The sequence below is a fragment of the Gorillibacterium massiliense genome, assembly GCF_000455485.1.
In the GTDB taxonomy this organism is placed as follows: Bacteria; Bacillota; Bacilli; order Paenibacillales; family NBRC-103111; genus Gorillibacterium; species Gorillibacterium massiliense.
The window spans coordinates 1-47,151 of sequence record NZ_CBQR020000173.1 but is presented as its reverse complement, the minus strand read 5'-3'; the positions used below and the strand labels follow the sequence as shown (position 1 = coordinate 47,151).

Below are 47,151 nucleotides of genomic sequence, written 5' to 3'. Positions count from 1 at the left end.
GCAAGCTGTAATTTTTTCCAGCTTTTCAACTTTCCGCTGCAATCCTTATTTCATGTAGTGGAGCGTTTTAGGGCCGAGAACTAATGTATCACGTTTTCTCTATTGAAGCAACTGGTTTTTTTTAACATTCTACTCTCATGAATTAATATCGATATGAGACAAGAGCCATTCACATTAACAGACGAAGTGATGAAGAAGCCAATTATCAGAAAAAAAACAAACCTACAAACCCTTTTCCGCTATAATGAAAGAAGCCGTTTTCATGATATTTCGTTGACGATAAAGCATAGGAGAGGGGAATAGGCAATGAACAGCAGAACCTTCATTTTTGCCCACAGAGGAGCTTCCGGGGATGCCCCCGAGAATACGATGGCCGCCTTCCGTCTGGCGATGGAGCAAGGAGCGGACGGCATCGAGCTGGATATTCAAATGACCCGGGACAGAGAGCTTGTCGTGATCCACGACGAAACGCTGGACCGCACCACAAACGGCCATGGGCTGGTTGCCCATCACACCTCAGCAGAAATTATTCGTCTCGATGCAAGCCATAGTTTCACCACCTACAAAGGTGAACCCGTTCCTCTGCTGACGGAAGTGTTGGAACTGCTAGCCCCGACAAACCTCCAATTGAACATCGAGCTGAAGAATGGAATTATCCTTTATGAAGGTATGGAAGAAAAAGCAATCGCCCTTGTGAAAAAATACGGTATGGAAGATCGAGTGATCTTCTCTTCCTTCAATCACTACAGCCTGGTGAAGCTGGCCGGACTCGCCCCCGAAATCGAACGGGCGATTCTTTACCACGAAGGACTCTACGAGCCATGGAACTATGCCGCCACCGTTCAGGCTAACGGGCTTCATCCCATCTATCTGAGCGTCTATCCGGAAATCGTCGAAGGCACCCATCATGCCGGAATGAAAATCAGGCCCTATACCGTAAATGCGGAAAAGGACCTGCGCCGCATGATCGCCTTAGGCGTCGATGCCGTCATTACCAACTATCCCGCGCTGATGAAATCCATTTTGGAGGAGCGCGCATGAAGTCTTTTTCGTACCCGCGCATTTTCATTATCGGGTTAGGGTTCTTCTCCATCTCCATCGTTTGGCAGTTGTACAACTCCTTCATGCCGCTGATGCTCGGAGATTTCATTGAATCCAAGGCACTGCGCGGCTCCATCATGGGGCTGGACAACCTGGCGAATATTTTCCTCATCCCCATCATCGGAGCGTACAGCGACCGGCTGGACACCCGCTTCGGCAAACGGCTTCCGTTTCTGCTCATCGGGATGCCGCTAGCTGCATTATTTTTGTTTATCATGCCCCACTATCTTAACCTCGGCACGCTCATCGCTATTGATGTCGGCTTTCTGCTGTGTATGACGCTTTTCCGGGCGCCCACCATCTCCCTCATGCCCGACTTCACTCCCCCAGACCGGCGCAGCCAAGCCAATGGCATTATCAACCTGATGGGAGGCATCGGTTCGCTCATCACGCTTTTCGTTCTAAGCAAGCTGTACGACCATAACAAACCACTTCCATTTTACATAGGTGGAATCGTTCTCCTCGCGGTGGTTCTCGTACTTGTCTTTTACCTGAAAAAGAAAACCCGCGACGCCGTTTACGAGGATACTTCAGCAGCTCCCGAGGACAATCAAAACACGACGGGCATTATAAAAGGGCTGGCAAAGGTTTTGACGGATAAGGACCGGTCCGCACTGCTAATTTTGCTCGCGATTTTTTTCTGGTTCGTCGGGTACAGCGGTGTCGAAGCCCAATTTACAACCTACGGGGTCGAGTACATGGGCCTGAGCGAAAGCTCCGCCACCCTGACCATCGGCTTCTTCAGCCTTGCCTTTATCCTCTTCGCCGTGCCCAGCGGCTTTTTAGCTAAAAAATTCGGCAGAGTCCGCACCATCATCACCGGTATTAGCGGATTGAGTGCTCTTTTCATCCTGCTCTTCTTCATTGACGATGTCTCCGTAATGAGAGGAATTTTGCTGGCAGGCGGGGTTTTCTGGGCTCTCGTCAACATTCACTCCTATCCTCTTGTAGTCAGTTTCGCCGGACCTGGGCGCATCGGCTTGTACACAGGTCTCTACTACTTGTTCTCTTCCATCGCTTCAACCGTCGGCCCCGCCATTCTCGGCGGCTGCATGGACGCGTTCGGCGCGCCGGCGATGTTCATCGGATCAGCTTGTGCCATGATGATCGCACTCATCTTCCTGATCAGTGCAAGAAGAGCGGCTATCCGCATCGGCTCCGTGCAAGCAGCAGTCTAGATCAACAGACCGCTCAAGGATAAACAGCTGATGCCGTCTAACAGGACGAGCACCGTTTACCGTAGCGGAATCAGGCTTAATTAATAGTGACGGAACTAATGATGAAGAAAAAAACAGCCTCCACGAGACTTTGCCGATGCTTCGGCTGGCCCGCGAGGCTGTTTCTATTATTGAATAAAATCGTAGATCGATTGCACGAGCACCGCTGAGGGGGTCGCCGGCGAAAAAGGCTCCGAGGTGCCCGACAAACCTCTGCCGCGGAATGACACACGTTTCCGCACACCTGGCAGCAAGTCAAAGGCGTTGTCGCTGAAAATGCCCTCCGTCTCCGCCGACAACCATACCTGCCGAGCCAATGTATCGGTCTCCAAGACAAAAGACGTTACGCCGCCCTCTTTCTCTTCTTTTACCGTAATGACCGGCTGAGACAGCTTCAGCTCCTTGTCTCTTACAAAATAGTGCTCCTTCTCCGCTAGTACGATGCCATCATGCTCCAACTGCGCCGTGAGAACGACTCCGCTTGGATCGCAGCCTTCCAGCATCTCGCTTACGCCGGACACGAATACGCGGGTCGAGTAGCTTCCCGCCATGTCGGCAGGCACGCTCCATTCGCGTACGTTTTTCCCTGAAAAATCCAGCAGCTTAAGGACAATCGTTCCTTTAACCGTAGACGGTTGATCGGATACGACGAAGACGGATAATACCCCCTCCGTTTCCTCTATCGAGACGATCGTATCCTCGAAGCTGCGTTTAGCATAATACTGCAACGCTTTCCATCTACCGTAATAGTCCATGCTCGCCCAGGAAGCGACAGGCCAGCAGTCGTTGATTTGCCAGTACAGCGAACCCATGCAGACCGGCATTTTCCGGCGATGGGCCTCTATAGCCATCTTCATCGCTTCCGCCTGCAGCAGCTGGCTCATGTGAAGAAAAGCCGGAAAGTCTTTGGGCTCCTTCATATATTGGCCCATGTACGTTTTGATCAGTTGATTGCCTGCCCCGTTCTTTTGATGAGCTAGCATAACTGGGGATTCTAATTCCATGTCGCTTGGCTCTGCATAGTGTTTCACCGTACGGAGCTCAGGAAAGGACTGGAACCCATATTCGCTGAGGAAGCGGCCGACATAGACCTTGTAATTGTCGAAGGGCTCCTTGTTGTGCCAGACCCCCCAATAGTGAACGTCCCCCGCCGTCGTCGCCGGGTGGGCATGCTGCTCTGCATCGCCGCTCAAAGCCGTTATAGGAGAGGATGGCCAATATTCGGCTCCTTTTGCCCAGCGGTCGACCTCCTCCGGTAAAACCCGGTGGAAAACCGCCTCGTAATCGGCCCAAATCGTCTCCCGCTGTTCCGGCGTGTACGAACGTTTCCAACCCCAGCCGCCGCCTTCTCCCAAATAATGCGCCCAAGCGGAATCGATCTCGTTGTTGCCGCACCAGAGTACGATGCTAGGATGGTTGCGCAGCCGCCGGATATTATCCTCCGCTTCTTGACGGACTGAAGCAAGAAAAGCCTCATCGCCTGGATACATGCTGCAGGCGAACATGAAATCCTGCCAAACCATGATTCCGTATTCGTCGCACAGCTCATAAAACCGATTGTCCTCATAAACACCGCCGCCCCACACCCGCAGCATGTTCATGTTGCTCTCAGCTGCCGTGGCGATCTCATGAAGATAACGTTCCTCGGTAACCTCCGAAAGGAAGCTGTCGTTGGGAATATGATTCGCCCCTTTACAGAAAACGGGAACGCTGTTCAATTCCACATAAAAGGAAGTGCCGGCCTCATCCTTTTCCCTCACCAAACGGACATTACGCAGCCCGGTTTTCACCGTACCGCGAATCGAATCTCGCTCATGGCCGGTCAGCAGCTCAAACGCGAACGTATACCGCTCCTGATCTCCTAAACCGCGGCTCCACCAAAGCTTCGGCGCCTTCATTTCAAAAGCAAGCTCCACTGTGTTTAGCCCTTCGGCCAATTCCACCTCTTGCTCCCAAGCCATGAAAACCCCGTCTTTTTCCGTCGAAATGCGAAGCGTTCCATTCACAGCCTTGCGAGCATTAATTTCTGCAACGGCTGCCAAATTCGCCGTCTCCGCGCTCACTTGCTCTTGCCGGATATGCAAATCGCTAAATCGGGTTCCGGACCATGCTTCCAGACGGGCTTCCCGCTAAATGCCGCTGGTCACAAACCGCGGGCCCCAATCCCAACCATAATGGTAGGGAGCTTTGCGGGCGAAGACGCTGATCTTCTTCTCGCCAAGGCCGCCTAGCTCCGACTGGTCGTTAGGCGCGGGCAAAGCGTATCCCAGACGGTCAAGCTTGGGCAAATCTTCTGATATAGGAGAACGGAATCGGATGCGAATGCAGTTGCGCCCTGCCCGCAAAAGACTGGACACATCGACTCGCCACGTCCGGAACATATTGTCTGCCGACAGCGCATGGCATTCGTTGACATACACATCCGCATACGTATCCAAGCCTTCAAATACAAGCTCGCGGACATCCTCTTTCATTGACGCATTGTCCAGCTCGATATAGGTTTCGTATTCCCAATCCTTCTTATCGATCCATTGCAGGTTGTGTTCGTTAGTCCCATAAAAAGGATCTTGGATTTTGCCATTCCTCAGCAAATCCGTGTGCACGCAACCCGGAACGTTAGCCGGCAGCCACTCGGTCTCACCGCAAGCTTTAAAGGTCCAATTTTTCAAAATATGTTTGCTTGGGTTCATGTTGTCCTCCTGCTTTCAGTGAATGAATTATGCCTATATTTGCCGACGCTATCTTCCCGCCGTCTCTATCGCCATCTTTCGGCACCTGAATAAGAAAAGTTGAGAATAACATCAAACCAAATGTTAGTCAACTAAAATTATTTATTTTTCAAAAACAAACCTAACAAATCATTCCTTAGTTATATGGAAAACCGACCACATCAGACATGAAGGAACCTTTCCGTTACAAAGATTGCTTGTCAGAACAAAGAGGCATAACTATCAAATCTATACGGAACAGTGAAGTTTTTAGAGACACAACAAATAACAAATACCGTCATTTCCATAAATGGAGTTATGAAAAAAACCATCCGCACAGGCATCAATCACCTGAATGCGAATGGTATTGAGCTCCCTGTCGATTCGGAATGTCAAGTCACTGATGGCTCACGCACGGCAGCGGACAAATCTCGGATAATCACATTGGCTTGAATCAAGGTTTTTTCAAAGTTGGTATTGCGGTTGACGATTCTCCACAACAGTTGATCAACAGCCCGCATCCCCAAAAGTTCCTCGTTAATGTCCACCGTAGCCAAAATGGGCAAATTCGGATGGGTATTATCGAAACCGGTTACGACAACATGCCCAGGCACTTCAATTCCTTTAGCCTTTAAGGTATTCATAACGAACATGGCGGTCGTATCGTTGACACAAACGAATACCTCCGGCACTTCCATTGTTTCGATTTGCTTGCTGATCACAGCCTCAATATTATCATTGTCCATTTCAGGGCTAAGCAGTGCCAGATTCTGAGTAAGGGGAATGTCATAATCGGAGAGAGTGGTCCAAAAGCCCAGCCAACGTTCATAAAAGCTGTAAGCATCGTGGATGTTTCCGACAAATTGATATTTTCGGTACCCTTTGCTGATGAGCTTCAGCGTAAGCTCCCGCATGGACGTAATATTGTCCGTAAAAACCGTATCCGCCTGAAAAGCCGGATCCAGATGATCGACCATGACCACAGGGATGCCAAGCTGCTTGATGTCCAGCAAAATCTGGGTCGACACGCTGCCCAAGGTAATCATCCCTTGAATGGCCTCGGGATTCAGCAGACTGAACACACGATCGCTTGACGGTTCCGTCAGCGTTATTATGTCCATTTTACGCTGGTTCAGGCGGGTAGAAACACCGTCAAAAACTGGCCCCCAATACATGGAATCCTTATTCTGATAGCGGATATTCGGGAATAAAACGACGATGGCGCCCGCTACCTCCCCCGGCAACGGATCAATCGGGTGAATCATCGTTTGCGTTTGCGCCGCCGGCGCTTTCTTGAAATAACCGAGCTGACCTGCGGTTTTGATAATCATTTCCCGCGTAGTGTTGCTTACTCCTGGTTTACCGGCCAATGCCCGCGAAACGGCAAATTTGGACACTCCGGCTAAGTCGGCAATTTGCTGGATCGTTACTTTATCCTTCATAAATCCCATCCTGTGCGAATGAATAATTTCATTTTCATAACATCATGCTATGTTCACTATTATCGTATACAACCAAACAAAAGTACATCATTTTTTTGAATATTGTTATCTTATTGCACTTTTTCTAAACAGAAAGATAGATAAATAGCGATCTTTCATGGAGTTATAGCTTCAATTTTGTTATTGCTGTTATCCTCATTTGTCAGCTCCAATCACTTCTTCCGGGCGAATACATAGACTGCAAAGTAGCGATAACGGAACGAAGGAGAAGGATCCTGATGCAAAGAACGTCATATGTGGAATTTGATACTGCCAATGCCCAATTTACCTTTGACTTGGCAAATGATCTGTATTTCCGCAAAGATGCCGACAATTATATCAACCGCTTGTCCATCAAGGATTTGAACACGCTGGGCAACGTCTCCCTGCTGGATATTTATTTGAGCAAGTCCAATGTTGTGGAGCCGCACATCCATCCCAATGCCGCTGAGCTGGTCTACTGCATTGCAGGAGAATCTGTGGTCTCTTTGATCAATCCCTTTTCCAATCAATTATTGAATTTCACCATCAAGCCCGGACAAGTCGCAAACGTTCCCCAAGCCTGGTGGCATTACGAAATCGCGTCGGTAGACGATACCCATCTATTGGCCATTTTCGATGCACCTGTTCCCGAAGCCATCTTCGGATCGGATATCCTCCGTCTGACTCCTCCGAATGTTTGGGCTCACACCTATTGCCTGGATGAAGCGGCTGTAAAATCAACCCTTGCTCCCATTACGGGAACGACAATTATCGGTCCTCCAGTAGAGTGCGGACGTGAAGGAAATGCAAGCCCGCAAGTTTCCGCTGCCAATTATGGATCGTCCTCCTATGAAGCGCCGTTTGCTCCAACCGCAGGACCACGGGTACCCTTTTATCCTTATGCCGAGAACAGTTATCCCCGCTATATGCCGAACGCGGCACCGCCCGTTTGGCCTGCCGTTCCTTATCGATATTCCTATTGAAAATTCGCAGCGCAAAAAAAGAAGCCCGGCGCACCGAATAGGTGTGCCAGGCTTTCTTCTCGTTGAGATTAATACCCCAATTTGTCTTTCGTTTTGTTAAAGATGTCATTGGACATTTTCGTGTAGTTGTCTGCGCCGTTGGCTTGGGTTTGCTTCACGTAGTTATCCCAGCCTTTTTCGATGCTTTCTTGACCGGTAATGAATTTGAGGGTCATCGTGTCAACGAAGTCCATCAGCGGCTTGGAGATCAAGCCCATTTGCTCACTGTCGTCAGCGGTGCCCATGATCGGCGGAGCAAGTTTGCGAGGTTCGCGGGAAGCATAGATCCGGTTGTTGAAGTCTTGCTCTTCCTGAGTCATCTTGGAGAATTTCAGGTCTTTCGAACCGCCGTAAGCGAATACGCCGCCGCCGAAACCATAGTCGACGTTCAATTTCTTCGTTGCCGTCGGGTTCATGCCGTTATACGTGATGTCCGGATTAAGGGTGATTTTGCCACTTGCGTCTTTGGTATAGGTTTCGCCTTCAACGCCCCACAGGGAGAGGGTTTGGCCTTCCGGCGAATACCAGAGCCAGTCGACAAAGCGCAGCATTTCGATGAATTTCTCTTCGCCCAAGTCCTTCAGAGCGTTCTTACTGATCATGACGCCGTTTTCCAGACGGGAAGTTTCCACTTGCAGCTTGCCTTTCGGACCGCCGGGAGCTACAAGCATATACAGTTCGGCGTTAGGGACTTGCATTTTTTCTTTGAAACCAGTCATCGTTTGGAAGTTGGTGTTGATGACATAGGAATCACCTTTGAAGAATTTCGCTTGCGCATGTGCATCGTCTTGAGTGAAGGATTCCGGATCGAGGATGCCTTCTTTGACCAGCTTATTGAAATAGGATACATAATCTTTGTACTCTTGAGTATTATCGGCAAAGTAGAATTCTTTCTTGTCTTGGTCAAACTGCAGACCGTTGGCAAGACCCCAACCGCCGGTAACGCCGTATTCAGCAGCCGCGATGTTCAACGTGGATTTGCCAAAATATTCGTCGGACCAAATGTTCTTTTTGCCGGTGAAGGTTTGCACTTTTTTCAAAGCTTGATAGAAATCTTCATAAGTCCAGTCGTCGGCTTTGGAAAGGTCAACGCCTGCTGCAGTGAAAATGTCTTTGCGGATAACATAGGAATAACCGCCGCCGGCTACTTCCCACATACCAGGCAATACATAGTATTTGCCGTCAGCTTGCATTTTCGCTTGCAAGTCTTTCTCCATGCCCCAATCGGCTACAACTTTTTGATAGTTCGGCATATATTGCACGTAATCGCTGATCGGAACGATTTGGCCGCCTGCAATGAAAGGGGTTTCATCATAGGTTTTAGGAATGATGTACGGAGCGTCGCCGCTATTTACGAGCAGCGCCTTTTGGTTTTCATACTCAGTACGGGCGGTTACTTTCAGATCGAAGCTAACATTGGTTTTTTCCGAAATGGCGCTCCAGATTCTCCAATCCGCTTTATACGGATAGCCTTCGTTGTCGCTGAACATCATGGAATACTTCACAGGTTGATCTGAATGGAAGGTTTGACCTTCCCCGAAAGAATACCCGAGAGACGGCGCAGCCGATGCTGCTGTCGATGCTCCTGCGGTCGGGGCGCTCGAAGCCGACGATTCTTTGTCGTCACTCTTGGAGCACGCCGCCATGCCTACTGCCAGGGACATTGTCAGCACGGCACCCAGTGCTTCACTTAACGTTTTCATACCCTGCCTCCTAATATCATTTTTTTATTTTTTTATATATAACAGAAAAGCTGCAAAGACCCTCCCTTGTCTTATTCAGATATCCGGTATGCATTTGCAGCGTTCCTGAGATATAACGATCTGATTACGATATAACGATCAACCTTTTACGGCGCCGATCATCATGCCTTGCACGAAATATTTTTGTACGAAAGGATAGATGCAGATGATAGGCAGCGCAGTCAACACCATGGCGCAGGATTTAACCGTTGCCGCAATTTGGGATGCCTGCTCCGTGCTCGCCCCAACTTCCGTCGGACTGATAGCGGTGTCGATAACCTGCCTCAAATATAGTGCAACAGGCCATTTCTCCTTAGTCTGGATGTAGAGAGATGCGCTAAACCAGTCGTTCCATATGCCAACAATGGTGAAAAGCAATATCGTGGCAATAATCGGCTTTGACAGCGGAACCGTGATGCGAGCAAAGATGCCATATACGCCGAGTCCATCCACTGTTGCCGCTTCCTCCACCTCGTTAGGCAGGCTGGAAAAGAAGGTTTTCATGAGAATGACGTTAAATGCGCTGATGGCGCCCGGAATAATGAGTGCCCAAATGCTATCCCGGAAATGTACCCCTTTGGAAACAAGAATGTAGTTGGGGATCAACCCGCCGCCGAAATACATCGTAAAAAGAACAAACGGGATAAAGAATTTATTCATTCGCAGCTTATCCTTCGACAACGGATAGGCTAGAACGGCTGTTGCCGTTACAGAGATGAGCGTTCCAATTACGGCGTACATGATGGTGTTACCGTAATACCGGAAAAAATCCGGTTTGCTCAAAACAACGCGATACGTTTCCGACGTAAAATCAACCGGCCAAATCGTGACCTTTCCCGCATACACGGCGCCCTCCGAACTAAATGACTGGGCGATTAAGTAGAGGAACGGATACAAAGTGGCGACAATGACCAAGATCATGATAATCGTATTGACAACTTGAAACACTCGATAGGAATTTGATTTGATCTCCATATGTTCCGCTCCTTTCTACCAAAGACCTGATTTTGTCGTTTTTTTAGAAATCTGATTGGCCAAAGTAACCAAGATCAGACCAATAACCCCATCGAACAACCCAACGGCTGTGGCAAAGCTGAAGTTTCCTGCACCACCGGTTGTTCCGCCGCCTATCCCCATCCTGTAAACGTAAGTGGAGAGAACGTCCGCCGTTTGGTAAGTCAGCGGGTTATACAGCAGTAATACCTTTTCGAAGTTGGAGCCCATGATGCCGCCGATATCGAGAATCAAGAGAGTCATGATCGTTGGCAGGATGCCCGGTATGGTCACGTGCCAAGCCAGCCGGAAACGGTTGGCTCCATCGATTCTTGCCGCTTCGTAAAGCTCCGTGTTAATACCCGTCATGGCCGCCAAATAGAGGATGGTACCCCATCCAAGGCCTTGCCAGATGCCGGATGCGACATAGATCGTAGGGAACCAGCTCGGATCCTGGATAAAGGAGATCTTGTCAATACCCAAGTGTGCAAGCAAGGTGTTGATTGGGCCAGTCAGGGAGAGGATTTCCTTCAACATGCCTGCCACGATGACCATAGAGATAAAGTGTGGAAGATACGATACGGTCTGCACGAATTTCTTCCATTTAATTCTGCGGATTTCGTTAAGCAACAAGGCAAAGATCAAGGTCAACGGGAAGCGGATAACTAAGTACGAGATGCTTAGAACCAAGGTGTTTTTGAATGCTCGCCGAAAGGTATGATCTTGCAGGAACATTTTAAAGTACTTCAAACCAACCCATTCCGTCCCAAAGATATTGGGACCACCCCGGTATTTGCGGAAGGCGATGATGTTGCCGATCATCGGCGCGTACTTGAAAATGAGAAAATAGATGACCGGGATGACCAGAAAGGAATACAGCTTCCATTCCTTGCGGACGTGTTTCCATAATGAGATTTTATCCGAGCTCTTGCGGACTTTGACCTTGCCTACCGCTTTGCTATCGGTTGCCATGCCGCCACCACCTTTCTTTAAAATATAGGTCTGTTCAACTCGTCGGCGATGCCAGACTTCCTGAAGAAATAAGCATTTACGATATCGCGCCATTCCCGGGAATGCTGCTGTTGATGGGATAAACGGGATTTAACGTTTTCAAAGGATGCCGGCTCCACCTTGCCCTCAAGGGATTGCCACAGGTGAACCATTTCATCCACTTCCTCTACGCCTTCAAAATGAGTGTCGTAGATGTGCTGGATTAACGTTTTTCCGTTGGACAGACGGTAAGTGTATTCAACGTAATGGAAGAACAGGAGCAGCTCTTCCGGGCAAGTTTCAATGGATTCAAACCGGGATGCATGAGGTTCGCGGTACTGGGTAGAGTAACCGGTCCCTTTACTGCTGCGGTCTACGCCGATTCCCCGATGATCCGCCCGATGGTATGTGCCCCAACGGTCGTATTCGTATCCGTCGACATTCGGGCCGTAGTGATGATTCGGGTTGACCATCCAGCCGATACCGAGAGGCGATGTATAGTGCTCGTAGACTTTCCAGGAATTCATCAAGATCCAAAGTACGGCAGCCTTTACTTCAGGATCGTTCCCGAAGGTAAGGGAGATCCATTCGGATGCGATCTCCTCAGCCGACAGCTTTGTATCGAAGCTAAGCCGGCCGAAGCCGTAAAAGTTGGCGGCCGCTAAATCATGGCCGGTCCAGTTGGGATCATTCCCCGTATTTGCAACCGCTGCCATTCCGCAGTTAACTTGTCCGAAGGTTTTACCGCTGACGATATCCGCTACGGTATCGTTCTGTTCGGCACAAGAAGTGTGGAAGCCGAGGATTTCCTTGAACATCGGGACCAAGTAGCACACATGCCGTTGTTGGCCGGTATATTCCTGGGCGATCTGCACCTCGAGGATTTGATTGGTGGCCGTGAGTCCGCCGAACAGCGGAGAAACCGGCTCCCGGACTTGAAAATCCATCGGTCCATTCTTGATCTGCAAGATCACGTTACCGCGGAAAGTGCCGTCCAGCGGCTTAAAGTGATCGTAGCCCGCTCTCGCCCTATCGGTAACTCGGTCGCGCCAATCCTGTTGGCAGTTGTATACGAAGCATCTCCATATGATCAATGCACCGTAAGGCTCGACCAGTTCCGCCAGCATGTTGGCGCCGTCGGCATGGGTTCTGCCATAGGTGAAGGGACCCGGTCTTCCTTCGGAATCGGCTTTAATGAGGAATCCGCCAAAACCCGGAAGTTCCCGGAACACTTCTTCGAGCTTATCCTGCCACCAGGTCTTCACTTCACCCGAGAGCGGATCGGCTGTCGATAAACCCCCGAGTTCGATGGGAGCCGCGAAGTTCAAGCTGAGGAAAAGCTTGATTCCATAAGAAGCGTAAATTTGCTGCATCTTCCGCAATTGCCCCAAATACCGCGGGGTGATGAGGTAGGTGGCGGCATGCTTCACATTGACGTTGTTGATGACCACTCCGTTGATGCCTATGGACGCAACCAATCTTGCATAATCCGCCGTACGTTCGTTTACGATTACCTCATTATCTTGAAAGAAGAACGACTGTCCGGAATACCCTCTTTCGATTGAGCCGTCCATGTTGTCCCAGTGGTTCAACATGCGCAGCGGTTGGTCCGGAACCTTTTGCTCATTGATCTCATCAGCGACTGCTTCTGCCTGAAGCCGGCGGAGCAGTTGGAAGATTCCGTACAGAATTCCCCGGGACGTATTCCCTTCGATCACAAAAGCGTGATCCTCCGCGTGGATGTGGTAGCCTTCTTGCCCCAAAACCGCACGATCGGTGATCCGCAGGTGAATGCCGGAATCTGCCGCTCCGCAATCTGTCGGCAGGGTGACGGTGTACATTTTCCCGATGGCAAAGATGAGTTCCTTTAAGCCTGAACGGATGACGTCATCCTCATCGGTGAAGTAAACGCCCGTCAAGTATTTGCGGAAGCTTACCTCGCTGACTTTTCGATAGTTAAGCCATGCCTGCCCATCATTCATTCGAAGCCGAACCTCCTTTCTTACACTTCTTTCTCGAGCTCAGAAACAACCGAGAGTTCAACCGATTTCTTCCCGGTAAGCGCCGAGCTTCTGCTGTCAGGTTGGGCTGCGCCAATATGAAGGGTATATGCCCCTTTTCCTACGATCCGCTTTCCTTCCTCGTTGTACAAACCGAAAGCTTCAATCGGCAGTTGCAAGGTGATGGTAACTTGTTCCTGTGGCTCAAGGTTAACCTTCTTGAAGGATTTCAATTGAGCATTTGGTGTGCCTTCGCGCTCCGCTTTCACGTAAGCTTGAATCACTTCCCCACCTGCCAGTTTGCCTGTGTTTTTGACAGTAGCGGTAACCTTAACGCCTGCATCGGTCACCTGCTTCGTATCGACTTGCACATCGCTGATATTGAAATCCGTATAGGACAAGCCGTATCCGAATGGATATAAAGCCTCTTGGGACATGTATCGATAGGTCCGGTCTTTCATATCGTAATTTGTGAACTCAGGCAGTTCCTCGCTGGTCCGGTAGAAGGTTACAGGCAGCTTGCCTTCCGGAGAGAATTCTCCGAAAAGGGCTTCCGCGATCACCTGGCCTCCTTGGGCCCCTGGATACCAACCTTGCAAAATCGCCGGAACATGCTCATCCGCCCAGGTGACAGCCAGCGCGCTGCCGGAAAGCAGTACCAACACCACCGGCTTGCCGCTTTCATAAGCCGTTTTCAGCACTTCATGCTGGTTACCCGGGAGCCGCAAGTCCATCTTATCGCCGCTGGCGTACTGGTTGCCCGTATCGCCCTCTTCGCCTTCCAAGCCGGCATCGAGTCCGAGGCAAACGATGACAACGTCGCTTTCCTTGCAAACGCCTTTCACTTCCGCGATCCGATCGTTGGCTATGCCGAGTGCGCTGACTTTATCCAGGTGCAGGTGACACCCTTCGGAATACAAAACCCGTACGTCCTCGCCGACGTAATCCTGAATGCCTTCCACTACCGTAATGTATCGGGATGCGGTTCCTTCGTAATTGCCAACTAGCGCTCTCCGATTATTGGCGTTAGGTCCGATGACCCCGATGGTTTTCAACTTCGATTTATTTAAAGGAAGAAGATTGTTTTCGTTTTTCAAAAGAACGAGGGATTCCTTGGCAGCCTTCCGGTTCAACGCTTTCATATCCGCCGTATCTACTTGAGTGTAGGGAATCGAAGAGTAGGGAACCTTTTTCTGATCTTCGAAAAGTCCCAGCTTCATGCGGGTGGTGAACAGTCGAATGACAGCCGCATCAATGGTCTCTTCCGTCACCAAGCCATCCTTCACCGCTTCCAGCAAATAAATGAAGAGATTGCCGCAGTTTAAATCGCAGCCATGATTAACGGCAAGGGCAACAGATTCGATAGCGTTGGAGGTTACTCCATGGTGCTCATGGAAGTCCCGGATCGCCCAGCAGTCGGAAACGACGTGACCATCAAATCCCCATTCCCGGCGCAATATTTTTTGCAAAAGTAATTCGCTGCCGCAGCAGGGCTCGTCGTTGGTCCGGTTATAAGCTCCCATCACCGCTTCCACTTCCGCTTCTTGAACGCATGCGCGGAAAGCCGGCAAGTAAGTTTCATACAAATCTTGGGTAGAAACAACCGCATTAAATTGATGGCGAATATCTTCCGGTCCGGAATGTACAGCAAAATGCTTCGCACACGCCGCTACCTTCATATACTCCTCGTCATGACCCTGCAGTCCTTGAATGTACCGCACACCCAGTCTCGACGAAAGGTAAGGGTCTTCGCCATAGGTTTCATGCCCCCGTCCCCAGCGGGGATCGCGGAAGATATTTACGTTCGGAGCCCAAAAGGTCAACCCTTTGTAAATGTCCGTATCTCCGAACTCTTGCTGCATATTGAACTTGGCCCGTGCTTCTGTGGAAACCGCGTCAGCCACTTCTTCCAACAAGTCTTCGTTGAATGTCGCCGCAAGACCGATGGCTTGTGGGAACACCGTAGCCACGCCCGCTCTCGCCACGCCGTGCAGACCTTCATTCCACCAGTTATATGCTTTTACGCCCAGCCGCTCGATAGCCGGAGCCGAGTGCAGCATTTGATAGACCTTTTCCTGCAGAGTCATCTGGCTGACAAGATCTTTTGCCCGCTCTTTATACTCGTCAATCTTGCTTTTTTTCTTTGTAATTTCCGCCATTTGGGACACCTACGCTTTCTCTCCTATATTCTCTTTTAATGTCTGAGACTTTTTAAATAATGCTCCATTTAGCGGATGATCCTTGCTACTATTTGATTAAAGAAAATTTCGGAGACAAACTTCATCAAAAAGTGATATTATGGCATTGTATCCGATTTCATCGATGGTAAATCTGGATAAAATCTGAAATCCAAGTGAGTTTTCCGTTGACTCGAGGTTAATTATAGCGTTTTCACACCTGTTGTTCTTCGTGATTCTTGCTTTTCACTTCTCATATTGTGCTATTTTTGCGCTATGCAGAGAGTGAATCGTCATTTTTCACCAAAATCTTGTCAATATTTGATACGCAAAGATCAGCAAATAGTAAAAAGAAAGGGTGATGGATTTGATCGAAATTTTGAATGGAACCCGAGAGACTGTTTCGTATCACGAGCATTTCGGGATCCGGCTTTATCTGAACCATGAAGCGGAAGATTACCCGATCCACTGGCATACCGCGGCTGAGGTCATCATGCCCATTGAAAACATTTACACGGTGATCGTCAACGATACCAAGCATGTTTTGCAGCCGGGCGATATTTTGGTGATTCCTCCGGGAGAGCTGCATGAACTGTTCGCCCCCGATTCCGGCGAGCGGATCATTTTACAGTTTGACTATTCCCTGCTGCAAAATCTGAACGGCTTTAATTCAACTTTTCACCTGCTGCGGCCTTACGTCACCGTCACCGCAGAAGATAACAAGGAACTGCACGAACAGATCAAGCCGCTTATTTTGGATATCATGAAGGAATACTTCAGCAAATCGCTGTTGAAGGAAGCATCCGCTTACTCGATGCTGATTCAGTTTTATGTCATTCTCGGCCGCAATTGCATGGAGGGGGATCAGCGTTTCCCTCATAACGGCAGCCAAAAACAGCATCGGTACATCGATAAATTTTTGCAGGTATGCAATTACATGAATGAGCACTGCACCGAGGATATCCAGGTGGATGATTTAGCCGCCATCGCCGGCTTCAGCAAATTCCACTTTGCTCGTCTGTTCAAACAATTTACCGGCATGTCCTATTACAGCTACTTGAACGAGCACCGGATCATGCACGCGGAAAAGCTGCTCATCGATCCGAACCTGTCCATCACCGAAGTTGCCATGCGGTCCGGCTTCGTCAGTCTGGCTACCTTCAATCGGGTATTTAAAACCTACAAAAAATGCACGCCAACCCAATACAAAATGCTTCACGGCAATCATGGCAATCATACGCACAACCATTAAACCAACCTATATATATTGAAGGACGTGATCTCGTGAGTCAGATGACTCTTTTCAACGACGGCTGGTTCTTTTCCAAACAGCCGCTTCAAACTGAATTCAAAACAATATCTTCCGCTGATGAATCCATCTGGTCCGCCATCACGTTGCCCCATGACTGGCTGATCTACAATACCGGCGATCTATACGAAAACGGGGAGGGCTGGTACCGGAAAAGCTTCGCCATCGACGAGATTGCGTCGGATAACCGCATGTCCCTTCGTTTCGAAGGCGTGTACATGAACTCCACAGTTTTTGTGAACGGAAGCGTTGCGGGAACCTGGAAATACGGCTATTCCACCTTTGAATTCGACATTACGCCCTATTTAAAAGCTGGGGAAAACGAAGTCTATGTACAGGTCATCCACGAATCTCCCAATTCCCGTTGGTATTCGGGAGCCGGAATATACCGGAATGTTTGGCTGAATACATATCCGGACACTCACATCGCAACGGACGGTATTTACATCGTCGCCCGGAAAACGGAGGAAAATTGGAGTATAGACGTAGCTACGGAAGTGGTAATCGGAACAGGAACCGATTCCGTTTCTTCGGCTAACCGTAAAGTGCGGCACACGGTGCTTGATTCTTCCGGCACACTTGTAGTCCAGGAGGAATCCGCTATTCCCGCAGACGTTGCGGGTTTAGTCGTCACCATCCCTACCCGTTTGACCGTCGAGCAACCGGAACTATGGGATTTGGAAAATCCGCGGGTTTATAAAATGAAAACAGAGCTTCTTGCCGATGGCGTGGTGACCGACACGGAAATCCAAAACTTCGGATTCCGCACTTTGGCGTTCGACAGCGAAAAAGGATTTTTCCTGAACGGGCAATACGTGAAGCTCCACGGGGTATGCCAACACCACGATTTGGGCTCGCTGGGAGCTGCCGTGAATAAGGCTGCGCTGAGGCGGCAGATCGAGCTTCTGAAGGAGATGGGCGTTAACTCCATTCGCACCGCCCATAACATGCCCGCGGTGGAATTGATGGATTTGGCTGATGAAATGGGCGTGCTCATCGTCTCGGAAGCCTTCGACATGTGGGAGCGTCCCAAGACCCCCTTTGATTACGCGCGGTTTTTTCCGGAATGGAAGGAAAAAGACGTGGCCAGTTGGGTCCGCCGCGACCGCAACCGCCCCAGCCTGTTGATGTGGAGCATCGGCAACGAAATTTACGACACCCATGCCGGAGAGCGTGGTCAGGAGTTAACCCGGGAACTAATGGAGCTGGTGCTGGCCCACGATTCCGAGTTCAATGCCTACGTGACCATCGGGTCCAACTTCATGCCCTGGGAAAATGCCCAGAAATGCGCCGAAATCGTTAAGTTCGCCGGTTATAATTATGCGGAGAAATACTACGAGGCCCATCACGCGGAACATCCCGACTGGATCATCTATGGCAGTGAAACGTCGTCCACCGTGCAAAGCCGGGGCATCTATCACTTCCCGCTTGCTCAATCTGTGTTGTCCGATGACGACGAACAGTGTTCCTCCCTCGGCAACAGTTCCACCAGTTGGGGGGCGAAAAACACGGAAGCCTGCATCATCGCCGACCGGGATGCGCGGTTTTCTCCCGGCCAGTTCATCTGGACAGGCTTCGATTATATCGGGGAGCCGACGCCCTATCACACCAAAAACAGCTATTTCGGCCAGTTGGACACAGCCGGCTTCAAAAAGGACTCCTATTATATCTACCAAGCGGAATGGACGGATTACCGGAAAGCTCCGATGGTGCATATTTTCCCGTATTGGGATTTTTCCGAAGGTCAACTCATCGATATTCGGGTGGCATCCAATGCCCCTAAAGTCGAATTGTTCGTAAACGACGTGTCCCAAGGCGTTGTCTGCATCGATCACGAGCATGGCCAAAAGCTCCTGGGTGAATGGCAGCTTCCTTACGCCAAAGGCATTCTGAAAGCTGTTGCTTATGATGAATACGGGGCGAAGATCGCGTCCGATACGATATCATCCTTCGGCGATGCAACCGGAATCGTTCTCACCCCAGATAAAATCGAATATGCGGCGGACGGATCCGATCTGATTTTCGTTGAAATCTCCGCAAAGGACGCGGAAGGCAACCAGGTCGAAAACGCCAATAACCGCGTTCAATTGTGCGTAGAAGGCCCGGGCCGTTTGATCGGTTTGGATAACGGGGACAGTACGGATTATGAACCGTACAAAGGAACGAGCCGCCGTCTGTTCAGCGGCAAACTGCTGGCTGTTATCGCCAGCACCGGGGAAAGCGGAACCGTCACCGTACGGGTGACCTCTCCCGGTATCGAGGCGGGGGAAGCGGTTTTGACGGCAGTACCGGTTTCACAGTCTAGTGGGGATGTTCAGGGGAAGACACTATTCGGATACAGCGAAAAAGGGATCTCAGCCACCGACGAGCAAAAGCTCCGTGAACTGGAGGGTGAAATTCCGGTTCGCAAGCTGGAAATCGTCTTTCCCCAAGGCAACCGCTTGAGCAAGGAACAAACGACTATTCCCGTGCAGGTGAAAATCCATCCTGAGAATGCCACTTACCAGGACTTGGAGTGGCGGATTACAACGGTTGCGGGAATCGACGCCAATATCGCCAAGCTTCAGGCTGACGGGCACAAAGCCGCCATCACCTCCTTGGGCGACGGCAAGGTGTATGTCCGCGTCGCCACGAAGAACGGAGCGGATAAAATCCGCCTCTACTCGCTTATGGAAGTGGAGATCACCGGCATGGGACAAGCGTTCATCAATCCGTTCGAATTCGTGTCTGCCGGCTTCCACAGCCCGGCCAGCGCGAACCTGACAAACGGTAATGAACGTGGCGTCGCCACGGCAAGAGATGGGGAAAGCCGGGTCGTCTTCGAAAACATCGACTTCGGCGATTACGGCTCCGATGAAATCACCCTCCCCATCTTTTCGCTGGACAACGATGAATTTACGATGGATCTATGGGAAGGCGTTCCCGGCGAAGCGGATGCGGCGCTGCTGACCGTTCTGACTCACCAGCAGCAGTCGCAGTGGAATGTTTACCAGGAAGCGACGTACACCTTGCCGAAGCGGCTTAAAGGTATCGTGACGATCACCTTTGTTTTACGCCGGAAGATCCATTTGAAAGGCTTCCAGTTCAAGCCGCAAAAAGCGTTTGCCAAACTGAACGCCTTAGAAAACAGCCAGGTCTATGGGGACACGTTTACGGTAACAGGCGAGGCCATTGAGAATATCGGCAACAACGTCTCCCTCGTTTTCAAGGATATGGAATTTGGCACAGCGGGAAGCTCAAAGCTCGTCATCTGCGGCCATTCGCCACTGGACAAGAACACCATTCACATTCAGTTCAGCGGACCCCAAGGGGAGTCGAAGCAGATCGTGGAATTCCCCTATTCGGACGGTTATGTCGAACGGGAATTCGCATTGGAACCGGTAACCGGTCAGCAAACCGTAACCTTCGTCTTCCTGCCGGGAAGCCAGTTTGATTTCAAGTGGTTTCAGTTTGCGGAGAATGGATTAGAGAAATAATCCATATGCAATACGCAGAAAAACCCTTCGCGAGAAGGGTTTTCTGCATTCATTCCCTTATTGACTTAGCCTGTAAGATTTGGGTGACATCCCGAAAACCTTGGAAAACTGCCGAGTGAAGTAGTTACTGTCATTAAATCCGCATTGATAGGAAATAGTTGTTATCGGGAGTTTGGTTTGCTTCAATAAGGCACAAGCTCGATCCAAACGAAGCCGTATCAGGTAGAACATTGGTGTTGTTTGATAATAGGACTGAAAAATCCGGTTTAAATGTCGGACGGAAACGTTTGAACTGTCCGCTATATCTTCTAAAGTAATCGGTTCAAGGTAATGATCCTCAATAAATGAGATCGCATTAGCTAAATGCATCAAATTACTAGGCATGCTTTTCTCTTGGCTGTCGTATTGTCTGGACAAATAGACGACGAGCTCCATAAAGCGGGAAAGTACCATCGTCTGATACCCCTGGTGCTTTTCGGTATACTCGTCAATCATGACAGAGATTAGAGATGAGACGTATTCCAAGTTGGGGAGAGAAAGATTAAGCATACTCTTATACGAATGAAAATTGCGGTAAAATGGTTCAATTACGAAAAGTGCTTGAAATCCATTGGAAATTCTTAGATCCGGACCGATGGAACGTAAAATTTCGGGCTTGTACATAATATTGCAAATTTTGAAATCATGTGGGTCTTTGTATGCATGGTTAGCTTCACCGCTGATGACGAAAACATTCCCTTTTTTTATAAAGTACGTTTCGTCATTCACGATATGCGTAGCATTTCCGTTTAGCACAATCACGAGTTCGGAGAATTCAAAATGTTTATGCAAAAATAGATCGTCATCGTGTCCACCATATTGAATGAAGAACGGGAATTGCTCGTCCTTCGTAAACCAGTCCAGGTAGACGTTGTTCATGAGCTCAACTCCCCCAAACCATAAAATGATGTCTATATCATGCTATAGGATAGACCATAAAATCAAGGATCAAAAGTTTGCATCGCACTAGACTTATATATTGAAATAGATGCAAAGAAGTTCATTTTATAAGCCGATATTCCATTTCACAATAAACTCTGGAGGGACAGCAAAAATGCCAAATCCTTATTTACCGAATTGGGAGTACATCCCTGATGGGGAGCCGAGAGTCTTCGGCAACCGGGTTTACGTATACGGCTCGCACGACTTGGCAGGGTCGGACCGGTTCTGTGATTACACTTTGAAGGTATGGTCAGCCGATATTCATGATCTGAACAACTGGACATGTCATGGGGATAGCTTCCATACGCGTATGGACCGGGATCACGAGAGCGATACAACGTGGTCAGACCGCGAGCTTTATGCTCCGGATGTGGTTGAAAAGGATGGAAACTACTATCTCTATGCGTACATCGTCGGGTCAAAGGGCTGTGTTGCGGTAAGCGACAAGCCTGAGGGACCTTTCAAGTTGATATCTACCTATCGAGTTCCGAACAACAGTGCGCAACTACTGGAAGAGGGACAATTTATCGATCCCGGCGTTCTGGTGGATGACGATGGCAAGGTTTACATCTACTGCGGCTACCTCGGCTCCTACATGGCTGAGATTAATGCGGATAACATGGTTGAAATTTTACCAAATTCTTTTATACCGGATATTATTCCAGTGGATGAACCCTTCGGCTTTTTTGAAGCCTGTTCGCCTCGTAAGGTCGGAGATACGTATTACTTGATTTATTCTCCCAAAATGGGCAGTCGGCTTGATTATGCTACGAGCAAATCTCCCACTGGACCCTTCCAATACGGCGGCACGATTGTCGACAATGGCGTGGATTATCCCGGCGGCAACAATCATGGATCGATTTGCCAGATCGATGGACAGTGGTATATCTTTTATCATCGAATGACCAATAATACGGTCATGTCGAGACGTGCCTGCGTGGAACGGATTGAGCTTCTTCCCGATGGGAGTATTCCTCAGGTGGAGATGACTTCTTTGGGATTCGAGCAATCGCTATCCCCTTACCGGTTCACTCCGGCAGATTGGGCTTGCGTGCTTAAAGGCGGATGCTTCATTACCGAGAGAAATGTAATCGATCGTTCGATTGTCCAGATTACTACCGGATGCGTTATAGGGTTCAAATATTTTGACTTCGGAGTCGACTATTCCAGCAAAACCATGGAGATTACGGCCAAGGTTCGGGGCTGCGGAAACAAGGGCAAGATGAAAATCGTTCTTGATCATAGCGAGAACGGCGAAGTGATCGGCACCTGTGACATCGGACCGGATGATAAAGTTATCCATACGATTGTTAAGTCTATAACCGGTAAACACTCGGTTTTCCTAGTCTTTGAGGATGAGTACAGTGGATACTTTGGTGAGTTCTTCGCTGGCAGGGCTCTCTGCGAATTGGAAGGGTTTGTCTTCCACAAATAACGATCACTGGAGATAAAGGAGAAAGACATGAAGTTTGCAAACCCCGTCATACCCGGCTTTTATCCGGACCCTAGCGTCTGCAGAGTTGGTGAAGACTACTATTTGGTTAACAGTTCGTTCGGATATTTTCCCGGGCTACCGATTTTCCATAGCAGGGATTTAGTCAATTGGCGCCAAATCGGGCATTGCTTGTCCAGAGACAACCAACTGCCCTTAACCAGCAAATCGGAAAGCGAATCTTTCAGTTTTGTCGGAATTTATGCGCCGACGATCCGTCACCATAATGGCCGATTTTATGTGATTACGACCAATGTATCGTATAACGGTAATTTTATCGTATGGGCGGAGCGGCCCGAAGGCCCTTGGTCGGAACCGATTTATTTGGATTGGCCAGGGATCGATCCCTCCCTCCTTTTTGATCAGGATGGGAACATTTATATTACGGGCACAGGGAGCTATCAGGAAACCCCAGGCATCTATCAGGCCCAGATCGACCCGGATACGGGAACATTGCTCTCGGAACGCAGGCTCGTTTGGGAAGGGACAGGCGGTCAAAGTCCAGAAGGCCCCCATCTTTACCGGATCGGTTCCTTTTACTATTTGCTTATCGCAGAAGGCGGAACGGAATATGGCCATATGGTGACCCTGGCAAGGAGCAAGCAGCCGTATGGACCGTTCGAGCCCTGCCCGCAAAATCCCATCCTAACCCATAGAAGTATCCAAAATCCGATTCAAGCTACAGGACATGCCGATTTGGTCCAGGCGCATGATGGCAGTTGGTGGGCGGTCTTTCTGGGAATTCGAGTTTTCCATTACCCCTACTATCACCACTTGGGCAGAGAAACATATCTTGCTCCGGTAGCATGGACGGAGGCAGATTGGCCGGTGATTGGCGATCAGGGCCAGGTATATCTTGAAATGGAAGGGCCGGCCTTCTATACAGGAGGGCAGGACTCGGAGTCGCGATTTGCAAGAGATGATTTCAATTTCGAGTATTTGGGCAGTCAATGGAATCATATCCGGAATCCGCAAGAAGGAACGGTTTCTCTCAAGAAAAAAACGGGTTGGCTCACTCTTTACGGGACTGCAAACGGGTTAGACCACCAGTCGCCGCAAACCTTTATCGGCCGCAGGCAGCAGGATTTGGAATGCCGTGTTTCTGCACTCGTATCATTTGAACCTGAGTTCGACGGCGAGGAAGTCGGTTTAGCCGCTTATATGAACGAAAAGGCTCACTACGAAATCGCAGTCGTCCGGAAAGATGGAGCAAAACTTATTCTGTTTCGCCGTCGCATCGGCAGCATGTGGAAGGTCGAACGGGAAGAGCCGCTCGAACCGGGAGAGATTATACTCGCGATCAGAGCGGATGCAGAATCCTATACCTTCAGTTATTCACAGCCCGGGAACGAGGAGCGGATCATGGGGCAAGGAGAATGCTCTTACCTCTCCACTGAGGTGTCCGGTGGCTTCACCGGTGTTTATTTTGGAATGTACGCTACCGGGAATGGAAATCCCTCTCAAACGCCGGCGTTTTTTGATTATTTCGATTATCAAAGATAACCAAAAAAAGAATACAGCCTTAGCCCGATACTCCGTCGGACTAAGGCTGTTTATTTTTCTGCAGCCGATCGATCTCTCCCATCAGAGATGGACTGAAATGATGTCTATATAATGCTTGTTTTGAGTCGCAATAATGAAGGTTTCCGGATATGAGCTGAACTAAAATGATAATTGTTTCGAGGTGCTGGCTGGAAGTTGGGATTGGATGAAAGCGTTCTTAAAAAGAGATCATCGCACCAAAACATTTAAAGATCAAGGGGGAGTTAGATGAGTTCCACAGCAACAAAAGCAGCAGAAACTCCATTGGGCGTAAGAAAACAGCCCCATTTAAAAGGGAAGTATACACTTTTCTTTATGGCGTTTCCTTTTTTGGTTCTTGTATTCCTTTTTTCCTATTTACCTCTCTATGGATGGATCTACTCCTTATACAATTACTTCCCAGCGATCCCCTTATCCAAAAGCGAATTTGTCGGCTTACGCTGGTTTTCCATGATGGTTTCGAATGAAGTGCAGCGTGCCGAGATGATCCGTGTCTTGCGTAATACCTTCGCCATCAGTTCGCTTGGCATTCTGACATCCATTCTACCTGTCATCTTTGCCATCTTGTTGCAGGAGATAAAGAGCACGAAGTTCAAGCGAATCGTCCAGACTTTTACCACTCTTCCCAATTTTATCAGTTGGGTATTGGTGTATTCGTTTGCGTTCATGATGTTTTCCGTCGACAACGGCTTTATCAATAAGCTGCTGATGAACCTGGGATGGATCCATACCCCCACTAATATTCTCGCTTCCGACCATCACACATGGCTGGCAATGACCTTATGGAGTGTTTGGAAAGGGTTGGGCTGGGGAGCGATCATGTACATTGCTGCGATCACCGGAATCGACCCCGAATTGTATGAAGCGGCTAGAGTCGACGGAGCAAACCGTTTCAAACAGATCTGGCATATCACCGTGCCTGGAATCATCCCTACTTACTTCGTGTTGCTGATCTTGTCTATTGCGAATTTCATCAACAACGGCCTTGATCAATACTTCGTCTTCGCGAACGCCATGAACATGAGCAATATCGAAGTGCTGGATTTGTACGTCTACAACATCGGGATGGCGAACTCGAATTTTGGCTTTGCCACAGCCGTCAGCATTATGAAATCCCTTGTCAGCCTGTTCCTCCTCTTCGGAGCTAACGGACTGTCCAAGGCGATTCGCGGCGAGAGCATCATCTAATGGCAAAGGGAGGAAACGAGAGGAATGGCCAAAAAAAATAAGTTTACGTTGTTCGACTTCATCAATTATATGGTGTTGGCCTTATTCACCGTGGCTTGCATCTTTCCTTTCTACTATTTGTTCATCAATACAATCAGCAACAACGACTTGAGCAGCAAAGGGCTTATCATGTTCTACCCAAAGGGACTCCAGTTCTCCAATTATGAGCATGTCTTTCGGATTCCCGGCCTGACTCTAGCAGCTGGGGTGACCGCAGCGCGTACTGTGATAGGTACCGTTTTGACCGTAGCGGCATCTGGATATTTGGGCTATTTGTTTACCAAAAACGAGATGTGGGGGCGGCGATTCTGGTACCGTTTCCTCGTGATCACCATGTACTTTAACGCCGGATTGATTCCATGGTATCTGACCATGCGCAATCTTGGTTTGACCAACAATTTTCTGGCGTATATCCTTCCGGGAATTGTGTCGCCCTTCTATATCATCTTGGTTAAAACATTCGTTGAATCGACGTCGGTTGCTTTACAAGAGTCCGCACAAATCGATGGCGCAGGGTACATGACGATCTTCTGGAAGATTGTCATACCGCTGATTACGCCGATCCTGGCCACGATCACGATCTTTTCCGCCGTTGGGCAGTGGAATCAATTCTATGACACCCTGTTCTTGATGACAAATTCAAAGCTATTCACCCTGCAATTCATTTTATGGCGGTATATGAACGAAGCATTGTCGATTGCAGAAATCATGAAGCAATCCTCCGGAGGAATGCGCTCGAATTTGTCCATTATGCCGACGCCTACCTCGATCCGCACGACGGTCTCGATCATTGTCGTCATCCCGATCCTGCTCGTTTATCCTTTCTTTCAGCGATTTTTCGTTAAAGGTATTATGATTGGCGCGGTCAAAGGCTAGTGTGGTCGTCCTTGACTCGGTTTGAGGAGGTGATCGGACCTGTTGCAAGTAATTGCAACAAAAGCGATTTGCGGGAAATAAGTTGGTTGGTTACGAATTGCGGTTAAACCAATTTCAGGGAGGTCTTTGCACGTATGTTGAAACAAAAAAAATGGTCTTTCCTCTTGACCCTCGTATGTCTCCTTATGGTCTTCTCCACGGCATGCAACAACGGGAGCAAGAATGCAACAGGCTCGAACAGCCCATCGTCCGGACAAAACGCTTCAGCCGGGACCGATAAGGGAACTGGTGGTGGAACCGAAGGCACGATTACGGATTGGTCCAAGGAGCCGGAAGTTACGCTGCAGGTATTTTCCACATTGGCCAATTATGCAGGCGAGCAGCCGGGCTGGTTCGCCAAGCTTGTCAAAGACAAGTTCAACATCAAGCTAAACATCATTCAGGGAAGCAATGATCGGGTCGCCACGCAGATGGCATCGGGCAGCCTCGGCGACTTGGTCGTTGGTATGGGCGGTAAAAATTACACCGACTCGATCAAAGCAGGGTTAGTATTGGATTGGACCAAGAACGGACTGCTCGACAAGTACGGCAAAAATATGCAGAAATATGCGGCTCAAGCACTGGAAGCAAACCGTAAGCAATACGGCAACGATACCGCCATCTACGGAATCGGCAACGGTGTAGGCAACGGCGATGGTCCTAGCGAAGGCGCAACCATGACGTTCGGCCCGTATCTTCGCTGGGATCTTTATCAAAAACTCGGCAGCCCTGGGATCAAGACGCTGGATGACTATTTACCGATTCTTAAGCAAATGCAGGAGCTGCAGCCGACTAGTGAATCGGGCAAGAAAACATACGGATTCTCACTTTGGTCGGACTGGGATGGAGACTTCTCCACGCTCGCCAAGGTTACGGCGCAATTTTACGGTTATGCGGAAACCGATGGGTTCAACTCCGGCGACCTGGTTCTCGTCAAAGCCGATGAAGCGAAATATCAACCCATCCTGGACGAAAATAGCTATTATATGAAAGGTTTAAAATTCTATTTCGATGCCAATCAGATGGGTTTATTAGATCCGGATTCCTTGACCCAAAAATTCGGCGACGTCTCGAATAAGATCAAGGACGGTCAAGTGCTGTTCGCGCAATTTCCTTGGTTAACGAATGTTTACAACACGCCAAATCATACCGCTGAAGGCAAAGGCTTTGCCTTGGTTCCATTCAGCGAAGAGCAGATTTACTCAAACGGCTTCAATCCGTACGGAAGCGGCTGGATTTGGTCCATCGGCGCCAAAACGAAATATCCGGAGCGCGTAATGGCTTTTCTAGATTGGATGTACTCGCCGGAAGGCGTCGAAGAAGGCTTCTACGGTCAGAAGGGCATGGCTTGGGATGTGGATGCGAGCGGAAAACCGACCTTAACCGAGTTGGGACAGCAAACGATGTACAATCAAGATACACCGGTTCCCGATCAGTACGGTGGAGGCATTTGGAGTGACGGAGCCGGCAATTTTGGCAAACTGAACAATGTGACCCTTGCCTTGTCCAGCATCAACCCCGAAACCAGCGAACCCTACGATTTCAATCTTTGGAATTCCACGCTGACGCGGAATCCGGATCCGGTTACGAAGAGCTGGCGCGAAGCCATGGGTGTGTTGACCGACAAGGAATGGTTTGTGAAGCACAATCAAGTGGCGATCGCGAAACCCTTCTTCAACGGCCAGGCTCCTGCGGAAGAACCTGCGGATATCAAGCTCAAGCACAGCCAGGTAGGCAAGGTAATCAAAGAATTTTCGTGGAAGATGATGTTAGCCAAAAATCAAGCCGAGTTTGACAGTCTGAAGCAGCAAATGATCAAAAAAGCAAAAGGCTTGGGCTACGATGATGTGATCAATTGGGAACTCGAACAAACGAAGAACACGGTATTCACGATGTATAAATAAACTTAGGGCATGGGATTCGGTATAATACCGGGCCCATGCCCTTAGGTTTTGACAGAATTCATTTGTGATTGCTTACCTGATCTCGAATCTGTATTTGAATTCTGTAAAGTATGCCCGAGGAGCATGCTCCCCGGTTATGTAAAGCCCGAGGCATACTCCAGTAAACCCACCGTTTCGTTCCGGAGACATCCATTCAGAGGAGATCACTTCGGTTATCTCTTGCCATTCCTGCTCATTCGCAGAGTAAGCAAACCGATAACTTGATTCGTTAGCCTCAATACGAAGATAAACCAGTCCGAAGCTCAACGGGTATTCAGCAATTAGTGATTCGTCCCCATTGGCCCCTGATAAGCACAAACGTCTCTCACCTTCACGCCATGTGACTCCCCATGCGGCATGTCCGCGATGGTTTAAGCGGATAGACAAGCCGGCATACTCATCTGCTACGGTTGGGTTGAAGTCTATTAGGCAGCTGACCGTCCAGTAAATCCTGCGAATGTGCAGCAAACCCGAATGGCCAGCCACATGGAGACTTTGAGTATACTGAATGCAAGTGCGCGTAGCAGTTCATTTATTGCTCATTCCTTACCAGGAATGGTGGTAGGTGGTAAGTAAACAATAACTTCCGTTCCGACATTTTCTTCACTATTGATGTGAATAGTCCCGTTATGCAATTGTACAATTCGCTTGGCAATGGATAGTCCCAATCCGATACCGCCGGTTTTCCGGTTTCTCGCCTCATCGATTCTATAGAACCGTTCAAAAACCTGTTCAAGTTCGTGATCGGGAATCCCGATCCCTTTATCTTTGACGCGAATCACAACACCTCCGTCCTCTTCATCCTTTTCGGCTATAATCTCGATCGGTTCACTACTGTATTTCAAAGCGTTATCCAACAGGATATGCAAAATTTGCTTCATCTTCATGAGATCAACCACGACAGATAAGTCCTGTGGAATGAAAACGCGGATCTCTCTTGAATATATCCCGGAAATACTTCCAACTGTCATCTTGCACAACTGTTTTAGATCAACCTGTTCAAGCTTTAACTGTTGATGATCGTCCAAAGATGCCAGGTCCAACAACTGATGAGCAAGCTCTTTCATTCGAACGGCTTCGCCGTAGATGGCCTCTATAGCTTCCTCTCGGGTGCTCGGATTGTTCATCCCCCAGCGTATCAGCATTCGAGCGTAGCTTTCAATAATCGTAATGGGAGTCTTGAGTTCATGGGATGCGTCAGATATAAACTGTCGGTGCCGGTGAAAGCTGTCTTCAAGCCTTTGCATCATTCGATTAAACGTTGCAGACATAACTCCAAGTTCATCGCTGCTGTTCGGTAGGTCGGGCAGTTTAGAAAATTGCAGGCTTCGTTCCACTGCCTCCATCGTTTGGCTCATGGTCGATATGGGTTTGATCAACATTTTAGAAAGGTACCGGCTGCTTAAGACCGATAAGAAGATGGCACCGATTGTGACCAGCATCAGGATGGATATCAGGATCGTTCTATTTTCCTCCAATGCATCGAGCCGCTCTACGATTTCAACGGTTCCCACAATTTTGTTTGACGAATCAACGGGTATACGCAGCATCAAAAACTGTTTTCCGTTATCCTTAAGCACTTCTGATTTTACAGTTTCAACTGATTGGGGCTCTATCTTTAAGAGGTCTTTATCGTTGCCAATTTGCTTCAAGATTTCGCCATGACCATCCAAAAGCCGGACCATATCGTAATTTGGCAAGTGAGTCTGAAAATAGGAAGGTGACTCATTCAACAGATCAGTGATGCTCTTGTTTCCGATGAATACTTCGGTCTTGGTTTGAAGAGAATCCCGCTCGTTATCCGTAGCCGTTTGAATAAACAGGTTATAGACCGCAATATCCACAATGATCAAAAGTACGCTGAACCACAGAGTCGTAAGAATAGCTATTTTTCGCTTCATGCTCATGTTTGGATTTCCTTCAAGAAATAGCCTACCCCTCGAGAAGTGTGAATCAGGTTTTTCTTAAAGGGATAATCGACTTTGATGCGCAAATAACGAATGTACACATCCACAGAATTGGTATCTCCTACAAAATCAAACCCCCAAACATGAGTCATGATTTGATCCCGTGTTAAAATTTGTCCTTTGTTCTCCATTAGATAGAGCAGCAAATCGTATTCTTTTGGAGTCAAACCGATTTGTTTTTTGTCACGAATGACTTCCCGTGTTTGCCGATTCAGTGTAAGATCTCCTGCGGCAAGAAGCTGGCTTGAGAAATCTGTTAATTGGTGAACGACTCCTCTTTTGTCGTTGCGAATACAAGCGCGGAGCCGCGCCAACACTTCTTCGATCTGAAATGGTTTCTTAATATAATCATTGGCTCCCAAATCTAATCCACTGACGACATCCGGTGTTTCGCCACGCGCAGTTAGTAAAATGACCGGCGTTTCACAATTGGCATGTCTCAACCGGCGCAATACCTCCAGCCCGTTTAACTCGGGAATCATAATATCCAACAAAATCAAATCCCATTGCCCCTCAAGGGACTTATCCAATCCTGACCGGCCAGTCTCGGTACGCTCCACGATATATCCCTCATGGGTAAGCTCCAACTCCAACAATCTGCTTATCTTCTCTTCATCTTCGATGATTAGTATTTTATGGGGCTTATTCACGGGGCTCCTCCACTTATTCCGTCAAAGGTATATTTGATGTAAGTTCTAGATTTCCTTCGCAGGATATGCTTTTGACTTTGGACGCCACTTCGTAATCATGAACGCTCCTGCACTGACAAGTAGTAATACAGAAGGTACCACAACGCTCACAATAGTAACAGCCCTTATATCCAGCTTGGAATTGGAAGTGATGGTAACAGGTATAGCTATACTTGAAGCAATATTGGGCATTTCAGAAGACACAACCGTAACGTATAGATGATAGCGACCGGTATAAACTAATCGGATAGGCAAATCAATGACTTTACTCTCTCTAGGTTCCAGTTTGCCAATAGTTACCGGTTTGTCCGCATTATAGTCCTCTAAATTAACAGTCATGTGCCGAGTCAAATTAGCCATCGTAATATACCCCATGACATCTTGGATACTATGGTCCGATGAATTCATTATACGCGCCTGAATCTTTTGTTCTAGTCCTGGAACGCCGTCTATAAGGTTCGGTGACACAATTTCGACGGACAGTGGGGAAGCTGATTGTACAGAAGTTGCCTGTGCAGCCATTACCGGCAGAATGGCCAGGAATAGTAAACAGAAGGTAAGGATTCGGGCTATTCTCAATTTCCGTCACCTCCGAGCAATGTTAGCTTTTGAACGGCGAATACTAAAAAGGCAAGAGAGACAACGAAAAAGATAAAAATAGAGGGGGAGGCACCCATAGCTGCAGCGATGGACATTTTGTTAACAAACAAATTCTTCATCATTTTGATGCCGCCTGATAAGGGACTTATCGTATCAATGAACTTTCCAAATCCGTTTTTTTTGGTTGTTGTGCTTAAAAAAGCTGGTAATGCGAACATTAAAAAGAAGATGATAGATAGTATCATTGCATTTTTGGACGAATGGAATATCGAAGACAGCCCTAAGCTTACAGCTGTAAAACTACCTATAATCAGTGTTCCAAACCCAAACATGAATAGCGCAACTTGCCCACTTATCGCGGTACCCTTTGCGATCGTAAATACATAAGGCGAAGCAATGACTGTAACGGCGACCCAAGCAGCAATAACGCCCATCCATTTGCCGGCGACCAGCTTGCGTTTGGAAATAGGGGTTAGCATCAAGCTTTCAAGTGTGCCACGCTCCTTTTCGCTCGCAATGGATGAGGCGGCCAGAATGAGCGTAATAAGCAACCCAAACAAAAGGACGACTTTCATAAAAGTATTCATCATTTCTACTTGGGAAATATAACTTAGTTCCTTAACCGTTACAAAGCTGTAGGATAAACTGCTAAATAAAATAGCAGCAAAGAGCATCCATAATGCCCCTTTCAGGGATAATAGGTTCTCTCTTACCTCTTTGACTATCAAATATGTAAGCATCAGCTTACCCCCTCCTCTTTCCCAGTCAACTCTAGGAAAATATGTTCCAAGGACATCATCTCCCCGCTTTCCCGGTATTTATCCTTTAATTCAGAAAGCCAGCCTTCCTCCAGTATTTTTCCGTTCTTTACGATTGCAACGCGATTACATAGTTCATCGATTTCTCTGAGCAAGTGAGAGGTAATAAAAATAGTAACGCCAAGTTGTTCATTCAATTCTTTTATGATGATTTGAATATCTCGTTGTCCTTGAGGATCTAATCCTAATGTAGGTTCATCTAAGATGATAAGTCGCGGGCTGTGGACAATCGCTTTTGCCAGACCTAGCCGCTGCTTCATCCCTCGCGAATAATGCTGGATTCGTTCGTTGCTTTTTTGGGCGAGACCTACTCGTTCCAGCAGCTCATCCACTCGTCCACGTATTTGGTTTTTCGGAACTCCGTACATATTGGCGAAAAAATGCAAATATTCTCTCCCCGACATCCATAAATAATATCCATGCGATTCGGGTAAAACGCCAATCTTTCTGCGAATCTCTTCTACGTGTTTTCCAACTTCCATTCCATCGACTTGCACTTCACCGGATGTTTGGTCTAGTAGACCGGTTATCATGCGGATTGTAGTCGTTTTACCCGCACCGTTGGGTCCCAAAAATCCATATACATCACCTTTAAACACGTGAATGGACAGTTTGTTTACTGCTATATAACCATTATCATAACGTTTTGTTAGTTTGTTCGTAATAAGCATCCCGTTCACTCCTTCTCCATCAGATTAGGTCCATGCAAACATCATAAGGGCCAAATCTAAGATTACGATAAGAGAAAAATGAAAAATGAATGAGAAAACAAAAAAAAGTGACCCGCCGATTGGGGCTAGGTCGATGATTTACCATATAAAGTTGGCCGATCTTGGGTCTGGGAATCCTATCAACCTTTCACCAACTTGGTGGAGAAATATCAGGTGAACGACAAAGAAGACAGAGCAGCCGTGGTAGCATGGCTGCTTTGTCTTCTCTTCTCGTGCGTCGATTAGCAGACAAAAAAAGAGGCCCGCCAACGGGGCGGGCCATCAAGTATTATATGAAAAAAGGGGGGTCTTGTTTATTATAATAGCAAGCGAATATTAGGTTAACATAACAACAATATTACATTTTGTTTACAACATTTTCCGACCCAGCACAGCGGCGGCCTCCTTCAATATTGTACCCGGAGTCTCCATTATGCTATAGTTATCTCCTATCTCGAAAAATTTGAAAATAAAGCCATGGAGGTAACTGATTTTGAGCGAGAACGATCAAAGTGCCTATCTGGAGGAAGCGGCGGTCCACAAACGAACGGCTAAAGAAATCAGCCGCCAGTTGGACCGCCTGGAGTCCGTTCCCCGCTACTTCGGCGACGATTTCACGGAACAAGTACTGGAGAGCGCAAGGGAAGCCCGCAGAGGCGTCCTGAAACGAGCTAAGGACGAACCGTATTTCGGCAGATTGGATTTTCAAGAAGAAGGCAAACCGGAAGCGATGGCTTTGTACATCGGCAAGAACGGAATTGAGGATGAGCAGAGCCGCAAGCTTATGGTCATCGATTGGCGGGCGCCGGTAGCCGGCCTCTTTTATTCGTTTACGGGTGGAGAGGATAGCGCCTCGTATGAATCGCCCGACGGCACCATCGACGGGACCGTACATCTCAAACGGAACATCGTCATCCGCAAGCAGGAGTTGCAGCGTGTCGTGGATTCCTACGTTAGAGGCGGCGAAGGCAACGCCACAGGCGTTTCCGACGAGTTTCTGTTGTACCGCCTCGGCGAAAACAAGGATAACCGGCTCCGGGATATCGTCTCCACAATCCAGGCAGAACAGGACAAGATCATTAGGGGCGAGCGGAACACCGCCCTTTTTATCCAGGGGGTAGCGGGTAGTGGGAAAACCACTGTCGCCCTGCACCGACTGGCTTTCCTGCTGTATCAATATCGGGAGAGCGTCCGGGCCGAACGGATGATCATCTTCGCTCCCAACCGGATGTTCCTCGATTATATATCCGGCGTCCTGCCGGAACTGGGCGTCGGAGAGATTCGGCAAACCACTTTCGCTGATTGGGCGCTCAACCGGCTGCAGGAAGAGCTTAAGCTGGCAGACCCTGCCGACGAATACGGGAAATGGTTTGCTGTCGGCGCCAAACGACCGAGCATTGAGGCGGAGAAAAACAGCCGTTATAAAGGCTCTATCGCCTATCAGTCACTTTTGGACGAAGCAATGAAACGGTTCGAAGAATCCTTCATCCCCCCTCAGGATTATCACCCTTGGGATGGCGCAACCCTCAGGGCTAAAGAAATCCGCAAGTGGTTTTATGAAGAATACGGCCATTATCCATTAGCCAAAAGAAAAGAACGGCTGGAAGGCCGAATCAAAACGCTGGTTGGAGATGGAGTTGGACAAAATCCGCAGCGAGTCGGTCCGCAAGGAATACAAAAAGAAAGGGTCCGCACGTCTGCGTACTTATCTGAAGCTGCTGCCCGATACGTTGCCCTTCGCTTGGTACACGCGTCTATACGACGATGCAAAGTCACCGGATTGGCGTCCGGATAGCTGGTCCGTCGAGATACCCGAAGAAGTGGCGGCAGCGACAGCAAAGCTTGCCAAGAAGAAAACGGTTGCCGCCGACGATCTGGCTCCCTTGCTTTACATTCACAACCGGTTCTACGGCATCGAGAGCGAAGCTCTGTTCGACCATACGGTGATCGATGAAGCCCAAGATTTCTCTCCCTTTCAAGTCTCTCTGTTGAACGATCATGTCCGCAGCGGTTCCTTCACCGTCCTTGGCGATTTAGCCCAAGGTATTCACGGCTATAAGGGAATCGCCGACTGGGATGAATTCATGAGCTTGTTTGAGCCGGAGAAACGGGGCTTCCATAAGCTGCTCCGCAGCTACCGTTCGACCATGGAAATCATCGCCTTCGCCAACGAGGTATTGCTCCGAGGTGGCGTCTCCGAGGAAAACCTGGCGGTCCCTGTGTTCCGCAGCGGCGATCCGGTGGAAGTAACCGCCGCGGCTTCCGACAAGGAGCGGGAAGCGGCGGTGATCAAGGCGGTGCAGGCGGTTCGCAGCCAGGGCGACATCGATACCGTCGCGGTCATCACACGCGGAATGCCGGAGGCGGAGCGTCTCCAAGCCGCCCTGGAAAAAGCCGGTCTCGCGCCGTCGCTAATCCAGGCTGGCCAGGAAAAGTACGGCGGTGGTCTGTCCGTCCTTCCCGCCTATCTGGCCAAAGGTCTGGAATTTGACGCCGTCGTTCTGGCGGATGCTGACGTAAATAGCTATGCCGCGGACACCCGCGACGCCAAGCTGCTTTACGTGGCCTGTACCCGGGCGTTGCATAAGCTGACGCTGATCTACACAGGCAAGCCGTCGCCTTTACTGCCCGAATAAATGCGAATGCGGAAACAAAAAAACCGGCCTTAAGGCAGTGTCTTCACTCTGCCCCAGGGCCGGTTTTTCGTATTACATGCCCAACCACTTTTTAAACAAGCGCTTGGTCGTGTCTTTGTTCATTTCCGCGATAGAAGTCGTCAGCGGAATGCCTTTCGGGCAGGCACGGACGCAGTTTTGCGAGTTGCCGCAGCCTTCGATGCCGCCGCTTTCCATCAGGGCGTCCAATCGCTCGTCCTTGTTCATCGCTCCGGTAGGGTGGGCGTTGAATAGCCGCACTTGCGAGATCGGAGCCGCGCCGATGAAGTCGGTTTTATCATTGACATTAGGACAAGCCTCCAGACAGACGCCGCAGGTCATGCACTTGGATAATTCATACGCCCATTGTCGGGTCGTTTCCGCCATCCGCGGTCCCGGGCCCAAATCGTAGGTGCCGTCGATGGGAATCCACGCTTTCACTTTCTTCAAAGCCGTGAACATCCGGCCGCGATCGATAACCAGGTCCCGTACAACCGGGAAGGTCTTCATCGGCGCCACCCGGACGGGCTGCTCCAAATTATCGACCAGTGCCGTGCATGCCTGACGCGGCTTGCCGTTGATGACCATCGAACATGCACCGCATACTTCCTCCAGACAGTTGGACTCCCAACAAACCGGACTTGTTTGCTTGCCACCGATATCTACCGGATTGCGCTGGATTTCCATCAAGGCGCTGATCACATTCATGTTCGGACGATAAGGAACCTCAAACTCTTCGACATAAGGCTTGGCATTCGGGCCTTCCTGGCGGGTAACGATGAATTTGACGGTACGGTCCGTCGCTCCCGCAGGGGAGGTTTGCGTTATCTCTCTAGGCTGAACGGCCATGATCAATGATCTCCTTTCGAGTAATCCCGTATCCGGGGCGGGATCAGCGATACGTCAATCGGATCATAGGTGATTTGCGGTCCGTCCGGCGTATACTTTGCCTTGGTTGTTTTCAGGAAGTTTTCATCATCGCGATTCGGGAAATCCGGCTTATAGTGAGCGCCGCGGCTCTCATTGCGAAGCAGCGCACCATGGGTCATGGCTTGGGCCAGCTCCAGCATATTCCCAAGCTGACGGGTGAAGGCAAGACTTTGGTTGCTCCAGCCGGAGGTGTCCGTCATACCGGTGTTTTTATAACGCTGCTTCAGCTCCTGGATCTTATCCAGCGTCTCCTGCAGCTTTTTGTTGTGGCGGACAACAGTCATATTCGCCGTCATCCATTCGCCGAGCTCTTTATGAAGCTGGTACGGATTTTCCTTGCCGTCCATGAGCAGCAAGTTCTCGTGCTTCTTCTGCTGGCGGGCTACTTCCCGTTCAAAAGCAAGGGAGGAAACGTCCTCGGCGTGCTTTTTCAGCCCCTTGATATATTCAATCGCCTTCGGTCCGGCAACCATGCCGCCATAAATCGCGGAAACCAGGGAGTTGGCTCCCAGCCGGTTCGCACCGTGAATGGAATAATCACACTCACCTGCTGCGAACAAGCCAGGGATGTTGGTCATCTGGTTGTAATCGACCCACAAACCGCCCATGGAATAGTGTACAGCCGGGAAGATTTTCATCGGGATTTTCCGAGGGTCGTCGCCCATGAATTTTTCATAGATTTCTATGATGCCGCCCAGCTTGACGTCCAGTACCTTCGGATCTTTGTGAGAGAGGTCGAGGTACACCATGTTTTCCCCGTTGATCCCTAGCTTTTGGTTGATGCACACATCGAAAATTTCCCGCGAGGCGATATCCCGGGGTACGAGGTTGCCGTACTTCGGATATTTTTCCTCGAGAAAATACCACGGCTTGCCATCCTTATACGTCCAGATGCGTCCGCCTTCGCCCCGGGCCGATTCCGACATCAGCCGCAGCTTGTCATCGCCTGGGATGGCCGTCGGGTGAATCTGAATGAACTCGCCGTTGGCATAATAGACACCTTGCTGGTAAAGGGCGCTAGCCGCTGTACCGGTGTTGATCACGGAGTTCGTCGTTTTGCCGAAAATAATGCCGGGACCGCCTGACGCCATAATGACTGCGTCAGACTTAAAAGCTTGGATCTCCATGGAGCGCAGATTTTGCGCCACGATCCCCCGGCAGACGCCGTCGTCATCGACGATTGCGGAAGTAAACTCCCAAAATTCAAATTTATTGACCAGCCCTGCCGCCTCCCAGCGGCGTACCTGTTCATCCAGCGCATAAAGCAATTGCTGACCGGTGGTGGCGCCGGCGAAAGCCGTACGGTGGAACAGCGTCCCCCCGAAGCGGCGGAAATCGAGGAAGCCTTCCGGCGTCCGGTTGAACATGACCCCCATCCGGTCCATCAGATGGATGATGCCGGGCGCCGCTTCGCACATTGCCTTAACCGGCGGCTGGTTGGCGAGAAAGTCCCCGCCGTACACCGTGTCGTCAAAGTGCAGCCAGGGAGAATCCCCTTCCCCCTTTGTATTGACCGCTCCGTTGATGCCCCCTTGGGCGCATACGGAATGAGAGCGTTTTACCGGAACAAGAGAGAAAAGATCGACGGATACGCCGGACTCGGCTGCTTTAACCGTTGCCATCAAGCCGGCAAGGCCACCGCCAACTACGATAATTTTAGAATTTGCCATGACGGGTATCTCATCCTTTCGTAACGATCGTCGACGTATCTTGGAATTCGCTGCCTGTAAAAGCAACCATCGTCAAAACAAACATGACGGCCATCACCACGAAAACGCCGAGCCAGACATAACCGGAGATGCGCTGCGCCCGTGGGCCGATGGTGATTCCCCAACTGACGAGAAACGACCACATGCCGTTGGAAAAATGGAAGCTGGCGGCAATGACACCGATTGCATAAAGCGCAAAGGGAATAGGCTGGGTGAAAATATCATGCATTTTTACGCCGAGTTCCTCATGGGTCACATTGCCGAGGGCAACCTGAATTCGGGTTTCAAAGACGTGCCAGGAAATGAACAGGAAGGTGAGCACGCCCGTCACACGCTGCAGCGTGAACATTAAATTGCGAAAGTATCCGTAATTCTTCACGTTGTTTCGTGCCGTATAGGCGACGTATAAACCGTATACGCCGTGATAAAGCAAGGGCAGCCAAATGAAGAGCGCCTCAATTACGAGAATAAGAGGCAGGCTGTTCAGCCATTTCACATTGTCGATAAACGCTTGATGCCCCTCGTTGTATGCGGAATAATTCGTGATCAGATGTTCAACGAGAAAGAAGCCCACCGGAATGACCCCGAGCAAAGAATGAATCTTGCGAAAATGATACGAGTTTCCTTTCATGAATTACGCAATCCTCCCAAAAATCATTCTCCTACACTCCACTACTATTCAAGGATTACACTTATTCGTAATCCTTGTACCAGAAGTCACAAAGATGTCGAAAAGGCCGAAAACTTAGTGATCAAATTCATAGTACTCTTTTTCTCTTTATAATGGAAATAATAATTAGGTATAATAATTAATAACAAGAACGTATAAGGGGATTGAAGTAATCTTGGAAAACTTGGACGTTTTCGCCATTGTTGTGGAAAAACAAAGCATCAATCAGGCAGCGAATCAACTGAATCTTTCTCAGCCGGCCGTATCCCGCAAGATCATGAGCCTGGAGGAAGAGTTAGGGGTCAAGCTGTTTGAGCGGGTGGGAAAACGGCTCAATTTAACCCGCGCCGGACGCATTTGTTACGATTACGCCGTCCAAATGAGAGACTTGGAGCGGGAACTGATCAGGGGCATCAGCCGTATCCGCGACCATCTGGCCCCAGTCCGATTTACTCTCGGCGCTAGCTTAACGACGCTTCAATCTACGCTGCCCGATTTGATCACCTCCTATACGGCGCATTTTCCCGAAACCGACATTGCGGTGCTCACGGGAAAAACCCACGAAATCATCACCCTGGTAAAAGATAAAAAAGTGGACCTCGGCATTGTCGCTTCCCAGGTCGACCATGCCGGCATCCACTGCGTTCCTCTATTTGACGATCATCTCTGCCTCGTACTGCCGGAAGCACACCCCCTGCTGGTGCAGCCATCCGCGTCGATGGCCGATCTGGACGGGCTTCCGATGATCTTATTTTCCCGGGGAACCTGGTACCGGGTGCTGATGGACGAAGTGTTCCATCGTTTCAGCGTAGAACCGGACGTGAAGATGGAGATCGACTCCTTCGAGGTGATCATCCGGCTCTTGCCATCCATCCGGGCGGCCGCTCTGCTTCCCATGTCGTATCTCCGGCCGGAACTGCTGACAGGAAGCGGACTAAAAATGCTGCCTCTGCCAGAGTTGATAGAAGCGAAGCGCACCACTTCCCTCATATTCACTGAAGAAGCGGCTTCGAGCGGCTTCATCCAGCCTTTCGTGGACCGGGCGAGAGAATGCTTTTCTACTCATGACAACGGATGAAGTGATTCCGTTCCAACGACAAAAAACCCGCAGATGCAAAGTGGCAGCGTCCGGCTCCACAAGCGTCTTGCGGGTTTTATACGGTTGACGGCTACTTCAAGCCAAGCAGCTTTTTGATCACCGGCAGATAATCCGCCACCTGTTCTCCGGGAAGGGGCTGAAGATACAAGTACCAGCTTTCGTTGTTCTTTTTCATCGAAAGGCGGGCATAGATCTTTTGCTGCACCGGATGCTGCTCCGTCGCATAGACCCGGTCAACCGGCGATTCCATCACATGCAGATCACCTTTGCCTAGAGTAGTACTCGCAGGAAGCGACTGCAAGATCGTGGCGCCTTCCCGGGCCGACGAATCATATGTGGCTTCAGCCGTTCGAAGTAGTGTACCGAGCCGATCGCCATATGAATTATAGATCCCATACTGATCTGCAACCTTCTCATCTTCAACGGCTTGCTCATTCTTCCACTGCCAGCCATCGGGCAGCTCCAGCTTAATCTTTTCCCCGGAGGAAGTTGGAGGGTCCAAGGCCAACCGCCCGCCGTTTATGGCAGGATCCACCTCTTCGGCAAAAGGATTGGGTAAAAAATCCTCCGGCTTCACGTACATTTTTGTATTGTAAAGCCCGCTTACTTCAAGTAGCTGCCCATGTTTCGATATGATTGTTTCTCCGCTCTTCATTACATAAGGGTAGGAAGAATGAAATCCTCCATGCTCGATTTTCGCACCTTTTTCATCAAAAATGATGGCATCCCTTCTAATGCGTCCGTCTTTTGCCCGCTCTGGCTCATATTCTGCGAGATCGCTTTTCCGCACCCAAAAATCAGCCGGCTCAACTTCATTAAAGGTGAAGACAGCAATCTTGCACCAATTTTCATAGATTTCTCGTACTTCAACAACCCTTCCCTCCGACAGCTCAGCGGAATAGGGATAGAGAACCGCCCCCGGATAGGGATACAACTTGATCGTCTTGGGAACGAGCATCGTATAAGGTACTACCTTTTTTACTTTTGCCGCTTCCGATGTCAAATACCAAGCCGGCAGCCAGCCGAAATTCCCGTTATCCAGAAGCTCGGCGTAAATCCCGCTAAGCCGGCCAATCGTATAGGTTTCCCCAGGCCATACCTGAAAACTGAGCATGCTATTGGCTTCAATCGGCATATTCTGCAGGATGTGAAATTCAGAAACCCGGTAAGATTGCCCTGATTTGACGCCAAAAAGACCATCTTGAGCGGGGGGAGCCAAGGTTGTCATAGGCCGTTGCGTGTCAGTGCCACCAGGCCCAGTTGAAGGAACGACAGAGGGATACGCCTCCTCCTGCTGCACTTTGTCGGGAGTTTGATGAACTGTTGTCACCGCCTCAGCCGGCACGCGGGAATATAGCCCACTCCACCCCTCCATTTTCCAATCTCGACCTAACCAAAAAAGGATAGCCAGCACCAATACCGCCGCTGTCGCACAGCCGAACCACAGGGTTAACGGCCGATACTTGAGGCGTTTCCGCATTCCGGATTTTCCGCTTGTTCGAACTTCGACCCGCTGCATGATTCCGAGAGTAAACCCGTCTTTTTTCGTGATCGAAGTCTTCATCAAGTTGTACCAATCCGGTTTAAGCTCGTTCATACGGCGATTCCTCCTTTAAGGCAACGGATAATTTTTGTCTCGCGCGATGAAGACGCGACTTGACCGTCCCTTCCGAAAGATTGAGCAATGCAGCAATCTCTTTGACCGCCATATCATGGCGCCCCTCCAAAAGCAGCACCTCCCGAAGCTTCACGGGAAGGCGCAAGACTTCATTCCAAAAATCCTCCGACTCCAATCGGTCCAACGCCTCATTTTCTGCAGACCGGGAAATGCCTCCAATGTTTTTCACTAGTCCAACGACCTCCATGCGAAAAAAGGCGATGCGTCTGTAATTCAAAGCGGTACGCCGAGTGATGGCGAATAACCATGTGCGAAAGGTGCAATCGCCGCGAAAGGTCGAGATCTTTTTATAGACTTTTATAAAAACGTCTTGGGATATATCGTCCGCCAGTTCCCTGCTGCGGGTCAGCATATAGGCATAGTTCCATACGTCAGGGCCATACTTCGTCATCAACTGGCGGAACGTCATAGAATCCAAACTGGCGATATGCGGTAAAAACTCCTCGTCCAAACGGCTCACCTCAACGGATTAGACACCGATCATGCAAAAAAGGTTCCCTTTTCACCAACGATTTCCTAAGTAACGCTTAAACCAGGGGATTTTCGCAAGGAATTTCTGTCAATCCGCCTCCGTTTACAACAAAAGCCTGCACAAGAGAAGGCGTAGGCTTTCCAACCGTAATTCCGACTTCCGGCTAGCAAAAACAAAAAAACCTGCACATTTGCAGGTTTATTAAGCATCTGTTATCCGAAAAGGCAAGAGCCTGCATTTTTGCAGGAATTTCACGTAGCGCACCGACTTCACTCCCGCTCACTCACGCTGCCGACTTCAAGCCCCAGCTTGCGGGCGACGAAGCCGGTAGTGCTGGCCTGGAATAGAATCGTCACCAGCACCGCCATAAACGTGACGGAGGAGATCACATCGGCATGGTCGATGCCGAGACCTGCGATCATGCCGGCAAGAGCAGCGGGGATCACCCCTGTCTCCCTCACCCAAAACATAAAGAGAATCTCATTCCGCTCCCACTTAGCGCGCCGATCCGGCAAAGCGCATGCCAGCACCGTAAGCGGCCTCCCCAGCAGCATGAACACGGCGATGACGCCCAAGCTTGGCCAGAAGTAGTCAATGATCACGCCGAAATTGACTTGACTGCCCAGCAGGATAAAAATCAACATCCGCATGATAACGGTTATATTTTCCGAGAAGTGCGACATTTCCGTGCTGCGTTCTTTCATATCCAGCTTGAAAAGCTTGGCGTTGCCCCAGATTAATCCGGCGACAAAGGTTGCCATAAACCCGCTGACTTTCAGCGTGTCTCCCAGCAAATAAGCAGCTAAAGCGGTGATCACCATCGCGATGGTCGTATACTCCCGCAAAAAACCGATATGGATATGCGCCACAAGATAGGAGGCAATAAGACCCACCGCCATGCCAATGGCGATTCCTCCCAGGGCCATCCGCAGAAATTCAAGCACATCCCCGCCAAAGCCCCCGCCGGAAGATCCGGTTATCATGGCCAAGATTGAAAAGGTTACGATAGAGCCTGTAGCATCATTAAAGGCAGACTCGCTTTCAACCGTCTCTCTCACCTTCGGACGGATTTTCACCTGTTTGAAGACGGGAATCAAGGTTGCCGGGTCGGTCGAAGCGATAACTCCACCCATGAGAAGTGCATACAGCCAGTCCAGCCCGAGAAAATAATGAGCGGCCAGCGCAGTCACCGCGCAGCTGATCAGCACTCCAGGTACGCTTAAAAGCGTGATCGTCAACCAGACTTTTTTTAAGCCTCCAAGCCCAATATTGCGCCCGCCGTCAAAAAGGATCAGCACGGAGCCGCCGGTCAGGATCAACTGGTTCAGCAAGCTGCCGCTCTCTACATCGATCAAATGCAGCCCGCGTCCTGCGATCATGCCGGCGAAGAGAAAAAAAGCCACATCGGGAAGCTTCAACACGGATGCCAGCTTACCGGACACCATACCAAGCCCGCAGATGATGATAATTAAAAACAGCAGGTGATGAATCGTTTCAGTCGTTGCGCTCATTCCCGTCTCCTATCTTTGTGCTGACAGCGTTACGCGTTCAAAGCACTTTCGAACCGGTCGATTTGCTGGTTTGTGCCGATGACCACCAAAACATCGCTTTCCTCTACCTGATCCTCAGCCGCAGGAGCGATGTTTACTCGACCGGCTTTGCGATTGATGATAGCGACGACGATGCAGCCAAAGCGGGCGCGGGTATCCAATTGGCGCAGCGTATACCCGTTAATTTTTGCGGAAGCGCTAAGCTCTGCGATCGTATATTCCTTGGATAACTCGATATAATCAAGCAGATTCGGCGTACTTAGCTGATGAGCGACGCGGATGCCCATATCCCGTTCCGGGAACACGATGCGGTCGACGCCGATTTTCTCCAGTACTTTGCCGTGTAGTTTGGTTAAAGCTTTCGCTACGATCTTCTTGATTCCCATATCTTTTAGCAAAATCGTTGTCATGATACTAGCTTGAATATCATCGCCAATAGCCACAACAGCGCAGTCGAAATTACGGACACCGATGGAGCGGAGTGCCTCCTCATCGATGGAATCGGCCACAACCGCATGGGTCAAATACTCGCTCATCTCACTGATGCGCTCTTCACTTTTGTCGATGCCCAATACGTCGAAGCCAAGGCTGTGCAGCTCCCGGGCAAGGCTCGCTCCGAATCTTCCCAAACCAATAATGACAAAGCTATTTTTCTTCATGGAACCTTAATCTCCTTTTTGTTATCCGATGGTGATTTTCCCTTCGGGATAGCGGAACAATTCTTTTTCCGGTTTTGGCTGCAGCGCATAAGCCAATGTCAACGGACCGAGCCGCCCGATAAACATCATTACAATAATCATGATCTTACCGACCATCGTGAGCGAGGGAGTAATCCCCATCGTCAAGCCGACGGTGCCAAAAGCGGAGGTGACTTCATAAAGAATAGCAAGGAATTGCCGGTCTTCCGTTGTTGAGAGCACCATCGAGACCCCAAGGACAAGGAACAGCGCCAAAAACGTGAGAGTAATGGCTTTGTTGATCCGGTCTTTCGCCAGCCGATTGCGGAATAGCACAATATCTTCCTTGCCGCGGATCATGGCAACCATCGCACCGACGATAATCGTGAAAGTGGTCGTTTTAATCCCGCCCCCCGTTGAGCCAGGCGATGCTCCAATAAACATGAGAATGACGGTAAAAAATTGCGAAGCCTGCCGCATGCCGCCCAAATCGATGGTATTCGCTCCAGCCGTTCGCGGCGTAACCGATTGAAAGAAGGCTGCGAGAATTTTTCCGCCAGGGCTCAGGGGCTGCAATGTTCTTTCGTTATTGAATTCGAAGATAAAAATGACGAGGGCCCCGAAAACAATGAGAAACGTCGTCGCCGTTAGAACGACCTTGGTATGCAGCGACAGTTTTCTTCGCTTGGGATATTCAATCACGTCGGATATGACAATAAAGCCAATGCCGCCGAGAATAATCAGAAGCATAACCACGATATTCACCAAGGGGTCCGACACGTAAGATGTGAGACTGCTGAAGGGACCGGTCTTCATCCCGAACAAATCGATGCCCGCATTGTTGAACATGGATACCCCGTGAAAAATTCCGAACCATATCGCTTGACCCAGCGGCATATCATAAGAAAAGCGAATAGCCAAGAGCAAGGCGCCTGCGGCTTCAATGCTTATGGCGTAAATGAAAACTTTGCGGATCAGCCTGACGATGCCCTCCATGGAGTTCTGATTTAACGCTTCCTGAAGGACAAGACGTTCTCTTAAGGAGATTCGTTTACGAAATACCATCGCGATCAGCGTAGCCATGGTCATGAATCCAAGACCGCCTACCTGAATAAGGAGCAAAATGATAACATGTCCCAACTCGGACCAATGCGTCCCGGTATCCACGGTAACAAGCCCTGTCACACATGTGGAAGTAGTAGCCGTAAAAAGCGCATCGATGAACGGAGTGTGATTTCCGGTAGCCGAAGACATGGGCAGGGTAAGCAAAAAGCCTCCCAACAAAATAATGCCGGCGAAGCCAAGCACTAAAATTTGCGGTGGCTTTAAATGAGTAAATAATTTTGCTAGCAAGTCCAGTCTCTCCTTATAGGCGAACCGCCGGAAAATGATTTAAAACCTCATCAAAGATAAACATCATTTGATTATAGTACGCATTTCCCTCGGCTTACAAAATGACTTTCATTGAATTTTCGCCATTTTTGGCGATATTTCCGAATTAGCTGTGAAAAAGCCGATGAAGCGCCAACTTTTTACTGTTTTAGCTGTATTAGACTCACGTTGACGCAAAAGGTTATAATAGACAAGGATAATCGGCTGACGCCGTTCTTATAGATGAGGGACAGTGAATAAGGGGGAGACCATTCTTGTTTCGTGTCAAGTTGAATGTTCCACTATTCGTATTAGCTATAATTGGAGTTGTGCTTTATTTTGGCGTCAATCAATGGTACTTGTCTAAAGGTGAAACCGATATGGACAACGCGGAAACCAAGCCGAAAATAAGCCGTGAAGCTGCTGAATCCGCGGCGCTTAATTGGTATAAGGCCTATTTTGCGTCTGCAGAGCCCAAGCTATCCCGTACGATCCTCAATGCGGACCGGAACATGAATACCTTTATCGGCAAAAACAACCTCGATAAAACGTATAACGACACTTTCGGAAACAAGTATCCCCGCACCTTCTGGGAAGTGGAATTACGCCCCGAGAACGGGTCGGACCATAAAATGTTCGTTCGCGTCGCAACGGAATCCGCTGAGGTGATCGGCTGGGAAGAAACGACCGCATCCGGTGTCATCACAACAGGTGCTGGTACGGACGATGAAATCCGCCTGGAGGGAGAGAAAGCCCTCACCAGAGCCGGATACAACCCCAACGATTTTACATATGAATGGGTCGAAAACAAAAACATATTAGGTCAAGTGACTGGCTCGGAATCGCGGTTCATCAGTCATAGCCAGCGGATTGAAGGCGCGGTTCTGAGCTTGAAAGTCGCGGTGGTAAACGGTAAAACTACAACGCTGCTGCCTTATTTTGAAACCCCGCAATCGTTTAAGACGTGGATGAGCGGCCAAGAACGCAGTGCCGCGATCATGTCTCTCGCAAGCGTTGTGCTCACCGGCATCCTCGGTCTCGTCGCACTCATCTTTGTTATCGTAAACGAAAAAAAGCCTGGTTCACCCGGGGCATAATTTTTGCCATCGCTACTTTGGCACTCTCATTTATATCCGTCTATAATAGCTTGCCCGCCCAGTTAGCCGGACTCGCTCCAGAACAAAGAGCGTCAAGCGGAGACACGATCCTGCTGATCTCTTCTCTGGCGATCTACGCGCTTTTAGCTATCGCTTTGTACT

33 protein-coding genes and 2 pseudogenes are annotated in these 47,151 nt (G+C 49.4%); 13 read left to right on the top strand and 22 right to left on the bottom strand.

Annotation, left to right across the window (positions count from 1 at the left end; translation table 11 throughout):
- The first annotated feature begins 306 nt into the window (after window positions 1–306).
- Entirely contained in the window at window positions 307–1,041 is a 735-nt protein-coding gene (locus TJ79_RS24660; RefSeq protein ID WP_040953004.1) for a glycerophosphodiester phosphodiesterase, read from the top strand.
- On the top strand, window positions 1,038–2,279 hold the full coding sequence (locus TJ79_RS24655; RefSeq protein ID WP_040953003.1) for an MFS transporter: 1,242 nt from the start codon (window positions 1,038–1,040) through the stop codon (window positions 2,277–2,279). The genes TJ79_RS24660 and TJ79_RS24655 overlap by 4 nt, the downstream gene beginning before the upstream one ends.
- A gap of 167 nt (window positions 2,280–2,446) precedes the next feature.
- Here the strand turns inward: TJ79_RS24655 and TJ79_RS24650 are convergent.
- Both TJ79_RS24650 and TJ79_RS24645 read right to left on the bottom strand, forming a co-directional pair.
- Window positions 2,447–5,008, bottom strand: a pseudogene (locus tag TJ79_RS24650) (beta-mannosidase).
- Window positions 5,009–5,418: 410 nt separating this feature from the next.
- Entirely contained in the window at window positions 5,419–6,468 is a 1,050-nt protein-coding gene (locus tag TJ79_RS24645) for a LacI family DNA-binding transcriptional regulator (protein WP_040953002.1), read from the bottom strand.
- 278 nt (window positions 6,469–6,746) lie between these two features.
- Between TJ79_RS24645 and TJ79_RS24640 the strand changes: the two genes are divergently transcribed.
- Entirely contained in the window at window positions 6,747–7,472 is a 726-nt protein-coding gene (locus tag TJ79_RS24640; RefSeq protein WP_052339983.1) for a cupin domain-containing protein, read from the top strand.
- 68 nt (window positions 7,473–7,540) lie between these two features.
- Here TJ79_RS24640 and TJ79_RS24635 read toward each other — a convergent pair whose 3' ends face one another.
- The 5 genes from TJ79_RS24635 to TJ79_RS24615 form a co-directional block, all read right to left on the bottom strand.
- Window positions 7,541–9,214, bottom strand: a complete 1,674-nt coding sequence (locus tag TJ79_RS24635; protein ID WP_040953001.1) for an ABC transporter substrate-binding protein — start codon at window positions 9,212–9,214, stop codon at window positions 7,541–7,543.
- A 138-nt stretch (window positions 9,215–9,352) separates the two neighbouring features.
- A complete protein-coding gene (locus TJ79_RS24630) occupies window positions 9,353–10,228 on the bottom strand; it encodes a carbohydrate ABC transporter permease (protein ID WP_040953000.1) in 876 nt (291 codons plus the stop codon).
- Between the two features lie 15 nt (window positions 10,229–10,243).
- Window positions 10,244–11,218: an ABC transporter permease gene (locus TJ79_RS24625; RefSeq protein ID WP_040952999.1), complete on the bottom strand. Its 975-nt coding sequence runs from the start codon at window positions 11,216–11,218 to the stop codon at window positions 10,244–10,246.
- Between the two features lie 17 nt (window positions 11,219–11,235).
- Window positions 11,236–13,218 carry an alpha-glucuronidase family glycosyl hydrolase gene (locus tag TJ79_RS24620; protein ID WP_052339981.1) on the bottom strand — a complete coding sequence of 661 codons (1,983 nt, stop codon included), beginning with the start codon at window positions 13,216–13,218 and terminating at the stop codon, window positions 11,236–11,238.
- A gap of 20 nt (window positions 13,219–13,238) precedes the next feature.
- Window positions 13,239–15,395, bottom strand: coding sequence for a glycoside hydrolase family 3 C-terminal domain-containing protein (locus tag TJ79_RS24615; protein ID WP_052339986.1), 2,157 nt, complete (start codon window positions 15,393–15,395; stop codon window positions 13,239–13,241).
- Between the two features lie 385 nt (window positions 15,396–15,780).
- On the opposite strand from TJ79_RS24615, the gene TJ79_RS24610 reads away from it, so the two are divergent.
- A complete protein-coding gene (locus tag TJ79_RS24610) occupies window positions 15,781–16,665 on the top strand; it encodes a helix-turn-helix domain-containing protein (protein WP_040953006.1) in 885 nt (294 codons plus the stop codon).
- A 41-nt stretch (window positions 16,666–16,706) separates the two neighbouring features.
- On the top strand, window positions 16,707–20,198 hold the full coding sequence (locus tag TJ79_RS24605; RefSeq protein WP_202903372.1) for a glycoside hydrolase family 2 TIM barrel-domain containing protein: 3,492 nt from the start codon (window positions 16,707–16,709) through the stop codon (window positions 20,196–20,198).
- 57 nt (window positions 20,199–20,255) lie between these two features.
- Here the strand turns inward: TJ79_RS24605 and TJ79_RS24600 are convergent, their stop codons facing one another.
- A complete protein-coding gene (locus tag TJ79_RS24600) occupies window positions 20,256–21,116 on the bottom strand; it encodes an AraC family transcriptional regulator (protein ID WP_040952997.1) in 861 nt (286 codons plus the stop codon).
- A 175-nt stretch (window positions 21,117–21,291) separates the two neighbouring features.
- On the opposite strand from TJ79_RS24600, the gene TJ79_RS24595 reads away from it, so the two are divergent.
- From TJ79_RS24595 to TJ79_RS24575, 5 genes are all read left to right on the top strand, one after another.
- Complete coding sequence (locus TJ79_RS24595) at window positions 21,292–22,614, top strand: family 43 glycosylhydrolase (protein ID WP_040952996.1); 1,323 nt, start codon at window positions 21,292–21,294, stop codon at window positions 22,612–22,614.
- Between the two features lie 27 nt (window positions 22,615–22,641).
- Entirely contained in the window at window positions 22,642–24,174 is a 1,533-nt protein-coding gene (locus TJ79_RS24590) for a glycoside hydrolase family 43 protein (RefSeq protein WP_040952995.1), read from the top strand.
- A 489-nt stretch (window positions 24,175–24,663) separates the two neighbouring features.
- Window positions 24,664–25,401, top strand: a complete 738-nt coding sequence (locus tag TJ79_RS24585) for an ABC transporter permease subunit (protein WP_238323138.1) — start codon at window positions 24,664–24,666, stop codon at window positions 25,399–25,401.
- Window positions 25,402–25,425: 24 nt separating this feature from the next.
- Window positions 25,426–26,316: a carbohydrate ABC transporter permease gene (locus TJ79_RS24580; protein ID WP_040952993.1), complete on the top strand. Its 891-nt coding sequence runs from the start codon at window positions 25,426–25,428 to the stop codon at window positions 26,314–26,316.
- 134 nt (window positions 26,317–26,450) lie between these two features.
- A complete protein-coding gene (locus TJ79_RS24575; RefSeq protein WP_040952992.1) occupies window positions 26,451–28,259 on the top strand; it encodes a type 2 periplasmic-binding domain-containing protein in 1,809 nt (602 codons plus the stop codon).
- Window positions 28,260–28,331: 72 nt separating this feature from the next.
- Here TJ79_RS24575 and TJ79_RS28710 read toward each other — a convergent pair whose 3' ends face one another.
- Genes TJ79_RS28710 through TJ79_RS24545 form a run of 6 tightly spaced genes read right to left on the bottom strand, consistent with a single transcriptional unit; the run spans window position 28,332 to window position 33,043 of the window.
- Entirely contained in the window at window positions 28,332–28,784 is a 453-nt protein-coding gene (locus TJ79_RS28710; RefSeq protein ID WP_420319403.1) for a beta-xylosidase family glycoside hydrolase, read from the bottom strand.
- 53 nt (window positions 28,785–28,837) lie between these two features.
- Window positions 28,838–30,199 (bottom strand): HAMP domain-containing sensor histidine kinase, encoded by a 1,362-nt coding sequence (locus TJ79_RS24565; RefSeq protein WP_238323139.1) that lies wholly within the window; start codon window positions 30,197–30,199, stop codon window positions 28,838–28,840.
- 2 nt (window positions 30,200–30,201) lie between these two features.
- The gene (locus TJ79_RS24560) at window positions 30,202–30,915 is read right to left on the bottom strand and encodes a response regulator transcription factor (RefSeq protein ID WP_040952989.1); all 714 of its coding nucleotides are present in this window, start codon (window positions 30,913–30,915) and stop codon (window positions 30,202–30,204) included.
- A gap of 45 nt (window positions 30,916–30,960) precedes the next feature.
- Complete coding sequence (locus TJ79_RS24555) at window positions 30,961–31,476, bottom strand: hypothetical protein (protein ID WP_155988029.1); 516 nt, start codon at window positions 31,474–31,476, stop codon at window positions 30,961–30,963.
- Between the two features lie 53 nt (window positions 31,477–31,529).
- Window positions 31,530–32,294: an ABC transporter permease gene (locus tag TJ79_RS24550; protein ID WP_040952987.1), complete on the bottom strand. Its 765-nt coding sequence runs from the start codon at window positions 32,292–32,294 to the stop codon at window positions 31,530–31,532.
- Window positions 32,294–33,043: an ABC transporter ATP-binding protein gene (locus TJ79_RS24545; RefSeq protein WP_040952986.1), complete on the bottom strand. Its 750-nt coding sequence runs from the start codon at window positions 33,041–33,043 to the stop codon at window positions 32,294–32,296. The genes TJ79_RS24550 and TJ79_RS24545 overlap by 1 nt, the downstream gene beginning before the upstream one ends.
- 532 nt (window positions 33,044–33,575) lie before the next feature.
- Between TJ79_RS24545 and TJ79_RS24540 the strand changes: the two are divergent.
- Window positions 33,576–35,718 (top strand): annotated as a pseudogene (locus TJ79_RS24540) (HelD family protein).
- A 72-nt stretch (window positions 35,719–35,790) separates the two neighbouring features.
- On the opposite strand, the gene sdhB reads toward TJ79_RS24540, so the two are convergent.
- Genes sdhB through TJ79_RS24525 form a run of 3 tightly spaced genes read right to left on the bottom strand, consistent with a single transcriptional unit; the run spans window position 35,791 to window position 39,006 of the window.
- Window positions 35,791–36,585 carry a succinate dehydrogenase iron-sulfur subunit gene (gene sdhB / locus TJ79_RS24535; protein ID WP_052339979.1) on the bottom strand — a complete coding sequence of 265 codons (795 nt, stop codon included), beginning with the start codon at window positions 36,583–36,585 and terminating at the stop codon, window positions 35,791–35,793.
- Window positions 36,586–36,587: 2 nt separating this feature from the next.
- A complete protein-coding gene (gene sdhA, locus TJ79_RS24530; RefSeq protein ID WP_040952985.1) occupies window positions 36,588–38,336 on the bottom strand; it encodes a succinate dehydrogenase flavoprotein subunit in 1,749 nt (582 codons plus the stop codon).
- A 10-nt stretch (window positions 38,337–38,346) separates the two neighbouring features.
- Window positions 38,347–39,006, bottom strand: coding sequence for a succinate dehydrogenase cytochrome b558 subunit (locus TJ79_RS24525; RefSeq protein ID WP_040952984.1), 660 nt, complete (start codon window positions 39,004–39,006; stop codon window positions 38,347–38,349).
- Between the two features lie 214 nt (window positions 39,007–39,220).
- Here TJ79_RS24525 and TJ79_RS24520 point away from each other — a divergent pair, with 214 nt between their 5' ends.
- The gene (locus tag TJ79_RS24520) at window positions 39,221–40,123 is read left to right on the top strand and encodes a LysR family transcriptional regulator (protein WP_040952983.1); all 903 of its coding nucleotides are present in this window, start codon (window positions 39,221–39,223) and stop codon (window positions 40,121–40,123) included.
- A gap of 91 nt (window positions 40,124–40,214) precedes the next feature.
- Here the strand turns inward: TJ79_RS24520 and TJ79_RS24515 are convergent, their stop codons facing one another.
- The 5 genes from TJ79_RS24515 to TJ79_RS24495 form a co-directional block, all read right to left on the bottom strand.
- Complete coding sequence (locus TJ79_RS24515) at window positions 40,215–41,741, bottom strand: hypothetical protein (protein ID WP_040952982.1); 1,527 nt, start codon at window positions 41,739–41,741, stop codon at window positions 40,215–40,217.
- Window positions 41,728–42,282, bottom strand: coding sequence for an RNA polymerase sigma factor (locus TJ79_RS24510; protein ID WP_238323137.1), 555 nt, complete (start codon window positions 42,280–42,282; stop codon window positions 41,728–41,730). The genes TJ79_RS24515 and TJ79_RS24510 overlap by 14 nt, the downstream gene beginning before the upstream one ends.
- 281 nt (window positions 42,283–42,563) lie before the next feature.
- Window positions 42,564–43,805 (bottom strand): cation:proton antiporter, encoded by a 1,242-nt coding sequence (locus TJ79_RS24505; protein ID WP_040952980.1) that lies wholly within the window; start codon window positions 43,803–43,805, stop codon window positions 42,564–42,566.
- Window positions 43,806–43,834: 29 nt separating this feature from the next.
- The gene (locus TJ79_RS24500; protein WP_040952979.1) at window positions 43,835–44,503 is read right to left on the bottom strand and encodes a potassium channel family protein; all 669 of its coding nucleotides are present in this window, start codon (window positions 44,501–44,503) and stop codon (window positions 43,835–43,837) included.
- Between the two features lie 21 nt (window positions 44,504–44,524).
- On the bottom strand, window positions 44,525–45,874 hold the full coding sequence (locus TJ79_RS24495; RefSeq protein WP_040952978.1) for a TrkH family potassium uptake protein: 1,350 nt from the start codon (window positions 45,872–45,874) through the stop codon (window positions 44,525–44,527).
- A gap of 293 nt (window positions 45,875–46,167) precedes the next feature.
- Between TJ79_RS24495 and TJ79_RS24490 the strand changes: the two genes are divergently transcribed.
- Entirely contained in the window at window positions 46,168–46,989 is an 822-nt protein-coding gene (locus TJ79_RS24490; RefSeq protein WP_040952977.1) for a hypothetical protein, read from the top strand.
- Window positions 46,990–47,151 lie beyond the last annotated feature (162 nt).

Excerpts from the sequence above, each read along its gene's own strand:
- TJ79_RS24545 (WP_040952986.1), bottom strand. The coding sequence starts at position 33,043 with ATGCTTATTACGAACAAACTAACAAAACGTTATGATAATGGTTATATA.
- TJ79_RS24575 (WP_040952992.1), top strand. The coding sequence starts at position 26,451 with ATGTTGAAACAAAAAAAATGGTCTTTCCTCTTGACCCTCGTATGTCTC.
- TJ79_RS24655 (WP_040953003.1), top strand. The coding sequence starts at position 1,038 with ATGAAGTCTTTTTCGTACCCGCGCATTTTCATTATCGGGTTAGGGTTC.
- TJ79_RS24635 (WP_040953001.1), bottom strand. The coding sequence starts at position 9,214 with ATGAAAACGTTAAGTGAAGCACTGGGTGCCGTGCTGACAATGTCCCTG.
- TJ79_RS24565 (WP_238323139.1), bottom strand. The coding sequence starts at position 30,199 with ATGAAGCGAAAAATAGCTATTCTTACGACTCTGTGGTTCAGCGTACTT.
- TJ79_RS24550 (WP_040952987.1), bottom strand. The coding sequence starts at position 32,294 with ATGCTTACATATTTGATAGTCAAAGAGGTAAGAGAGAACCTATTATCC.
- TJ79_RS24580 (WP_040952993.1), top strand. The coding sequence starts at position 25,426 with ATGGCCAAAAAAAATAAGTTTACGTTGTTCGACTTCATCAATTATATG.
- TJ79_RS24630 (WP_040953000.1), bottom strand. The coding sequence starts at position 10,228 with ATGGAGATCAAATCAAATTCCTATCGAGTGTTTCAAGTTGTCAATACG.
- TJ79_RS24505 (WP_040952980.1), bottom strand. The coding sequence starts at position 43,805 with ATGAGCGCAACGACTGAAACGATTCATCACCTGCTGTTTTTAATTATC.
- TJ79_RS24620 (WP_052339981.1), bottom strand. The coding sequence starts at position 13,218 with ATGAATGATGGGCAGGCATGGCTTAACTATCGAAAAGTCAGCGAGGTA.
- sdhB (WP_052339979.1), bottom strand. The coding sequence starts at position 36,585 with ATGGCCGTTCAGCCTAGAGAGATAACGCAAACCTCCCCTGCGGGAGCG.
- TJ79_RS24555 (WP_155988029.1), bottom strand. The coding sequence starts at position 31,476 with ATGGCTGCACAGGCAACTTCTGTACAATCAGCTTCCCCACTGTCCGTC.
- TJ79_RS24605 (WP_202903372.1), top strand. The coding sequence starts at position 16,707 with ATGACTCTTTTCAACGACGGCTGGTTCTTTTCCAAACAGCCGCTTCAA.
- TJ79_RS24500 (WP_040952979.1), bottom strand. The coding sequence starts at position 44,503 with ATGAAGAAAAATAGCTTTGTCATTATTGGTTTGGGAAGATTCGGAGCG.
- TJ79_RS24525 (WP_040952984.1), bottom strand. The coding sequence starts at position 39,006 with ATGAAAGGAAACTCGTATCATTTTCGCAAGATTCATTCTTTGCTCGGG.
- TJ79_RS24615 (WP_052339986.1), bottom strand. The coding sequence starts at position 15,395 with ATGGCGGAAATTACAAAGAAAAAAAGCAAGATTGACGAGTATAAAGAG.
- TJ79_RS24585 (WP_238323138.1), top strand. The coding sequence starts at position 24,664 with ATGATGGTTTCGAATGAAGTGCAGCGTGCCGAGATGATCCGTGTCTTG.
- TJ79_RS24660 (WP_040953004.1), top strand. The coding sequence starts at position 307 with ATGAACAGCAGAACCTTCATTTTTGCCCACAGAGGAGCTTCCGGGGAT.
- TJ79_RS24595 (WP_040952996.1), top strand. The coding sequence starts at position 21,292 with ATGCCAAATCCTTATTTACCGAATTGGGAGTACATCCCTGATGGGGAG.
- TJ79_RS24625 (WP_040952999.1), bottom strand. The coding sequence starts at position 11,218 with ATGGCAACCGATAGCAAAGCGGTAGGCAAGGTCAAAGTCCGCAAGAGC.
- sdhA (WP_040952985.1), bottom strand. The coding sequence starts at position 38,336 with ATGGCAAATTCTAAAATTATCGTAGTTGGCGGTGGCCTTGCCGGCTTG.
- TJ79_RS24600 (WP_040952997.1), bottom strand. The coding sequence starts at position 21,116 with ATGAACAACGTCTACCTGGACTGGTTTACGAAGGACGAGCAATTCCCG.
- TJ79_RS24640 (WP_052339983.1), top strand. The coding sequence starts at position 6,747 with ATGCAAAGAACGTCATATGTGGAATTTGATACTGCCAATGCCCAATTT.
- TJ79_RS24590 (WP_040952995.1), top strand. The coding sequence starts at position 22,642 with ATGAAGTTTGCAAACCCCGTCATACCCGGCTTTTATCCGGACCCTAGC.
- TJ79_RS24645 (WP_040953002.1), bottom strand. The coding sequence starts at position 6,468 with ATGAAGGATAAAGTAACGATCCAGCAAATTGCCGACTTAGCCGGAGTG.
- TJ79_RS24515 (WP_040952982.1), bottom strand. The coding sequence starts at position 41,741 with ATGAACGAGCTTAAACCGGATTGGTACAACTTGATGAAGACTTCGATC.